The organism is Pseudomonas guariconensis, assembly GCF_015680235.1.
Classification (GTDB): domain Bacteria; phylum Pseudomonadota; class Gammaproteobacteria; order Pseudomonadales; family Pseudomonadaceae; genus Aquipseudomonas; species Aquipseudomonas guariconensis_A.
Window position 1 is genome coordinate 1 of sequence record NZ_JADLJL010000002.1, and the last position, 55,467, is coordinate 55,467.

Here is a 55,467-nt window from a genome sequence, read left to right on the forward strand (position 1 = left end):
TGATGTTGATGAAGGAGGCGATCACGTCGTGATCCTGGGTACGGCAAGCCTTGGCCAGGGGCTTGCCCGCCTCGCGTGGCGGCTGGAAGACCGGGAACTGGCGCAGGGCGCCTTCGGGGGTGACTTGGTAGGCCTGCCAGACTTCCTGGTCCAGCAGGACATAGACATAACCCTGACGCAGGATGCGTGGCTGGTCCCCGTGCAGCGGGACGGCAGCGACTTCGGTGTTACGGGCCAGCGGGAGTGCTGTAGTGGCGCGGGGCCTGGGGGCGTAGGCGGTACGCAGCAGGAGGATGGGCAGGCCGCTTCGCTCGCAGGCGTTGCAGGTCCCGTTGGGGTTGGGGATCGCCTGGCGCATGGCGGTGATGATGGATTTGCTGATGCTCATGAGTGGCTCCGGGCCATGGGCAAAGACATGGCAAGCTGTTTCCAAGTGGTGTCGTTGTAGGTGATGAAGCGAGATACCAAGCTCTGCTTGCCTTCAGCCGCTTGCGCTACGTCCTGCTGAATGGTCGGATGGGATAGCAGCAGCGGATGGATCATGACCAAGTGCAGGCATAGGCAATGGATGTCTTCGCTCTCGCGGAGCCCACGTTGCCAGGCCTCCCAGATCAACCTGAACGCATGAATGGGTGCTATCGGAGGAAGACCTGAGCGGCCTTGCCAGCGCAGGCATGCAGATCCTTGCCTATCTGCATTGAGATCACGCCAAGCCCCTAGGAGACGGCTCACTTGGGGCGCCATGCTTTGAACGTCGCGAGCCAAATCGGGTATTTGCACTTCACCGATAAAGGCTTTTCCAACAATTTGTTGGAGATCGCCGTGGAGGGTCGGATAAAACCAGGCCCGGATCGGCCAGAGCAGTCCACTGACGTTGTCCATGGCTGCAGCCAGCAACTCCAGACGTGCAGGCTCGAACCACGGAGCAATTGCCTGGCCGACTGTGGGCTTCAAGGCGCGGCCTTGTTCAGCAAGGTGTTTTGCGACAATCGCTGGAGGTTGTTCACTCACCAACCATCCGCAGATGTAACGCTTATCGAAAGTGATCTCTGCCATTGCCTGGGCAACACTCAGGGACAGATGTCCTGTGGTTACCTGGCCTGGAGCAGCCAGTTGCACCAGTGCTGGCCACTCCGTAGGAAGCTGGGTCAGATCGGGTCGCGAGATAAGCTCAATCGCCTCGCTTCCCAACGCTTGGCACAACATCGAAATACTGAGGGGATGCTCCGGATCGCAATCAGCGAGAGGGTCCAGCACGAGGTAGAGATATTCATTGGCATTACGTTGTGACGCGAATTCCACAACCTGATCCACGTTCATCGTTTCTGCTCGCCACATGTTTCCTGACCATGCAAGAGCTGGCTGGAAATCGGAAAAGCGTTTCCTGCTCCGGCATTTTCTTTGGTCATCGAACCCTTGAGTCGTAGATTTATTCCATCCAGCGTGATGCCCTCCGCATCAATACGAAGGGTTCCGCCTGGTGCTCTGATCGTCACACTCTCTGCGGCATGGATCTCATATGCTTGAGTGGAATGTCGAATGGCATGACCCGTCTTGACCTCGGCATGTCCGGCGATTTGCTGCTCTAGATTTCCACCCACTTCAATCGTGTGATTGGCGGTCGTCGTATCCGTCCTGTTATTGCCAACCTGTTCGACGCGATTTGCGTTGATGCTGATCGTCTGATTGCAACCAATCTCCAGATGTGAATTGCGTCCTATGGTCATGCGCTCGTCGTTACCGACAGTCTTGCTGCGGTCATGTCCGATAATGACGGTTTCATCGTGATCGACCTGTTCACGACGGTCATTACCTACCAATGTGGTCTCATCATGCTTGACCACATTGTTCTGGTCCCTTTGCGCATGGATGAACACCTCTTCCTGCCCCAGCTCATCTTCGAAACGGAGCTCGTTGAAGCCTTGTCCTTTGTGGGTCTGGCTTTTGATGGTCATGCGTGTCTTGTGCTTGGGCAGCTCGTAGGGGGGGAGCTGGTTTCCGCAGTAGGTGCGCCCGGTGATCAAGGGTTGGTCAGGGTCGGCGTTGACGTATTGGACGATCACTTCCTGGCCGATCCGCGGGATGGCCATCGAACCCCAGCTGCCGCCGGCCCAGCCTTGCGATACCCGTATCCAGCAGGAGCTGAACTCGTTTTCCTGGCTTTCGCGGTCCCAGGGGAAGCTGACCTTCACCCGGCCCCATTCATCGCAGTAGATCTGCTCGTCGGGCGGGCCCACGACGGTTGCCATGTGCGGGCCATCGATACGTGGCTTGGGCAATGGAGCGGGTCTCCATTCGAGTTGGCCGGGCACGAGCTTTGCCGTTTGTTCGTAACGGGTGCCACGCTGGGCTTGGGCGGCTTCCTCCTGGAGGCTGGTGAATTGCGAACCTTCGTGATGCACGCTGACCACTCGCCAATGAGCATTGAGGTCCTGGCGCGGGTGGTCGGCCAGAATGAAGCTCAGCCCTGGCTGCAGGCGCATGTCGTCACCCTCGGTCTCGGCCATGCGCGCATCGTGGCGCAAGGCGTTGAGGCGGGTCTGGGTGAAGGGCTTGCCAGCCGCTTCGCGTTTGTAGCGCCCTGGGTAATCGAAGAACTCGTAGTCTTGAGCCTGGTGTTGCGGGTCGTCGTTGATGGCGTACTGCTCCAGACGTGCGCCTGGGTACCGGAAGCAGTAGTCGCGTTGTGTCTGGCAGGCCGTTCGCACCTGTTCGTGGTAGCGGAAGCGGCGCAGCGCCGGCTCGGGTTGGTCACCGCCGCTGTTGGGGTGGTATTGCACGGTGATGGGAATGTCGTCGGCGGCGGTCCCATCATCCTGGCGCCTGTCGAGGTCGTGCTCGATCATCCCCAGGGCCAGCAGGCGGTCGGTGATGATCAGCTTGTGTGCCTCGGCGGTGTGCTCGAAGCGGTAGATGAAGCCTTCCTCGGCCGCCAGGCGGGTGATGAAGGCAAGGTCGGTCTCGCCCGCCTGGACACAGAATTCGCGGACCTGATGGTCGAAGCAGGTCACCCATTCGACTTGGGTCAGGCGCTGGGCCTTGAACATCAGCTCGAGAATCTGCGGGGCGGTCTTCTGTTGGAAGATGCGCCAATTGGCACGCAGGCGTGCCCGGGCCAGTTGCGGCTCGACCAAGGCCTGGTAGCGGGTGCGATGAAAACCGCTGTCGCCTTGGCTGAAGGCGCTGACCAGGCCATGGACGTGGCGCACCGCTTGGCGGCCGCGCCAGAGGGTGAACAGTACGGGTTGGTCGAGCAACTGGCCGAAGTCGACGTCGTCCTCGGTGCTGACCAGTTCGAGGTGGAGTTCGAACGGCGTGCTCAGGCCTTCGTCGAGGGTGAAAGACACCACCTCGAAGGTGGCCGAACCCACCAGTGGCTGGAAACTGAAATGCAGGTCGGATTGGCTGGGCATGAGAAGTCCTTGTCTGCCGTCTGAGGGACAAAGCCCAGGCAGATGAACCCGCCCGGGCATCGCAGCCACGTCAGACGATTGGCTTGCGCCAGTCGTCCGAACCCTCGGTGCCTGCCACCGTATGGGCCCAGGTGATCTTGCGATAGGACATGGACACTTCGATCAGTTGGGTGAAGTTCTCGTTCTCCTCGGCCTGGGCATGAGGCAGCACCGTATTGATGTCGACGATGATGGCGTCTTCGAGTTTGGTGGTGAAGAAATGCTCCTGGGTGCCTTCCACGGAGGTGCGATACCAGTTCACTTCGACCGAGGGCAGCATTTCTCCGCTGGCCAGTGCCTGGTACATCAGGGGCGTGGCTTTGTTCAGCGTGCTGGTGAAGACGAATGGTTTATGGACCCGCTGCCCTGATGGTTGGCCGCTTTGCGGGTCGGTGGGCACGGTCACGCGGTGTTTGATTTCCTGCACGAGGATTTCGTCTTCATGACCCTCGACATAGCTATTGCCCACGGATTCGTGGGTGGTAGCCCCAGCGGTGATGTTGCCTTGTTTTTTTCCTTCGATCTTGATGTAAGCGGGTGTTGGCATGGCAGGCTCCTGCGTCCATGTGGATTGACATGCGCACCAGTGGTGGCATGGCCATCGGGAGTCGATGGGCTTGTTCGGCAGGGCACCCGCCCCGCCAATTCGTTGTGTTCGGTTGTTCCGGTCGCGGGCATCGCTACTGCAGGATGCCGTTGAGCGATTCCAGTACCTCGCGGGTGACCAGGTGCAAGCGGTAGCTGTAGTAGCCGTACATCATCCCGATCACCACCGCGCTGATGAGCAATGGGCTCCACCATGGCCACTGTCGCTTCATCCGGAAGTTGCGCGGGGCGACGTTGCTCAATGGATCGCTGAGTGATTCCGGAGTGGGGCCGCGCAGCTCCCGAATGAGTCGGTGCAATTGGGTGATGAGCGCTTGCAGGGCCTGGTCGCCCTTGGGGGCGGCGCCGTATTTGCCCTTCAGGCCGATGCACAGGCACAGGTACATGAATTCCAGGACATCCTGGTACCGTTGGGCCTCCTGCATCATGCGTGACAGCACGGTGAAGAACTTCTCGCCGCCCCAGGTTTCCTGGTGGAAGTCGCTGAGCAATGTCCGCTGGCTCCAGACGGAGCTCTTGCCCCATGGCGTCCCCATCACGGACTCATCGAGATACAGGCACAGCGCATAGGAATAGGCCAATAGATGAGCAGGCTCGTAGGCGTGCTGGCTCATTTCCTCCAGCACGATTGCGACCTGGTTGTGCACATCGTTGCGCAAGCCTGCTATGTCGTCGTGCCTGTCCAGCGTTCGCAGGCGTATGGCCAGGCCAAGCAAGGGCATTGCGGCATCGACCATCGGGTTGCTGAAGCCGCCGCGGAGCTGGAAGTCCGGGTCGGCGATGTCTTCCACGCTGTGCCTGGGAGTGGATACGAGACCGGGGGCGATCCCTGATCCTGTATCGGGCCTATCAAGTTGGGTCTGCATGCCTGGGCCGGTCATATCAAGCGTGTGTCGAGTATTCATCTCATTCACTCCTGATCGCCCAGAACTGCAGCTCCAGGCCAGGGAACTCACCGGCGACATGGAAGCCGAACCCACTGCTTTCGTTCATCACCTGCCAGGCCGGGCTGCGACGGTCCAGCTCGAAGTAGCTGAACCCGGAATGGAAGGGCAACTCCCGAGGGGCGACGGGCAATGGCAATAGAGGGATGCCGGGCAACTGCAGGGGGACGAGGTCATTCAATGCCTCCCGTGAGGTGACCTTCGCTTTTTGCAGGAACTGCTGGCGCAGCGTGTCGGCTGGCAAGTCGGCGTGGACGGCCAGGACGAACGCGGCGTTGTCGAGCAGGCGGCGATCCTCGAGGTGGGCAACCAGAACGCCGAACTGCTCCGAGGTGAGGGGCAGCGAGACGGCACGTGGTTGCAAAACGGTGCTCAAGGCCCGGCGCAGCGCTTTCTCCAGCGGTTGGAACGAGGTGGACAGGGCATTGTGCTGGTAGGCCGGGTACTCCTGGGGCAATCGGCTTTCATCCGTGAAGGTCATCAATTCGCCGCAGGCCTGACTCATGGCCAGGTAAAGCTGCTCTGGATGGACCTGGACGTGTCGTGCCAGGTGCTGGAAGCATGGCCACCAGCGGTTCATGGTTTGCAGCAAGTTGAAGTCGGTAATCTCGGCCACACCCGATTGGCCTGCCGACCCAAGCCGCGCTGCCAGGTTGCGGGCACGTTCGCGCAGGGTGTTGGTCACCTCGTCAAGAAACCGCTTGAGGGCTGGTACCGCCTGCACGGATACGCAGGTGGGATAGAAACCCTCGTCCAGTAAAAGGCTGCCATCTGTGCGGCGCTCGAGAATGCGGGTCAAGGCGAGGCGGGTATACGCGCTGCAGTCTTCGCCTTCGCGTTTGAGTTGCAAATTCGGTACGGCAAGCTCGACCCGCACCTGGTCGCCGTCGGCGGTGTGGGTGTCCTTGATCTCCTGCGCCTGGGCGATGTAGCGATAATTGGCAGGGCTGTCCGGCCAGCTCACCTCGCGGCCACCCCCGGTGCGTAGGGGGAGGCACAGGTAGACATGGCGCCTCTGGGTGCCGTCGTCGTCTATTTCCAGCGGTGGCGGTGGAGGCAGGTCCCCGGGGATGTCGAACACGGTGCCGTCCGGCATGATGCCCCGTGCCCGGGTGATCGCAATCTTGCCCAGACTCAAGTACTCCTGGTTCAGCTGTAGCTCGCTGAAGCCGTAGAACGCAGTGTTGAGGCTGCTCAGGCGCTGGTGCAACGCGGCTTCGCTGGCCTTCGTCAGTTGCTGGAAATGCTGCGGCTTGATGAACAGGCCTTCGTGCCAAAGGACAGGGTTACGTGAGCTCATGGGGATTCCGAGACAGTTGGAAGGTACGACGCAAGACCGGTACGAGGGCCATCAGCTTTCCTCCGTGAGCAGGATCTGCGCGTCATTGACTTGCACGCCGAGGACGACCTTGCGGCCACGGGGTTCGATTCGCAGGACCTGTCGCCAGATGGCGTCCTCGTGGTTGCCGTAGTTGGCGACCACCGCGATGAAGCGGGTGTCGGCATCGAGGGGTTCGAATCGCACGAACTTGAATTGCCCGGGTGACAGCAGGTAGTCATCGTCCCGTATGTAGGTGCTGCGCAGGGCTTTGGCCGGATCCTGATCGAGCAGTTGGTAGAGGCTGTTGCGAAAGAGGGAGTCGTCCCGTAGCTGCAAGATCTTGATGGCGATGGGCGTGGCGATGGGGGCTGTGGGCACCGACGATGGCGCCGGCAGGGACAGGTCTGCTGTCGGGGTGCGGTACTGGCCAAGGCCGCCTTCCTCGATGTCAGCGCTCTCCGGGAATGCTTCAGGTACCCGCGTCAGCAGTGAGAGGGCCGGATACTGCTCGTGCAACTGTTCCAACAGGCCTTCTACTTTTTCAGCCAAGGCGTGTGGGTCATCTGCGCTGAGGCTCACGGTGTAGGTGCCAGATGCCTGTGCATCGGAAACCGCTGCGTCGAGGCTGTACGGGTTGCCATTGAGGGTAGGGCTGGCATAGAGGCTGAATGCGACCTCGGTAGGTTGATCGCCAGGCGCCCCGACAGGGATGGAAGGATCCATCAGCACTTGCCCTATCTTGCCCAGCGCAGTGCAGCCCGTCAGGACGAGAAGCAAGGGCACGACCATGAACGGACGACGGTTCATGAAGACGCTCCCCTGATGATGCGTTGGGTTCGATGGCCCGGTGTACTGGCAAACGGCGAGCGAGGCCTGGCGTCCAGCAGGGCCAAGGGGTCGACTGCTTCCTGCGGGCTGAACGTTTCGTAGATATCGGTTGCCGGGCCGTGGGCCGGCGCGATGGCGTGGTGCAGCGGCCTGGGTGGCATGTCGGCGACAAGGGCGTCGAGCACATGCTTCCCTGGATCGAACAGTTGTTCCAAGGCGCACCGTTGCATGTGGCGGCGTTCCTGGCCTTGGTGGTAGTGCACCAGCAGTCGATAGGCGCCGACCTGCAGGCAGTCACCATCCTGCAGGCGCACGGGAGCCAGGTGGCCGAGGCTTAACAGGCTGTCATTGAGGTAGGTGCGGCCACAGCGATCAAGAACGCAGAAACTGTTCTCGCTCCAACGGATTTCGCAATGAACAGGCGCGATACGCCGGTCGCGATCGGCAAGCCTCCAATCGGCATCCTGGCTGCCGATCGTGCCGCCGCGGCGGTTGAACGGATGATGCGTGGTAACGCCATGTTGCAGCTGTTCGAGATTGCTGATGGTCAAGATCAAGGTTTTCATGAGCGTCCCCGGATACGCACTACAGGGCTGTGCTTGCCTTGGCTGTCATCGAGAAAGCTGGTCCAGCCGAGGTGGGCACCGTTCGAGCGATGCAGGCACAAGGGCAGCAATGCGTTCTGTTCGAGGCGCAACTCCAGGTCATAGGCGAGGGCATCGCGGAGCAGGAAATCGATCAGTGCGCGCAATCGGCTGAAATTCATCCCGCTGGGCAGGAAGGCGCGCAGTTGCGTCTGGTTCAGGTCGTCAACCAGAAGCGTGAACTTGCTGCAGCGGGTACGGGTGCGATCACCGACCACGAAGGTGCTGCCCACCTGGCCGTTACGGCATCCAAGCCGTACGCGTTGCCTGGGGTCGGTGGGTACCGATCGGGTTTCGAATTCGCGCACCCGCACTGCCGAGAGATCGAAGCAATGCGCAATGATCCCGGCGACCGTGCCGGGCGCGCGACTACGGCTGGCGATGACACCGGCGAAACTGAGCAACCGGCTCCATGGGAGCGCCGTGTCTCCCCGCAGTTGCTCATCGTTCAGGCCGATCAGCGAGAAGATATAGCGAGAGAAGTGGTCGTTTGCCTGGGCTTGGAACCGGATGTAGTAGCGGTACTTGCGCCAGCTGCGGTGCAACAGGCTGAGCAGGTAGTGATTGAAAAAGTCGAAGAACGCCGGGCGCAGACCGATCTCCTGGGCATGCTCATAGGCGAGCTGTTCCAGGTAATAGCTGGGCAGGGGCGAGTCGGTACCGTGTAGCCCCAGGAACGTGGTGCATATGCGGTAGCGCGAACGCTCGTCATGACCCGCTCGTACCGGCAGCCGTCGAGCCTCCACGACGTCTGCAACCGGGAAAGCGAGACGCGGGTCACTGCCCAGGCGCAGTCGTGGTTGCGCAGCCTGCCTGGGCCAACGTGGCTCGAGATCGTCGCCGTGCAAGCCGTGCAGCCGCTCCAGCAACTGGAAAAAGTTGTGCTGGTGGGCTTCGGCGAGCAGCGTGTCGGCTAGATCAATGGTTGTCTGCCGGTCAGCAAAGGCCATGTGTAATGCTCATTGTTGGTGGTGTTGATCACTTCCAGCTGGTGGAAGGCATTGATGCTGGCGTAGAGGGCAAAGAAGTGAGAAAGCACACAACTGAACAGGTAGAGATCTCCTTCGCAGAGGAATGCGTGCTGGTCGAGCTTCAATTGCGTGCGCAAACCGCGAATGGGCAGGCCATTGATCAGCCAGTCCAGCGGTTCGGTTTGCGCGCTCCCTATGCCGTCGAGGCGCTTGCGTGTCGCCCGTGCCTGTTGGATGTCATGCAGGGCGGCGAAATCGTAGGCACCGATCACTGCCTTGAGGGGCTCGGCCGACAGCAGCGACAGGTAGTTCAGGGACAGGTTGGATATCAGCGTCCACTGCAGCTGGCCGTCCAGTACCGGCCTGAACGGCCGAGTGGGCTGGCAGATATTGCGGTAGCTGGCCAGGGGCGGGGAGAACTCGCTGTTGACGCAGATATCGCCGACACCCAGTGCCAGCGGCAGGTCCCGGTTCGTGCAGGTCAGGTCGATAGAGGCGGTTTCCAGCTGGCCCACATAGAGGCTTTCATCTGCCCGGACGAACGCTATCCGGTGCGCCAGGCCATCGCCACGCAACGAGTTCTCGACCTTGCAACGGTAATACAACGCCGTGCGCCCCTGGGCATGCTCGATCTCGTGGGCAAACGATTCGAAAGGGTGAAACACCCGTAGTTGTTCACCCAGGTGGCCATCGGTCGAGCGCCGCCAACTCGCCACGCGATCGACGCTGAAGATCTCGTAGGCATCGGGTCGTTTGCCGCAAGGCGTCAACCGCACCTGTTCGACCTGGCCGGAGAGATCGATGGGTTCGGCACTGTGTTCGAACAGGTTGACTGCAGGTGTACAGAACAGGCTGAAATCCCCCTTGCCGACACGCAGCGTGGCGGGTAAGGGGCGGTTGAAATGAAACGCGATGCGTACATTGCGGCTCGCCTGTTCTGGCCAAAGCCGACGTAGGCCGGTCAGGCCAAAGAAATGGAAGCGTTGGGGAAAGACGAAGTATTCCTGCAGAATTCGGTAGCCATCGAAGACGTTACGGGGGTAGGGCAACAATGCCTCATCGGGGCTGAAACCCGGAAAGTGGATGTTGCTGGCGGGCAGGTGTTGGACCTCGCCGTTGATGGTCACGCTGATGAATTCGAGGTACTGCGATAACCACAGGTAGAGCGTTTGCGCGCAGGCCTTTTCACCGCTCAGGTAGAACGTCAGGTCATCGCAGGCCAACGCGTTCAGCGGACGTTGGACCAGGGGAACCAGGTCGATGCGTACAATCGACCCATCGGAGGCCCGAGCCGCACTCGCTTCGCCAATGTCGAAAGGGTGGAGCTTCACCTCGGTACAGCTTCGATATTCGCAGGTGATGCCATTCACCGGGTGCGCGAACAAGCGTGAACCCTTGGGAATGACGTGTGGCTGGCTGAGGGATTGTTCCAGCGGTGTGAATTGGATGATCGTGGCGCTGGGCAACGGGCGTAGATAATTGGGCCAAAGCATCTGCAGCATGGTGTGCGTCAGTTCTGGCAAGTCGTCTTCGAGCTTCAGCCGCAGTTTCGCGGTGAGGAAGGCAAAGCCTTCCAGCAGTCGCTCCACGTCCGGGTCGCTGCTCGTTTCTCCCAAAAAGCGAGCGAGCTGAGGGTTGTCTTTCGCAAAATCCGCACCCAGTTCGCGCAAGTAGCGAAGCTCTTCGCCAAAGCATTCTTTCAACGACATGGGGTCATCTCACTCGGGTGTAGCGGCTGTGGCCATCAACGAGCAGATCGATCTGCAACAGCTTTGCGCAATCATCGACTTGGACATGGCAATCCAGCCGTAGATGCAGCTCCAGCGGTGCCTGTGCGTTGGGGATGCCGTGTAAGGACTGGATCTGGATACGCGGTTCGTAGCGGCTGATCGTGCGGTGAATGTCTGCGCTCACTTCACGAAGCACATCCGTGTCGCTGAAATCGTGGCTGTTGAAGTCGCGCAAACCCAGGTCCGGGCTGCTTTGCGAGCAACCCTGGCGAGTGTTGAGCAGCGTTTCGAGATGACGCTTGATCGCATCGAACGATGACGTCTGCCGGAATTCGTATTGCCGCCAGGGCTGTTGGCCCGCCGGGGCTTGTGCGACCAAGCGTTCGAAAAGCGTACTCATTGGGTATCGAGCCGACCGACCAGGGAGATCTCGAAATTGGCGCCCATGTACTTGAAATGGGGGCGTACGGCGAGCGAGACCTGGTACCAGCCTGGATCGCCCGCAACGTCCGAGACTTCGATTCGGGCAGACCGCAGCGGACGGCGACTACGTACATCGGCAGAAGGATTTTCCTGGTCGGCGATGTACTGCTTGATCCATTTGTTGAGCTCGCTCTGCAGGTCGTTGCGCTCCTTCCAACTGCCGATCTGTTCACGTTGCAGCACCTTGATGTAATGGGCCAGGCGATTGACGATGAACAGGTAGGGCAACTGTGTACCGAGTTTGTAATTGGTCTGTGCTTGCTGGCCTTCCGGCGTTTTCGGGAAGGTCTTCGGCTTTTGCACGGAATTCGCGGAGAAGAAAGCGGCGTTGTCGCTTTCCTTGCGCATGGTCAGGGCGATGAAGCCTTCCTCGGCCAGCTCGAATTCCTTGCGGTCGGAAATCAATACTTCGGTCGGTATCTTGGCCTGAAGCTGCCCCAGGGATTCGTAGAAGTGAACAGGCAAGTCGTCGACCGCGCCGCCGGATTGCGGACCGATGATATTTGGGCACCAGCGATAGCGGGCAAAGCTGTCATTGATACAACTCGCCATCAGCAGGGCTGCATTGCCCCACAGGTAGTTATCATGGCGGCCATCGATGTTTTCGTCATAGCTGAAGCTGGCGATGGGGTGTTCCTGGCGGTCATAGACCGAACGCAGCATGAAGCGCGGCAGCACCAGGCCGACATGGCGGGCATCCTCGCTGTCGCGAAACGCACGCCATTTGGCAAAGCGAGGGCCTTCGAAAATATCCCTGACTTCTTTGAGATTGGGCAAGCCTTCGAAACTGCCCAAGTTGAAGAAGTCGGGGGCAGGGGCGGTAATGAACGGTGCGTGGGACATGGCGCCGACCGAGGCCATGTAACTTAATAATTTGATATCGGGCGAGGAAGGGCCGAAGTTGTAATTGCCGATCAGGGCGGCGATCGGTTCCCCGCCAAACTGGCCATAGCCTGCCGTGTAGACATGCTTGTATAAACCACTGCAGGTAATGTCTGCGGCGTTGTCGAAGTCTTCGAGCAAGTCTTCTTTGCAGGTGTGAAGTATCTCCAGTTTTATGTTTTCCCTGAAGTCCGTCCGGTCCACCAGAAGTTTCAGGCCACGCCATGCCGACTCGAGTGCCTGGAAGTCGGGATGGTGGAGAATGGCATCCATTTGCTTGCCGAGGAGGCGATCCAGTTCAGCGATCATCTGGTCTACGCGGTGCTTGTTGATCAGTTGATCCGGTTCATCGCTTTCAAGTATTTGCGCAATGAATGTTGCGACGCCTTGTTTCGCAACCAAGTAGCCTTCCTGGTTTGGCGAAAGCATCGTCTCGGCCATGACTTGGTCGAGCAATGTCTGGTTGCCTGACGTTTCGGCGGCCAGGTCTGTAACAAGAGGGGTGCTGTTCTGAGTCGGCATGTATGACGCTCCGTTGTCCGTGCTCGGCTTCTCGGTGAAGCCCTGTGTCGTGGTTGCCTCAGGCTTGGCCCGGACCTTCGAGCATCAGGCCCAGCTCCTGGGCGAGCTGCTTGCGCGTCTGCTCGTCGGTGAGCAGGTGCTGAAGGTGCTTGCGGAACGTGGGAACGTTGCCCATCGGGCCTTTCAAGGCAGCCAGCGCTTCGCGCAGCTCAAGCAGCTTGTTCAGCTCCGGTACCTGCCGCGCGATTCGATCCGGGCCGAAATCGCTGATCGACCTGAATTGCAGGTCGACAGTCAGCTCAGCGTCGGGTGCTGCACCGAGCATGGAAGGGACAGCCATGTTCAGGCTCACCTCGGCATCGTTCAGCACATCGTTGAAGCTGTGCTTGTCGATACGCATGACCTGGCGATCTTCAAGGGGGCGGGGATCGTTCAAGCCAAAGTCCCCTAGCACCAGCATCTTGTGGGGAAGCTCGATCTCGGCCTGCTGGTCCCCAGTGGCGGGTACGTACTTGATGTTGATGCGCTCTTTAGGTGCGACGGAACTTGAGCTTCTACTCATGTCTTGTCTAACTTCCTGTTGTGTTTTGTAGGATATTTCATGCAGTTAGGAAAGTTTTTGTGGGAATATTCCTAAGATGCTGTATTTGCGGTTGCTGGTCGCTCTTTGTGCGAAAAAAACGATGCATCGAAAGCGGAGTTTTGGTCGAGTCAAAAAGTGTAAGTTAATATTTGTTTGTATAGCGTTTCTCGGATGATCTAAGCTCGCGCCTCATTGGGCTGGAGTACTTGGTGAGTAATCTTGGGAAATTTCAACAAGGCTGCTTCACTCTTTCCACTATTTAAAAGAGCGCGGGGTAAAGTTTCGGGTGTTCAGTCAGTTGGCTTGTGGCCTTGGTCTTTGTTTGTGTGTGGGATGTGTATTTGCGCAACCTGTGCCTGATTGCACACGGATTGTTTCCAACGTAAAGCGCCTGGCTTGTTTCGATGAGGCTGCCGGTACGCCACTGCAGGTACCTGTGACGAAGAATGCATGGTTGGCACCAGAGGCCAGTGCCCCCAGCGTATCTTGGGTCATGGCCAACGAGGCCCAGCGTACGCCGGGCGATCTTGCGTTTCGCCTGGGCTTGCAGGACGACGGGCCAGCGGGGCAGCGCCGGCTGGTGATTTCAGCGCCTGCCATCGCCACCCTGGAGCCACGCCCGTACCTGGCCATCAGCTGCGTGCAGAATATCTCCAGGCTGCAATTGCTCACGGCCCGGCCTATCGATGGCAACCGTGTGACCTTGCAGTTGCGCACCGAACGCCAGGCAACCGACACGCGACCCTGGCAGGTGCTGGAAAACGGTCAGTTGCTGGATGCGGGGCGTGGCCTGCCTGCCATCGAGCAGATCAAGGCGCTGATCGGAGGGCACCGAATCCATGTCGTCAGTGAGCATCCAGCCCTCGATGGGCTGAGCTTCGACGCCCAGGGGCTGGCCCCCTTGATCGATCAGGTGCGTAAAGCATGTCGCTGGTAAGCAAGGTCACTATGCAGGAAATCGCCCGGTTGCTGGCCCCTGTCGACTCGATGCAAGCGGCGGGTTTGTTCGATGTCGAGGACGAAACCTATCAGGCGATCGACCAGGAAATGGTCAAGTTGGGTGGCTTGCAAGAGGCCGCCATCGACTGGCCCTTCATCGAGGAGGCGTCCCGTCAGTACCTGGCGAGCCAGTGCAAGCATTTGCGGATCGTCGGGCACCTGGGAGTCGCCTGGCTGCGTAGCGGTTGTTGGGAGCACTGGTGTCATACGCTGGAGCTGCTGGCCGGTATGGTCGAGCGATACTGGGAAACCGCTCATCCCAAGCCCGGACCGACGGGGTTCCCTGGCAAGCGCAAACTGGTCGCCCTGTTGCTCAAGCGCCTGGCCGATGCCTTGCCGCATCTGGACCGCTTCAGCTACATGCCGGCCAGCGTGGAGGGGGCGAGAAAGGCGATCGCCTGCTTGCAGCAAGAAGCGATATCGGCACAGCTTGATGTAGCGGCCCTGGAGGCACTGGAACGCGCGCTGCTCAAGCAGGCCGAGCTGTCCAGCGGGGCCGCGGATGCCGCTCCTGCCAGTGTGGCCCCGTCGATCAGTAGGGCTGCGCCGGCAACGGAAGCGCTCCGTCCGGTAGCCGTCAGTGTTTCCCTTGGCAATGAGCGCGAGACACGCCGTGCCGTGATGAGCATGGCCGAATACATCAACCAGCAGGATCCGTATGACCCCACCGGCTACCAGCTGCGGCGTTTTGGGCTGTGGGCGCATATCCAGGCAGCCCCTCCTGCCAGGCGGGAACAGCGTACCGAGCTGATGGCGGTGCCGCTGGACATCGCCGCGAGGTACGAGGAAGCCATTTCCAGTTCGGTGATCGATACCGCCTTGTTGCTGCGTGTGGAAAAGAGCGTCGTGGCTGCGCCGTATTGGATCAGGGGCAGCTTTCTGGCAGCGAGCATCGCGGCGAGCCTGGCCATGGAGGAGGTCGCCGAAGCGATTCGTCGTGCCACTGCCAGGTTCGTGCGGCGCCTGCCGGCCTTGGAGCAATTGCGTTTCAGCGATGGCACTGCCTTTGTCGACGAGCAATGTCTTGCCTGGCTCCGGGGGGAGGAGGCGCAGCCGATGCAGGAGGGGGCTGGGCAAGAGTTTCGCAGCCTGCGCGAGGAGATGCTCAGCCAGTTGGAGAGCAAGGGGGTGGAGCCGGTGCTTTTGCGATTGCAAGGTCTGCAATCGGCGTATCGATCGCCGCGCGAACGCTGTCACTCGACGGTGATCGCCGCCGACCTGCTCGCTGCTCGAGGCGTGTCATGGCTGGCCCAGGACCTGTGCGCCAGCGTTGCCGGGGCCATGCGCGCCATGACGGCTGACGCGTGGGAACCAGAGGTGTACCAGAAGCTGCAGCGTTATGGCGCGGCATCCGCATTGATCGATCAGGACAAGGAGTAGACGTCCCCAATGAACAAGATCTGGAAATATTTCATGCGTTGGGGCTTGTCGAAGGTGACGCGAGCCGGTGCGGCCATGCCGCTGCTGCTAGGGGTTGCCATCTTCTTGGCGCTGGTTGCCATCTGGTGGATGGGGCCACATTGGCGCTGGCACGGGCAGTATCCGCTGGCAAGCATGGCGCACCGTAGTGTTGCCAGCCTCGTGTTGGTGTTGCTGCCATTGCTGTGCTGGCTGCTGGTGCTGCGCCTGCGCGTTCAACGGCTATATGCAGAGCGGCGGCAGGAGGCCGAAGTCCAGGCTGACCCCTGCCTGCCTTTCATACAGGCGCAGGAGTGTGCGCTCGATCGAGGGCTGGCGAACTACCTCGACAATGCGGGCGGGCAGCGTGCCCTGTACCAGTTGCCCTGGTACCTGGTGTTGGGAGCAGAGGGGGCCGGCAAGAGTAGTTTCATCGCCGGCTCGGACCAGGGTTTCTCCCTGACGCGCATCAGCAAGGCGCAAGCTCGCAGCTGCCAGGAAGAAAGCCTCGCCTATCCTGTGCAGTGGTGGATCGGCAACGACGCCGTGCTGATCGACCCGCCAGGCGAGCTCATCACCCAGAAGGCCCTTGCCGACTGCCCGCGCAGCGCACCGGGCGATACCGAGCCCGAACTGCCCGCGGGCACGCAGGCGAGGCTCTGGAGACACCTGTTGGGGTGGTTGGCACGCAACCGCAGCCGCCGGGCCCTAAATGGCCTGGTGCTTGTGGTCGACCTGGCTTCGTTGCTGCAAGCCCGGCCCGAGCAGCGTAAGGCACTGGCGGATGTGCTGCGTAGCCGGCTTCATGAGCTGAGTATCGAACTGGGCTCACGGTTGCCGCTCTATGTGGTGTTGAGCAAATTCGACCTGCTCGATGGCTTCGACCAGCTGTTCGCGCGCATGACGGCATCCCAACGGGAGCAGACACTCGGGTTCACCTTCAAACTGGACGCGATCAGCACCTTCGACGCCTGGCTGGATGAGCTGGCATGTCACTACGACCGATTGGTCCAGGTTCTCCAAGAGCATATGCATGATGGCTTGGGGGCCCTGGGCAATACAGAGCAGTGCCAGCGTCTGGTCTCATTGCAAGCACAATTGATTGGTTTGCGCCCTGCATTGATGAGCTTCTTGCGCGAGGCGCTTGCGAGTGACCGCTTCACGACGCCGGCATTGGTGCGCGGCTTGTACTTTTCATCGGTGCTTCAGCGCGGGGAGACGAACAACGCATTCCTCCGTGCGGCGGGGCTTCCTTACAAGGTGGGTGCGCCGCTGAGCGATGCCAAGCCCCAAGGCAGGTCGCTGGTCTATTTTGCACAGCACATCTTCCAACGGGTCGTCTACCAGGAGGCGGGGCTGGCTGGCGACAACGTGAAAATTGCTCGCGAAAAGCGCCGCCTGCGCTGGGTCAGTGCAGGGGTCGGGTTACTGGCCATCGTCATGATGGGAGCCACTTGGCATCGCTATTTCGACATCAACCGGAACAAGGCGACCAGTGTTCTGGCCAAGACTGCGGCATTCGGAAGCCGGGCAGTGGATGAGCAATTGGACCCTACGGGCCGGAACCTGCTGGCACCGTTGGCGCAGATTCGTGATGCCGTCTCGGTGTATGGGGATTATCGATCCGCATGGCCCGTGCTGGCTGACTTCGGCCTGTATCAAGGCCGTGCGATTGGGCCCAGGGTCGATGCTGCCTACCTCAACCTGCTTTCACGACGTTTCTTGCCGGCGATTGCCAGTGGCGTCGTGGACGCCATGCTTGCTGCGCCTGGCGGTAGCGAGCAGCAGATGGCCGCACTCAGGGTCTATCGGATGATCGAAGATCGCTCCAGTCGCAAGGGGCAATGGGTCGAGGAATGGATGGCGCACCGGTGGCAGTCGGCCTACCCCGGCCAGGGGCAGGTACAGCGCGACCTGATGCGGCACTTGCAGTACGCCTTGGCCTATGCCGATACCGACCTGCTTGCGCTTCGACAACGTATCGATGAGGTCCAGCAGTCGCTGCGCAAAGTGCCGTTGCCGCAGCGGGTCTATGCCGGTCTCAAACGGCGAGCTCAGGAGCAACTACCAGGTAGCCTGGATTTGCGTCATCAGGTCGGCCCGGTGTTCGATCTCGTTTACCAGCCCGTCACCGATAACGATGTAGAGGACGAAGGCCTGCTCCTCAGGCCGCTGCTGACGGCCAAAGGCTTCAAGACTTATTTCGTACCGCGTAGCCGAGAAGTCACCGACATGGCAATGGTTGACCAATGGGCGCTGGGGGAGCGCGACCGCCTCGACTACTCGGATGCTGATCGGGAAGTGCTCACCGAGCAGATCCGAGACCTCTATAGCATGGATTACATCGACAGTTGGCGGCGAGCCTTGAATGCGTTCGCGATTGTCGATTTTCAGGATCTGGGGCATGGCGTCTCGGTATTGGAACATCTGACCGGCCCAGCCGCCCCGTTGCGTCGACTGTTGGAAACGGTGCGGGACAATACCCTCATCGAGACCCTCGAACCGCCAGGGCAGGAGCGCACTGCAAGGGTTGGCCTGGAGGGGCTGGGGCGAGGTGACGAACAACAGGTGTCGAACATCCGACGGGCCTTCGCCAGCTTGAACGGGTTACTGGAGGCAAAGGAGGGCCGCCCGAGCTATTACGATGAGACATTGGCTGCCATGAGCGCCGTCCATGACTATGCCAGAGCGGTGCAGGAAAGCCCGAACCGTGGCAAGTCCGCCTTGCAGGCGGTGCTCCAGCGCTTTTCGATGAAGGGCCCCGATCCGATTGCGACATTGCAGCGCGTTGCTACAGGCCTGCCCGAGCCAATTCGCAAGCAGGTCAGCGCAGTGGCAGAACAGACGGCGTACGTGCTGGTCGTCGAAGCGTTGCGTGAACTGGATCGGCGCTGGGATGCCGAGGTGTACAGCTTCTTCCAGCAACGCCTGGCCGGGCGGTACCCCTTCGTGGCGCAGGGGGCCGACGCATCCCTGGATGACTTCGAGGCTTTCTTCGGGCCGAAAGGGCGACTGCAGGCGTTTCAGGATCAATACCTGAACGTGTTTCTCAAAGACAATTTCGATGCCCTATATGCCGACATCCGTGGCGACCATCTCATACGCAGCGACGTGATCGAGCAGTTGCAGGCGGCAGAGCGCATCCGCGAAACGTTCTTCGACCAGCGGGGCAACCTCGGGGTGCAATTCAGCATCGAACCCTTGGGGCTGAGCCCCAATCAACGAACCAGCCTGCTCGACCTGGATGGGCAACTGATCAGCTACACCCATGGCCCGAGCCAGGTCACGGGCGTGATATGGCCCAATACGCTGGGGCCGCAGGTGCGTAGCAACCTTACGCTGCTCAAGCTCAACGGCACCAGCAGTAGCCTGGAATACCGTGGCCCCTGGTCGATGTACCGCCTGCTCAGTCGCGGTGCACTCAATGGGCGCACCCCGACCAGCGTAGACCTGAGCTTCAGAATGGGGGGCGGCCTGATGCGTTACCAGTTGAGTTCGCAGAAGGCGTTCAACCCTATTACCCAGCAACCATTCAAGGGCTTCAGGCTTCCTCGTACGCTGCTCGAGGCGTCGGCCACGCAACTCGTACATGCCGGCTCCGCCATGAGGGAGGTCCTGTGACGGCCAGCTTTTTCCAGGTCGGGCCTCTACGCAATGAAGTCCGACTCGGCTGGAGGCGCTGCCTGTGCGTCTTGCTCGATGGAGTCGTAAACGGCCAGGCCACACACGCCGCAAAGGCCCACAGAGGCAAGCACGATGTCGCCCAGGATCATGCCGATGATCAGCAGCATCAGGCTCAGACGGAAAAGGGTGGTCATGGCTGCCTCCCTGGCAGTTGAGTTGACGTCTCAACGATAACGCTCGGGATCCAATTGCGCAGCCGAAATCGGGGTGGATGGCAGTCCATCCATCTGAAATGGCCGATTGGTCCCGCAGGATGCGGCGGTTTGGCCTTGAGGTGGCAGTCTGCGGCACTGCATCCATCCATGAAGCAGTGCCTGAGGGGGATCGCTTGTGGACGTCAGGCCCGCTGGCGTTCCTCGCCGATACATGCCGCGGCGGTGAACAGCACGTCGGTGGACGAGTTGAGCGCAGTCTCCGCCGAGTCCTGCAACACGCCGATGATGAAGCCGACCGCCACTACCTGCATGGCGACTTCGCTGGGAATGCCGAACAGGCTGCACGCCAGCGGGATCAGCAGCAGCGAGCCGCCGGCAACGCCCGAGGCGCCGCAGGCGCATACGGCTGCGACTACGCTGAGCAGCACTGCGGTAGGAAGGTCCACCGCAATGCCCAGGGTATGTACGGCGGCCAGGGTCAGAACGGTGATGGTGATCGCCGCGCCGGCCATGTTGATGGTCGCGCCCAGAGGGATCGATACCGAGTAGGTGTCCTCATGCAGGCCGAGCTTTTCCGACAGCGCCAGGTTGACCGGGATGTTGGCCGCCGAGCTGCGCGTGAAGAAGGCGGTGATGCCGCTTTCGCGCAGGCACATCAGTACCAGGGGGTAGGGGTTGCGGCGGATCTTCCAGAAGACGATGAGCGGGTTGACCACCAGGGCCACGAACAGCATGCAGCCGATCAGCACGGCCAACAGGTGTGCGTAGCCGAGCAGGGCGTCCAGGCCCGATTCGGCCAGGGTCGCGGCCACCAGGCCAAAGATCCCCAGCGGCGCGAAGCGGATGACCATGCGCACGATCAGGGTGACGCCGTTTGACAGGTCTTCCACCACGGTGCGGGTGGTCTGGCCGGCATGTCGCAGCGCCACGCCCAGGCCGACGGCCCAGGTCAGGATGCCGATGAAGTTGCCGTTCAACAGGGCATTGACCGGGTTATCCACGGCGCTGAGCACCAGGTTCTGCAGAACCTCGCTGATGCCGCCTGGTGCGGTGAGCGCGGCCTCGCTGGCACGCAGGGCCAGCTGGGACGGGAAGGCCATGCTGGCGACCACGGCCACCACGGCGGCGGCGAAGGTGCCGAGCAGGTACAGCACGAGGATGGGGCGGATGTGGGTTTCCTGGCCATGTTTATGGTTGGCGATCGAGGCCATTACCAGGATGAACACCAGGATTGGCGCCACGGCCTTGAGCGCTGAAACGAAGAGCTTGCCGAGGAAGCCCAGGGTGATCGCCGTGGCGGGTGACAGCAGGGCGATTGCGATACCTGCCACCAAGCCGATGCAGATCTGCGTCACCAGGCTGGTACGGTTGATGAAACGAAGGACGGGGGTCATGCAGCAGAATCTCGTTCTTGTAAAACCGGCCACTTTAGCACAGACCTGTGTAGGCCTGTTCCGACCCCATCGCCGGCAAGCTGGCCCCGCGGGACCTCTGTGGGGGCCTGCAATCACCAATGAAACAGCTCCCGCCGCGCCCCCTCGGTGATGGCCACTATTCCGGGGTGGGTCACCTTGCGTTCCACCGAAATGGCATAGAACGACTCGTTCAGCGCTTCGGTCTGGCCGATCAGGCGTACGCCGTATTGCCGGCAGACTTCCTCGGCGATCACGCTGGGGGCGACGAAGATGCCACTGCCGGACTGGCCGAAAGCCTGCATCAGGGCGCTGTCGTCGAATTCGCCGATGATGCGTGGCTGTACCTGCTGTTCAGCCAGCCAGCGCAGCAGGCGACTGCGCAGTACGGTTTCCTGGCCGGGAATCAGCAAGGGCGCGTCATCCAGACAGGCGGGGAAGGGTTGGTCGTGCCGGTCGGCCAATGCCGGCGTGGCGAAGAAGCTCAGGCCGCATTCGCCGAGCTTCTGGCTATAGCCTTTGATATCCAGGTGGCTGGGCATGGGGCTGTCGGAGATCACCAGGTCCAGGCGCTGGATCGCAAGGTCGGCGAGCAGGCGCTCGAGCTTGTCTTCGCGGCAGTTGATGCGCAGTACATTGTCCAGCTCCATGGTCGGGGCCAGTAAGCGGTAGACGATGGACTTGGGCACCACATCGGCCACCCCCACGCGAAACAGGATCTGCTCTTGGGGGCCGGCCCGCAGCAGGGCTTCGAGTTCGCCACCGATCTGGAACATCTGTTCGGCGTAGCCCAGGGCCTGGCGACCGGTCTCGGTCAACTCCAGTTGCCGGCCGACACGCTGGAACAGCTCCAGGCCGTAGGTCTGCTCGAACAGGCTGATCTGCCCGCTGATGGTCTGTGGCGTGAGGTTCAGTTGCTCGCTGGCGCGGGCGATGCTGCCGGTCTTGGCCACCACCCAGAAGTAGTGGAGTTGGCGGTAGTTGAGCATCCGCAGGGGCCTCGGTTCGTAAAAACCGAAGTATAACCGCTGAAAATACGAATTTTCCTGATGTATCGCGGTCTTTAGAATGCGACCCCATCAGGCGTTTCGTGCGCCGCCGGGATATCGACAAGCGAGGACCCCATGTTGCAATTCAAATCCATTGGCACGCCGCTGGTGCTGGCCTTGGCCCTGTTCAGCCTGGCAGGCTGCGACCAAGCCGAGAAATCTGCCCAGCAGATGCTCAACCAGGCCGCCGAGTCGGCCAAGCAGGCCATCGACAAGACCAACGAAGCTGCCCAGCAGGCCCTGAGCGATACCCTCCACCCCGAGGGTGCCCAGCCTAAGGCTGACGCAGACCAAGACAAGACCCAGGGCATCTGAGCCCAGCCCCGCTGAAAGGATTTGATAATGGAATATTTGCTGGAACTGGCTGCAAGCCCTGCCGCCTGGGTTGCCCTGGCCACCCTGGTGGCCATGGAGATCGTGTTGGGCATCGATAACCTGATCTTCATCTCCATCCTGACCAACAAGCTGCCGGAGGCCTACCGCTCCAAGGCGCGACGCATCGGTATCAGCATGGCGCTGGTCATGCGCCTGGCGCTGCTTTCGACCGTGGCCTGGATCGTCCAGCTGACGGAGCCTGTGATCGACGTGTTCGGCCACAGCTTCTCGTGGAAGGACATGATCCTCATTGCCGGTGGCCTGTTCCTGCTGTGGAAGGCGACCAAGGAGATCCATGAAAACGTCGACCCGCACGGCGCCAAGGAAGAAGCCAAGGCCGGCTCGACCGTGACCCTGGGCTTCGCGGCCGCGATCGGCCAGATCCTGATGCTCGACATCGTCTTCTCGATCGACAGCATCATCACCGCCGTGGGCATGACCGAGCACCTGCCGATCATGATCATCGCCGTGATCAGTGCCGTGGTGGTGATGCTGGTGGCGGCCGACCCGTTGGCCAAGTTCATCAACGACAACCCGACCGTGGTGATGCTGGCCCTGGGCTTCCTGATCATGATCGGTATGACCCTGATCGCCGAAGGCTTCGGTGCCCATGTACCGAAAGGTTATGTGTATGCGGCGATGGCATTCTCGACGGCGATCGAAGTGCTCAACATCATGGCGCGCCGGGCGCGGCTAAAGCGTGAGGCTGTCGAAGGCTGAGGTGTGAATCAGGGGCGCTTGGCGCCCCTATCGCGGGATAAGCCCGCTCCTAACAGGGGTAATCACTGCCTGTAGGAGCGGGCTTTTCGATTAGTGCACCCCTGCATGACGCCGCGCATGACGCGCCGGTCGTGGCTTGGGCGGGGTCTGTGGCGGCAGGTGGTGATGGGCGTGGCGGCGCACGATGCGCAACACACCCCACAGCATCGCGGCAGCGACGCTCAGCCACATCCCCACCAGCATCAGGATCGCCATGGTCAGGCTCATGTGTGCCTCCTTCTCTCGGGCGGGCGCGGGGCTCGCCTTCCAGACACAGCTTTAGTCTAGCTCGCAGACCGTGACGTTCCATTGACCGAAGGTCTATTCCCTTGGGCCGTTTCGTTCCAAGCAGGCCCCGGGCTATACCCGGGCGCGCGCCAGGCCTATGATCGGAACCCAGGGCCGGGCGCCGCCTGCCTGGCGAGGAACAAGCGAGTGTCCATGTTGCAACGAACCTTCACTTCCACACGCTGCCTGTTGGCTGCTTGCCTAGTCGCCACCAGCCTGGCCGGTTGCGCCGGCAGCCCGTCGCCGACCGCTAAGGGGCTGCCGCAACGGGTCGAGATCAGCAGCATGCCGTTCTACCGCGGCAAGGCCAACCACAGCGGCGCCATGGCCCTGGCGGCTCTGCTGTCGCAACAAGGCGTGGTGGTTACGCCCGGCCTGCTGGACAAGCCCTTGAACCTGCCGCAGGGCGCCGATGCGCTGGGGCAGGGCATTCCCAGGGTGGCCCGTGAATACGGCATGGTGGTCTATCCCCTGGAAAAACGTCTGGAAGCCTTGCTCACCCAGGTAGCTGCGGGCAACCCCGTGCTGGTGCGCTACGAAGAGGGCTCGGCCTGGTGGAGCGAACCGCGTTATGCGGTGCTGATCGGCTATGACAGCTACAAACAGCGGGTGCTGTTGCGCTCAGGGATGCAGCGTCGCCAGTTGATGGCGTTCGATGACTTCGAGGCTGCGTGGGCGAAGGAGGGAAGCTGGGCGGTGCTGGTACAGCCACCGCGGCAACTGCCGGCCCAGGTGGACCGGCAGCGCTGGCTGCAGGCTGCCGATGAACTGGCCAAGGCGGGCCAGGAGATCGCGGCGAAGCAGGCCGTTCGCAGCGTAGGGCAGTAGGCCATGCTGACCCCCATCGCGGGACAAGCCCGCTCCCACAAGGGCCTGCAAAAATCGAATCATTATGCATTGTCTGTGGGAGCGGGCTTGCCCCGCGATCGGGCCTAGGCAGGCGACATCAGATACCCAGGCGGTCACGCAAGCTGTAGTACCAGGCACCCAGCGCGCTGAACGGCACGCGCAGCAGCTGGCCACCCGGGAACGGGTAGTGCGGCAGGCCGGCGAAGGCATCGAAGCGCTCGGCCTGGCCACGCAAGGCCTCGGCCAGCACCTTGCCCGCCAGGTGGGTGTAGGTCACGCCATGGCCGGAGCAGCCCTGGGAGTAGTAGATGTTGTCGCCGATACGGCCGACCTGCGGCAGGCGCGATAGGGTCAGCAGGAAGTTGCCGGTCCAGGCGTAGTCGATCTTCACGTTCTTGAGCTGCGGGAAGGCCTTGAGCATCTTCGGACGGATGATCGCCTCGATGTTCGCCGGGTCACGCGCACCGTAGACTACGCCACCGCCGAAGATCAGGCGCTTGTCGCTGGTCAGGCGGTAATAGTCGAGTAGGTAGTTGCAGTCCTCGACGCAGTAGTCCTGGGGCAGCAAGGTGCGGGCCAGTTCCTCGCCCAGCGGCTCGGTGGTGATCACCTGGGTGCCGCATGGCATGGACTTGGCGGCCAGTTCCGGCACCAGGTTGCCCAGGTAGGCGTTGCCGGCGACGATGATGAACTTGGCGCGTACCTTGCCCTGCGGGGTGTGCACGACCGGGTTGGCGCCACGCTCGATGCGCACGGCCGGGGTCTGTTCATAGATGACGCCGCCCAGGGACTCGACCGCGGCGGCTTCGCCCAGGGCCAGGTTCAGGGGGTGGATGTGGCCGCCGCTCATGTCCAGCATGCCGCCGACATAGTTGTCGCAGGCCACCACTTCACGGATGCGCTTCTGGTCCATCAGCTCCAGCTGAGTGTGGCCGAAACGCTCCCACAGGCGCTTTTGCGACTCCAGGTGGCCCATCTGCTTGGCGCTGAGTGCGGCGAACACACCGCCGTCCTTCAGGTCGCACTGGATGTTGTACTTAGCCACGCGCTCACGAATGATACGGCCGCCTTCGAAGGCCATCTGGCCCAGCAGTTGTGCCTGCTTGGGGCCGACGGTGCGTTCGATGACATCGATGTCACGGCTGTAGCTGTTGACGATCTGGCCGCCGTTGCGACCCGACGCGCCGAAGCCGACCTTGGCCGCTTCGACGATGCTCACCTTGAAGCCGTTCTCCAGCAGGAACAGGGCGCTGGACAGACCAGTGTAGCCGGCACCGATGATGCAAATATCGGTCTCCACCTCACCCTGCAGCGCCGGACGTGGCGGCACCGGGTTGGCCGAGGCGGCGTAGTAGGACTGGGGGTAGGGGGTGTTGGCCATGCTAAGGAAACCTCGTGTTTTATATTTTTAACGAATGTACCGATGCTATCAATAATAATAAACACCCGCTAGTCGTCCGTTGAAAATCCTTTACTCCGCCTCCGTGTAGGTGTCTTTTGGTAAATAGTTTTAGGATTCAGTGGGTTAGCGCGAAAAAAACAGTTGACAGCCATTTTGGAACGCGTAGAATGCGCCCACATCGACAGGCACATAGCTCAGTTGGTTAGAGCACCACCTTGACATGGTGGGGGTCGTTGGTTCGAGTCCAATTGTGCCTACCAAACGAAAGTCCCGGGTTTCCGGGCACGAGAAGGGCGATCCGAAAGGGTCGCCCTTTTTTGTCGTTGGTCCGTGCCCTGGCGTTCACCGATGGTGCCTCGCGCCTGTTGCTGCATGCCCATACATGGGGCTGCGCGCGCTCGGATCGCAGCGCAGTGCCAGGCTGTCACGCATCTGGCGCCCTGTGGGGATGGGCAGGTACTCTGTGCACCTCGTTGACGCGTACAGACTGCCGAAGGATCACTGCGCATGACCCGCCAAGCAACTGGAGCCGGAAATCGGCAAGCAGTACGAGGTGGGCGTGAAGTACGAACCACCAGGCTCCAACAGCCTCTATACCCTGGCGGTGTTCGACCTGACCAAGAAGAACGCTACCGAGAGCGTCAACGGCTTCTCCCGCCAGGAAGGCGAGGTACGCTCCCAAGGCGTGGAGCTCGAGGGCAAGACCGAAATCGCCAAGGGTTTCAATGTGATCGGCAGTTACACCTGGAACGATGTCGAGGTGACCAAGTCGGAAGCCGGCAACAAAGGCAACACGCCATTCCGCATCCCCGAGCACATGGCCTCGATCTGGGGTGACTACACCTTCCAGGGTGGCCTGCTCGAAGGCCTGCGCCTGGGCGCCGGCGCCCGCTATGTAGGCAGCACCTATGGCGATCGGGAAAACACCTTCAAGGTCGACAGCTACACCGTGGTCGACGCATTGGTGGCCTACAGCCTGGGCAAGGTAGACAAGTCGCTGGATGGACTGGAGGTGTCGTTGAACGCCACCAACTTGTTCGACGAAGACTACGTGGCCGGATGCTTCAGCAGCGTGGGTTGCCAATATGGGCAGCAGCGCACCGTGTACGGGACCGTCACCTACAACTGGTAATCCCGTTGCCGCCAGCATGCGCTTCTGCATCGGCGGCCTTTCGGGCTTCCCCGGTGAAAGCCTATGCTTTCGCCGGGGAAACTAACCGAAATCTCGGATGACAGCGAGCCGGGCCTGATCTGTCCACCTCAGGACGCATCTTCATACCGCTTGGGTGTGCCGGGGCAAGCGCAGGGAAGTGACCGCCCCAGCCAGCACGAAAACACTGGAAACCAGCAAGCACGCCTGCAGGCCATGGGTTTGGAATATCCAGCCAGACAGCAGCGTACCCACCAGTCGCCCCAGCGCGTTGGACATGTAGTAGAAGCCGACGTCCAGCGATACGCCGTCTTCCTTGGCGTAGCTGACGATCAGATAGCTGTGCAGCGACGAGTTCACCGCGAACAGCACGCCGAAAAGCATCAGCCCGCCGAGTAACACCATCTGAGCCGACCAGCCGGCAGCCAGTCCCAGCGCAATCAGTGCGGGCAATCCGGCCAGGGCAATGGCCCAGATGAAGGCTGCTCGGCCGTCGGGCACATGGCCACGCTGCTTGCCGGTGACGTAGGGGGCAAGTGACTGGACGATACCGTAACCGATGATCCAGGCTGCCAGAAAGCCGCCGACCAGCCAGAAGTCCCAGCCGAACACGGTGCTCAGGTACACCGGCAGCGCGACGACGAACCACACATCGCGGGCGCCGAAGAGAAACAGGCGTGCCGCCGAAAGGATATTGATCGCCCGGCTTTTGGACAGCATGTCGCGGAACTTCGGCTTGGCCTTGGCTTTGCCCAGTTCCTTTTTCAGCAGGACTACACTGCCGATCCAGATCAATGCCAACACCATTGCCATCAGTAGCACCGCGACGGTGAAGCCGAGCAATGCCAGCAGGGCGCCGCCGAGGAAAAAGCCCACGCCCTTGAGCGCGTTTTTCGAGCCCGTCAGGATGGCAACCCATTTGTAGAGGGTGCCTTGCTGGCTGTCCGGCACCAGGAGTTTGATGGTGCTCTTGGCGCTCATCTTGTTCAGGTCCTTGGCGATGCCGGACAACGCCTGGGCTGCCATGACCCAGGGAACCGTCAGCCAGGCAGCCGGCACCGTGAGCATCAGCAAAGCCAGCACCTGCATGGCCAAACCGATGTTCATGGTGCGGTTGAGCCCCAGCCGGGCGCCGAGGTAGCCGCCCACCAAGTTGGTGATCACCCCGAACACTTCATAGAACAGGAACAGCGCTGCGATTTGCAGCGGCGTGTAGCCCAGCGTATGGAAGTGCAATACCACCAACATGCGCAAGGCACCGTCGGTGAGGGTGAAGGCCCAGTAGTTGCCGGTCACCAGCAGGTACTGGCGTACAGGGGCAGGCAGGTCTGACAATGCCTTCATGATCACCGGTTACTCCGCTGCACCGACCAACCGGGCCAATTCCGCCGCGCGGTTGGCGTAACCCCACTCGTTGTCGTACCAGGCGTAGATCTTCACCTGGGTGCCGCTGACCACCAGGGTCGATAGCGCATCGATGATCGAGGACCGCGGATCGGTGCGGTAGTCGATGGACACCAGTGGGCGTTCTTCGTAGCCCAGGATGTCCTTCAGCGGCCCTTCGGCAGCCGCTTTGAGCAGCGCGTTGACCTCCTCAGCCGTGGTCTTGCGTTCCACTTCGAACACGCAGTCGGTCAGCGAGGCGTTGGCCAGCGGTACGCGCACGGCGTGACCGTTCAGCTTGCCGCGCAGCTCGGGGAAGATCTCGGCGATCGCAGTCGCCGAGCCCGTGGTGGTCGGGATCAGACTCATGCCCGAAGCACGAGCGCGGCGCAGGTCCTTGTGCGGTGTGTCCAGGATGCTTTGAGTATTGGTCAGGTCATGGATGGTCGTGATCGAGCCATGGCGGATGCCCAGGCCTTCGTGGATCACCTTGACCACCGGGGCCAGGCAGTTGGTGGTGCAGGACGCAGCGGTGACGATACGGTGCTGCGCTGGGTCGAACAGGTGCTGGTTAACCCCCATCACGACGTTCAGTGCACCTTTCTCCTTTACCGGGGCGCAGACCACCACACGTTTGACGCCCTGATCCAGATAGGCCTGGAGCACAGCGACCGACTTCATCTTGCCGCTGGCCTCGATGACCAGGTCGCAGCCCGACCAGTCGGTGTCGGCGATCGCCTTGTTCGCGGTGACCTTGATGCGCTTGCCATCGATGACCATCGAATCGCCTTCGGCGCTCGCCTGACGGTGCCAACGCCCATGGACCGAGTCGAAGTTGATCAGGTGGGCGTGAGTCTGGGCATCGCCGACCGGGTCGTTGATCTGCACGAATTCAAATTCCGGCCATTCCCAGGACGCGCGCAGCGCCAGGCGACCGATACGGCCAAATCCGTTGATGCCTACTTTGATTGTCATGTGCTTGCTCTCAGGTGGCGGTTGGCGAGCATGCCGGGCGGTGTCGAGCGATGGCCTGGCAAGGGGAAATGATCGGTTGCCGGCGCTGTCAGCAGCAGCTGGCAAGGCGTTGGGGGCGGTCACCCATCCGCTCCAATCGTCTGGCGCTTATTCCTAGCCATTGGCTGTTGGCTTCAAGCGTCGTCGACAGGAGCTCGCGTATCCAGGCGGGCAGTTCGGGATGCAGCCGGTAGTAGACCCATTGGCCTTGCCGGCGGTCTTCCAGCAGGCCGCAGGTACGGAGTTGCGCTAGGTGTCGGGAAACCTTGGGTTGGCTTTCATCCAGGGCACAGACCAGTTCGCAGACGCACAGCTCCTGTTCGCGAGCGATCAGCAGCATCATGCGCGCGCGGTTTTCATCGGCCAGGCATTTGAAGACTTTGGTCGGCGTCAGTGGCTCAGCCATGGTGGTTCTCGAAGTTCGGTCTTCATGCGACGCGAGAGCGGGATGGGGTACATGCATGTGGTTTTCCGAATATACGGTTTTTCGAATGTACTGGAAAGTCATGATGCGCTGGCCTCAAGCCTTGTCCAGCCGGGGCGAGGCGTGGGTGCAAAGTTTTTGATTTTTTTGAAAAAAACGCTTTACAGGTACCTGTATCCCCCTTAATATGCGCGCCACACGACAGGCACATAGCTCAGTTGGTTAGAGCACCACCTTGACATGGTGGGGGTCGTTGGTTCGAGTCCAATTGTGCCTACCAAATAAAAGTCCCGTTTTTCGGGCAAAAAGAGGGCGATCCGGAAGGGTCGCCCTTTTTTTTGTTTTCCAGGCGGTGATGCTGACCGCGAACATGGCCGTTGGCCCAGCGCGCTGCGTGCAGCGCGGCCCATTCGAAGTAACCGGCTTCATCCAGCAGTAGGCTGATGATGACGGCAATGAAAGCGCGGTGGCGTTCCAGACAATGGCCCACACGGTTGGAGTGTCGTGCATGGAAACTGCACCGAGCCAGGGCAATGACTGCATCTAACGCAGCGCTCCAGCCGATCCAAGCCCTTCGGCTGCCAGATGACCAAAATGAGGGTGGACACGAAGACAGCGATGGCGACCAGTATGAAATCTCGCTCGGGGAGGATATTTTGTGCAAGCAGCCTGGGTTGTACGCCTGCTATGAATGGAATGGCTCACAATGTCGTCGTTTGTCCATTGCGATCGAGCTCGAACACTTTGTTGGCTTGCAGCCGCGCCCGCAACCATTGCTCGGCCTTTGCCAGCGGGCGTTGACGGGACCACAGCAGATCCACTCCGATCTGCCAGTCTGTATGGGGATATGCCGAAAGTTGAAGCTCCACCAATTCACCCCGCGCCAGCTCACGTTGAATCAACTGACGAGGCAAGGTCGTCCACCCAAAGCCGGCTCGAACCATTTCCACTAAAGCCAGATAACTCTCCGCCTGCCACAGCTGAGTCGAGCGCAAATACTCGCTGCTGGGTAGCTTGCTGGCATGTGCGGTGAACGCCAGCCGACGATGCACATGCAGATCGTCGAATGTCACCGATTCCATCTGTGCCAACGGGTGTTGGGGGTGACAAACGTGCAGCATGATCAATTTGCCTAACTGCTGAAACATCAATTCCTGACGATATCCAGGTTGGGAGAACGCCACGCCTAGCGCAGCCTCACCTTGAGCTACCAGCTCGCTGACATCACCGTGGACGGGGTGGCGAATAATCAGGTCAACGTAAGGGAAGGTTGATTCGAACGCTTTGAGTACCGGGATGAGCGGCCCGTAGGGTGTTTCTATCGCCAAGGTCAAACTGGGTCCCAGGGTTTCCGACAGGCAATCGGCATGAGCCTCGAGCGTCAAACAACGCTCCAGCACGGATTCGGCTTGAACCAGTAGCTTTTGCCCACTGACGGTAAGGATTGGGTTGCGACTGGTTCGGTCGAAAAGCTCTACGCCGAGATCTGCTTCCAGGTTAGCGATTGCGGCGCTGATGGTGGATTGAGTTTTCCCCAACTTACGTCCCGCGCCCGAGAATGAACCTGTCTTGACCGACTCTACGAACATCTGCAGCTGATCCAGAGAAAATCGCAATGTCCTGCTCCTTTTATCATCCGGGCGGTGGATAGCGTTTGCCGGCCGGCTGATCCTGCGGCGACACATGGATTTGTGCAAGTGGAGCACCCATCGGCGAAATCGATACCTACTCATTTGTCTTATCGTCTGAAGCGCCGAATCATAGCCCTAGACCCCCGTAGGTCCCTGCCGGCTCCTGCACCCCGCTCACGGCCGCCGGGATGCTCCCACAACAATAACGCTGCACCTCCAGGAGACATGCGACATGAGCATAAAAAGGGTACACCCGGTGGACGAGGTCCTGCCTCTGCGCCAGTTGTTTACCTACGGTCTGCAACATGTGCTGGTGATGTATGCGGGCGCAGTGGCCGTTCCGTTGATTCTGGGCAGTGCGCTCGGGCTGACGTCGGCTCAGATCGTGCTGCTTATCAACGCCAACCTGCTGACGTCCGGGATCGCCACGCTGATCCAAACGCTCGGGTTCTGGAAGTTTGGTGCCCGATTGCCAATGATCCAAGGCTGCTCATTCATCGCCTTGGCGCCGATGATCATGATCGGCAAAGAGTTTGGGCTCAGCGAAGTATTTGGCGCGGTGATCGCGGCTGGCGCGATAACTATCGTCCTGGCGCCCATTTTCAGCCGCCTGCTGCGGTTCTTTCCGCCAGTGGTCATCGGTAGCTTGATCACCATTATCGGCATTTCGCTGATGCCTGCTGCGGCGATTTGGCTCGGTGGTGGTAACCCAGGTTCCGAAGATTTTGGTGCTCCTGCCAACTTGCTGCTGGGGGTGGCGACAGTGGCGGTGACACTGGTGATCTACGCCAGATTTTCCGGTTTTATCGGCAACCTCAGCGTATTGCTTGGCCTGATCGTCGGAAGCGTGATTGCGGCAGCCTGCGGCATGACGAACTTCAGCCAGGTCGCTACCGCTGCATGGTTCGAGCTCAGCCCTCCGATGGCGTTGGGTGCACCTGAATTCTCCCTGATGCCCGTTTTGGTGATGACGCTGGCGATGCTGGTCATCATGGCTGAGACCACTGGCAACTGCTTGGCCATTGGCAAGCTTGTCGACAAACCGACCACCCAACTGACGCTGGGCAATGCCTTCCGGGCTGACGGCCTATCGACCATGCTCGGTGGCGTGTTCAACAGCTTTCCCTATAACGCCTTCACCCAAAACACTGGGTTGATTGCGCTCTCTAGCGTCAAGAGCCGCTATGTAGTGGCTTCTGCAGGCGCAATCATGGTGGTGATGGGACTGTTTCCAAAACTGGGCGCGCTCATCGCTGCTGTGCCGACTCCGGTACTCGGCGGCTGCGCCATCGTGATGTTCGGTATGACCACCGTTGCTGGGATTCAAGAGTTGTCGCGCGTGAAATTCGAAGGCACCCGCAATGGCATCATCGTCGCGGTATCCGTCAGCGTAGGTGTGTTGCCGATGTCCTTCCCGGCGTTGTTCGAACACGCCAGCGGCACCCTCAAGCTGATACTGGAAAGCGGCATCTTCCTCGGAGCGATCACCGCAATCGTCCTGAACATTCTGCTTAACCGACAAACCCAGTCGTCGCCAGTATCAGCTAACGCTGAACTGGTTGAGGAACGCTGACTTTCATCCCCTCTCCCAGGCGGGAGGGGGCATCTATAAATAATAAAAGGATGTCATCATGACTGTTTTTTCCACGCTTATTCCTGCCGGCGTCACCGAACGTGATTTTGATTTGTTGCGCCACTCGATCACGCTTGCCGAAGAATCCAAGGCGCGTGGCCGCCATCCATTCGCGGCATTGGTCGCTGACCAGGATGGGAAAATAATTGCCAGTGCCGGCAATAATTCTATGCCGCCTGAGGGGGATCCAACCCAGCATGCCGAGTTGGTTGCGGCAGCCAAGGCTGCAAAATTATTGCCCCCGGAAGCACTCGCCAAATGTACGCTTTATACCAGCGCTGAGCCTTGCTGCATGTGCGCTGGAGCGATCTATTGGACCGGTATCGGTCGAGTCGTCTATGCCTTGTCCGAGCATGCGTTGTTGGGGTTGACTGGCGACCACCCAGAAAATCCTACGTTCTCGCTACCTTGCCGCGAGGTTTTTGCTCGTGGCCAGCGTCAAATCCCGGTATTTGGCCCAATGCTGGAAACAGAAGCCTCCCAAGCCCACATCGGTTTCTGGAAATGAAGGGCGGTGTTTCCATCCACGTAGTGGATGTGTCCAGCGGTAAAGTCGCAGAGGGTTTGCGAGTCGTTGTCCGGCGAGCCGATGGCGAGCAGGTGTGCTCCGGTCGTATTGCCGCCAATGGCCTGCTGGTCGAATTGAGTAATCTGGCCGAACGGTTCACCCAAGGCGGTTATGAAGTGAGATTAGAAGTCGCAGACTTCTATCGCGCGCAAGGCATGACGTTGCCTGAAGTGCCGTTCCTTGATGTGCTGATTTACCAATTCGGCTTGGACGATACCCGCCAGCATTACCATCTGCCATTCAAGCTGACTGCTTGGGGTGTTTCGTGTTTCCGGGGTGGTGCTTGAAAGGCTGACGCTCACCATCGCCGACGGCGGTAAGGTGCGCAGCGTCGGAAGTGTGTATGCAGGCGCTGACGTTGGTGGTGCCGGTACAGCGATCGTTTCGGGGGCCGGATCGCTTTGGGATGCAAGTGCTGATACCGGCCTGCCGCCTACCTTCCAGATCGGCTACTTGGGCAGCGGCACCCTCACCGTCAGCGATGGCGGTGTGGTGCTAAGTGAACAAGCCTTGCTCGGTGGTGGCGTAGGAGGGCGAGGGTTAGTCACGATCACTGGGGCCGGGTCGAGCTGGACTCCCCACCGCATTTTAGGGTAGCTCATCCCTCAACAAGCTGGGGGACGGCATCCTGACTCTGAGCGGCCACAGCTCGACCTTCATGGGCGATGCCCTGGTGCAGGCCGGGACGTTGGCGGGGCAGGTGCCCAAACGGTGGAGGGCATCAAGATCATCGAGGTTTAGGGCCCTTCCAACGGTCTTTTCACCCTGGCCGGCAACTACACCTACCAGGGCCAACCGGCCATCGTGGCGGGCGCTTACGCCTATCGCCTGTACCAGAACGGTGTGACCGCCTCCAACGACGGCAATTGGTATTTGCGCTCTTCGCTGGAAAACCCGACTCCGCCGGTGACGCCTCCGGTTGATCCCCCGGTCACTCCGCCCGTGACTCCGCCAATCACACCTCCGCGGCGGCGCGGCCACCTGGTGCGGCAACGACGGTACCTAGGTCGATGGCCAGGCGACGCTGAGTTGGTACGATAGCGAGCTGCGCTCGTCGCAGTTGAGCAAGAAACTGGAGAGCGGAAACCGGGGCAACGGTATCGCCGCCAGCATCGAGATTGGCCATCGCCTGGCGCTGAACGACATCTGGTCGGTCACGCCGCAAGCTCAACTGAGCTGGTCGCAGGTGCGCTTCGACTCGTTCACCGACCAGTACGGGGCGAAGGAGTCTCCCACGATAATGGCGACAGCGTGGTCTCGCGCATGGGTATTTCCCTAGACCGTGAAACGCAGTGGAAGGCTGATAACGGCAAGACCAACCGCATGCATCTCTACGGCATCACCAACCTGTATTACGACTTTGCAAATGGTACCTCCGCGGATGTAGAGGATCTGCACGTGAAAAGCGAAGAGCAGGCGCTGTAGGGCGGTTTGGGCGCCGGTGCATCGCTGAACTGGGATGACGACCGCTCTATGCTGTTCGGCGAGCTGCTGGGCCGTGCCAGTCTGCAGGACTTCGGCAACAGCCACTCGTTGGGCGCTAAGGTTGGCATACGTGTGATGTGGTAAACGGCAGAAACCTAGATGGGCGTGCTTCTGGCTGTCGGCTGCCCGTCGCGATGACAGATCTGGGTCGGTAGCAACCCTACTTGGAGGGCTGTTATCGATCCAGAGCGGCCATTGGTGGAAGGCAGCTACCGGCCTAATGCGGCGCCCCAATCCTATGTGCCTAGGATCGAAAAAAGCATGAGGGGCACACTGCGACGCCTCATGCAAGGGATATATGGCTACTGAGCGAGGCGCTCGATGGCCTCGGCAACCCCGGCGCCATAGGCCGGATCAGCTTTGCTGCAATTGTTAATATGCCGTTCGATAACCTCATGAGCAGCCCCTCTGATTGCCCGCGCCGTGTTATCGAATAACGCCTGCTGCTGCGCCGGCGACATCAGGCGGAACAGCGCGGCGGGCTGCGAGTAGTAGTCCTCGTCGGCACGGTGGTTCCAGTGATCGGCGGCACCTTCCAAGCTTAGCGGCGGTTCGGCGTACTCCGACTGATCGGCCCACTCGCCGTAGCTGTTTGGCTCATAGGCCAGGCGCGCGCCCTGGTTACCGTCGACGCGCATCTGGCCGTCGCGGTGGTAGCTGTGGAACGGGCAGCGCGGCGCATTGACCGGAATATGCGTGTGGTTAATGCCAAGCCGGTAGCGCTGCGCATCGCCATAGGAGAACAGCCGGCCCTGCAGCATCTTGTCCGGCGAGAAGCCGATGCCGGGCACCACATGGGCCGGGTTGAAGGCGGCTTGCTCGACCTCGGCGAAGACGTTCTCCGGATTGCGATTGATTTCCAGAACGCCGACCTCGATCAGCGGATAGTCCTTGTGTGGCCAGACCTTGGTCAGGTCGAAGGGGTTGATCGTGTAGCTGCTGGCGTCTTTCTCCGGCATCACCTGCACGTAGAAGGTCCAGCGCGGGAAGTTGCCCTGCTCGATGTTGTCGTACAGGTCGCGCTGGCTGCTTTCGCGGTCGCCGGCAATTACTTGCCCGGCCTCGGCGTCGGACAGGTTGCGGATGCCCTGTTGGCTCTTCCAGGTGAACTTGACCCAGTGCCGTTCGTTGGCGGCGTTGATGAAACTATAGGTGTGGCTGCCGAACCCGTGCATGTGGCGGTAACCGTCGGGAATGCCGCGATCGCTCATGACGATGGTGATCTGGTGCAGCGCCTCCGGTAGGCTGGTCCAGAAATCCCAGTTGTTCTGTGCGCTGCGCATGCCGGTGCGCGGGTCGCGCTTCACCGCGTGGTTGAGGTCGGGGAACTTGAGCGGGTCGCGCAGGAAGAATACCGGGGTGTTATTGCCCACCAAGTCCCAGTTGCCCTGCTCGGTATAGAACTTGATGGCGAAGCCGCGGATGTCGCGCTCGGCATCCGCCGCACCGCGCTCGCCGGCGACGGTGGAGAAACGCACAAAGATCTCGGTCTGCTTGCCGATCTGCGAGAACAATGCCGCGCGGGTGTAGCGGCTGATGTCATGGGTGACAGTGAAGGTGCCGTAGGCGCCTGAGCCTTTGGCGTGCATGCGTCGCTCGGGTATCACCTCGCGGTCGAAGTGGGCGAGTTTCTCCAAGAGCCACACATCCTGCAGCAGAGCAGGGCCGCGCGGCCCGGCGGTCTGGGTATTGTTATTGTCGACGACAGGCGCGCCGACGGCGTTGGTCAGTTTGTTCTTCGACATCAGGGTTACTCCTCAAATCAGTTCACCAAGCAGCTCGCTGGTCGCGACAATGGCGCGGGCAAAGGTTGCCCGTTGATTTCATGGGCGGCGTGCAAAGTCTCCGCGGTGAAGGCCGTGGTGACATCGCGCGCCAGGATTCCGTGGTAACAGAGCTCGACGGCGAAGCGCGACGTGGCTTCGATGCAAAGGTTGCCATTAGCTGCCTGCCTCCCAGACGCGACCGAAAGCCGCAGACTGGAAGCAGTCTTTGGCTTTTGGCAGGCCTGCGCACCAAGTCTCCGTAGGAGGCGATGCAGGACGCAGGCCTGACTTCGATCAATCAATAGTCCCAGTAAGCCGCAATCCAGCGGAAAGCATCGCCATCCAACGCCACGCGTCCAACCGAAGGGAATGGCAGGTGAGTTGCAACGAAAATTTCGCCGCTCGATGCGGCTTCCTGTAGCAAGCGCACTCTGACGTGAACTGACTCCTCCGGATCATGCTCGAAGCCGTTGTGCCACTCCGGATGGTCGAAGGCCACCGGGAACAGCGCGTCGCCAGCGAAGGTCAGGCGCTCGCCCGCGGAATCGACGTAGACGATGCAATGTCCGGGGGTGTGGCCGCCCGTAAGCTTCGCCACCACGCCCGGCGCAACCTGGTACTCGTCTTCGAAGATATGTAGCCGGTTGTGGTAATGCGCCATGAATTCATTGGCCGTGCGCCGCAAAACATCCGGCACAGGCTGCGGCATTTCGGTCAGGCTGAAGTCGGGGATCTTCCAGAAGTCGACCTCGGCCGACGTGACGTGGATGCGCACGTCCGGGCTCAGGCCGTTCTTCACTGTGTCGGTGAGCAACCCGCCGATATGGTCCATGTGCATGTGGGTGATCACGATATCGGTGATCGATGACAGCTCGATGCCGGCGTCCTTCAGGCGCCTGGGGAACTGCCCGGCGCGGGGGAAACCGGGGAACTGGTTGCCCAGGCCGGCATCGACCAGGATTGTATGCTTGCCGCTGCGCACCACCAGCACGTTCAGCGCCCAGTCGAACATGTCAGGGCCTAGGTACATGCCCTTGAACCACGCCGCGCGTTCTTCCGGGGTGGCATTGGTCGACATGGTTTCGGTCGGCAGCGGCAGCACACCATCGCTGACCACCAGCACGTCGATTTCGCCGACGCGCAGGGCATAGCGCGAAGGCACCAGTTCCTGGGCCGGGGTGGAGGTGTCTGGCTGAGCGAAGGTATTGAGGTGCATGGTCATGGTCGTTCTCCTGTTGCTTTTGGGTAGCGCCATCAGGCGAATCGCACTCCTGTCCGGAGGAGAGATTGCAGGTGCGGCGATCAGGCCACGGGGATCAGCGGGTCGGCAGCGGCAAGGGCGGCGCGGCGGTCGGCGGCCGGCGGGTAAATCCACACGGTGTTGATCTGCGTCTTGAGTTCCTTGGCCTCGGCCTTGACCAGTTTCAGCTGGCGGTCCCAACCCTCGGTGTAAACGGCGCCCCAGGCGCCCAGGTCCAGGCAGGTCACGTACTTGGGCTGGCGGTACTGGGTTGGCTCGATGCCCAGCAGGTCGGCGGCGGCGTTGTTGCCGGCATGGCGACCTAGGCTGATGGCGTGCTGGCAGGACATCACTGCGAAGTTGCCGATCTCGTCAGTGGCCGCGTAGGCCACGTCGCCCGCGGCGAAGACGTTGTTCAGCCCGCGTACCTTGAGGTTGCCGTCCACGTGCAGGCGGCCCTGGCCGTCGCGCTCGGCATTCAGTTGTTCGGTCAGTGGACTGGCGCGGAAGCCGACAGTCCAGATAACCGTGTGGCTCTCGATGTGGCGGCCATCGGCGAGGGTGACGCCGTTGGCGTCTACGGCGGAGACCGTGGCACCGGTAATCCATTCGATCCCCAGGCTGTCGGAGGCTTCGATGATGGACGGACGGATGCCATCGCCCATCACCGCACCGATGCGTTCGCCGCGATCAACGATGATCACCCGTACATCCTGGTCTTCGCCCAGCACCGCGCGCAGGCGGGCCGGCATTTCGGTGGCGGTCTCGATACCGGTGAAGCCGCCTCCGGCGATGACCACGGTATTGCGTGCGCGGCTGGCTGGCTTGTTACGCAGCGACATCAGATGGCTTTCCAGTCGCGCCGCCGATTCGATCTGGTCGACATCAAAGGCATATTCCTTCAGGCCCGGTACAGGCGGGCGGGACAGCTGGCTGCCGCTGGCCAGCACCAGGCGGTCGTAGCTCAGCCTGCCAGTGCGGCCCGTTTCGTCGCGGTAGCCAACCTTGCGGGTCTGCTCGTCGATGCTCTCGGCGGTACCCTTGACGAAGCACACGCCCACGGCCTCGAACAACTCGGCCAGCGGAGCGAACATGCTGTGCACATCGGGTTCGTAGAAACGCGGGCGGATGCGCAGTTCGGCCTGCGGCGCCAGCAGGGTGATCTCCACATCATTGCGGCCGTGCATGTCCAGCAGGCGGGCGGCGCTCAGAGCGCTCCACAGTCCACCGAAGCCCGCGCCAATAACCAGAAGTTGCTGTTTCATGATGTACTCCTGACTCGAATGGATGAATTGTCTTGAAATAACTGCTTCAAGTTCGTGTTTCAAGTTCGGCGTGACGCTGACGCGGGCGCAGATTGCGGCTCGCGTTGTTTTCTGCAGTCGTCCGCTGTAAATCCATGCTACGGAGAATAAAGTGCTGGCGCACTTCTACATCGGTGTTTGGGAATTACGCATGTGTGGAAGGGGATTATACGAAGGTATCGATATGGAACTTGAACAGTTCATTGTCTGGCTGTCGTTCGGCGGGCAGTACCCGGTCGGAAATTCATGAGTACTGCTGGAGCGCGGTTTCGATGCTGTCGAGCAACTGTTCTGCTTCGAAAGGTTTGGGCAAACAGGCAATCACGCCGGGCATGTCCGCACTGATCCGTGGCCTTTCGCCAGGGTAGGCCGTCATGAAAATCACCGGAATGTTCACGCCCCGGGTACGCAGAGCCTCGTAGAGCGCCACACCACACATTCCAGGCATCTGGATATCGGAGATCAGGCAGTTGGCCAGTTGCGGGCCATCGGAATCAAGGAATTCGCGGGCGCCGCTATAAGTGCGCGCCAGGTAACCGGTAGCGCGCAGTAGGCCTTCCAGCGCGATGCGAAGGGATTCATCGTCGTCGACAATTGCAATGATAGCCTTATTGCGCATTTGCGTTTGTTGCATCCTGTGGGGCACTCGCGGCGGTGCCGGCCTTACTTTCACGATACGCCTTCGAACAAGTCGGAGAAGTATACCTAGGTATAGTCTGGCAACACCGGCGTATGGAAATTACCACTGCCGGTCTGAGGGTAATGATATTTGCGGCGATCCTTTTTTACGAACTGTACCCAAGTATTGGTGCGGATAACCAACGCGTGGCGATATTGCATCCATGTACAACTGACTCGAAGATTCACCTGAATAACCTGCCATCACCTCGAAAGCCTGGATAATTGAGCGGGCGCAGCGATGCGAGAGCGCAACGTGACCCAGGCGGGTCTGCGCACGATGTTCGAGGTCCCGCTGTTCATCCGCAGCGGCAGATCCATGGAGCCCACCGCGCGGGCCAAAGAAATCCATGAGCGCGTGGGGCCAGCCCTAGAAGGCATCGCCATGGCCCTGAGCTGGGTGACCGATGATGTCGATCGTGCGCTGGCCAGCCATGACCGGCAGCGCAGGCTGGTGCTTGCGGTGCCGCAGTTCAGCGCCTTGCCGGCGCTGATGGCCGGCAGCGACGTGCTCGCCACCGTGCCCGACTATGTGGGGCAGGCGATGGCGCCGGTCACAGGCTTGCGCGCCGAATACGCACCGCTGCCGCTGTCGAGCCCGGACCTTTCCATGGCCTGGCGTAGCACCAGTCATGCCGACCCGCGCGAGTGCTGGCTGCGCAGCCGCTCCTCGTCGGCGAAACCTCAGGCGCGGGCAACGCTAGTGCCAGGTCGATGCCGGCAGTGACGCCTGCCAACGTCCAGACCGCGCCCTGCTGGATGAAGATCGCGTCGGCATCCACCTCCTGAGCCGGGAAGTGCTGTTGCAGGGTGTCGTGTCGCGGCGCGGCAGCCGTCAAGCAGCCCGGCCTTGGCCAGCAGGAAGGGGCCGCTGCACACCGAGGCAACCCGTCGCACTCTGGGCGCCGCTTGGCTCAGCTAGGCCGCCAGTTCGCCGTGGTCGTCGAGGGTTTCACAGATGTCCAGGGCCCCTGGAACGACCAGAGTATCGACATCGGCGAGGTCGAGTTCAGCCAGAGAATTGTATTCACCCACAGTCCTTCGACGGTGCTCACCAGGGGGCGTTGTGCCAAAGTGATCGCTGTTGTCGCCGGAAACGGGTAAGGAAGAACAAAGGGTGCTTGCCATCGGGGTTCTGCCTGGTCAGGTGGATTAAAGACCGTGGCCGGGCGCGTCAAGCGCCACACGTGGCCGATATTCAGGGGTTTTTGGCCTGGCGGCGCTTCGCTTCGCCAGGCTAGCCTTGCTCCCAGTAGCGGCGAGGTGCGCGCCATGGCAGAGTCGGCGGGCACCGCATCGGGCCCCATGACCACTGGGCTGGCGTTTTGTCGTGAGCCCCATCATGGACTAGAATTTTAGACCTGCACACTGCGCGTGTCGTGGTCCCTCAAGGAGGCAAGATGAGCGCATCGGCGCATTCCAATCCGCCGCAAGACGCGAAGGAACCTGTGGTATATGTGGTCGATGACGACGAGTCCATGCGCCTCGCCCTCGATGGCCTGCTGCGTTCCATTGGTCTGCAGGTGCACTCCTTTGATTCCACCCAGAGCTTTCTCTCCTTTGTCCGGTGTGACGTGCCCAGTTGCCTGGTTCTCGACGTGCGCCTGCGAGGCGAAAGCGGCTTGGCCTTTCAGGAGCAGATGGAGAAAAGCGGGGTGCGGATGCCCATCGTGTTCATGACCGGCTACGGAGATATTGCCATGACGGTGAAGGCCATGAAGGCCGGCGCTGTGGACTTCCTGGCCAAGCCCTTCCGCGATCAGGACATGCTCGACGCGGTGGCAAGTGCCCTGGTCCGGGACGGTGAGCGTTTGCGGGCCGAACAGTCCGGCGCGGCGCTGCGCCAGGCGTTCGAGGCGCTGACCCTGCGTGAGCGCGAAGTGCTGCGCTTCGTCGTGGCGGGGTTGATGAACAAGCAGATCGCCGCCGAGCTCAACCTCAGCGAGGTGACCGTGAAGGTGCACCGCGGCCAGGTGATGAAGAAGCTGGCCGCACGCTCGGTCGCCGATCTGGTGCGTAAGGCCGAGGCCCTGGGCGTCGAGCCGTTGCAGCGGACGACCTGAACCGATTGCAAGACAGTCGCTGACCGCCGCTCGGGGGCAGCAGACCCCCCTTAGAGGTTGTCGAGCCGATGGCCAGCAAACAGAAGATCCTGTGGAACGACGGTGAGCGGGTGTTCTGCCGCGCTCGCTCCGCCGGCGATGATAGCGCCAGCGTGCTGCTGGTGCGTCCCGCCGCCGAGCATCCTTCGCCCTCCACGCTGGAACGGCTGGCCCATGAGTACAACCTGCGTGACGAACTGCACAGTGCCTGGGCACTGCGTCCGCAGGCTTTGCACCGCGATGGTGGCAAGACCCGCCTGCTGCTCGATGACCCCGGCGGCGAACCGCTGTCACGCCTGCTGCGACAACCGCTGGAAACCGGCACCTGCTTGCGCCTGGCCGTGGACATCGCCGTGGCGCTGCGCCAATTGCACCAGCGCGGCCTGGTGCACAAGGACCTCAAGCCCAATCACATCCAGGTAAACTGCACCGATGGCCAGGCGCGCCTGACCGGCTTCGGCCTGGCCTCGCGGTTGCCGCGCGAGCGCCAGGCGCCCGAGCCGCCAGAGACCATCGCCGGCACCCTGGCCTACATGGCGCCGGAGCAGACCGGGCGGATGAACCGCTCCGTCGACTCGCGCAGCGACCTCTATGCCTTCGGCGTGGTCCTCTACCAGATGCTCACCGGTACGCTACCGTTCACCGCCAGCGACCCGATGGAATGGGTCCATTGTCACATCGCGCGCAAGCCGCTGCCGCCCGGCGAACGGGTTGCCGGCATGCCACCGATGCTCTCGCAGATCGTCCTCAAGTTGCTGGCCAAGACCGCCGAGGAGCGCTATCAGAGCGCCGCCGGCCTCGAGCACGACCTGCGTCGATGCCTGGCTGACTGGCAGCGAGAAGGGCAAATCATGTCCTTCACTCCTGATGAGCAGGGCACGCCGGACCGCCTGTTGGTACCCGAGAAACTCTATGGCCGCGAGCATGAAGTCAAGGTGCTGGTCGAGGCCTTTGCGCGCATCGTCACCAGCAGCACGCCCGAGCTGGTGCTGGTGTCAGGCTACTCCGGGATCGGCAAGTCCTCGGTGGTCAACGAATTGCACAAGGTGCTGGTGCCGCCGCGCGGGTTGTTTGCTTCCGGCAAGTTCGACCAGTACAAGCGCGACATTCCCTACTCGACGCTGGTGCAGGCTTTTCAGGGGCTGGTGCGCACGTTGCTGGGCAAGAGCGGCGACGTGCTAGAAGGCTGGCGCAGCGCGCTGCTGGAGGCGCTGGAGCCCAATGCGCGGTTGATCACCGACCTGATTCCCGAGCTGCGGCTGATAATCGGCGACCAGCCGGCGGTACCCGAGCTGGAGCCGCAGCAGGCCCGGCGCCGCTTCCTGTTGGTGTTCCACCGTTTTATCGGCGTGTTCGCCCGTGCCGATCACCCGCTGGCGCTGTTCCTCGACGACCTGCAATGGCTGGATGCAGCGACCCTCGACCTACTGGAAGACCTGCTGACCCATTCGGAGCTGCGCCACCTGATGCTGGTGGGCGCCTACCGCGACAACGAGGTGGACGCCAGCCATCCGTTGACGCGTAAGCTGCAGGCCATCCGCCAGGCCGGTGTGCGCATCGATGAGATACGCCTGGCGCCGCTGGCTCGCGCGCATATCGAGCAGTTGATCGCCGAGGCCCTGCGCTGCCCGCCGCCGAGTATCGTCGCGCTGGCCCGGCTGGTGCAGGACAAGACCGCGGGCAACCCGTTCTTCGTCATCCAGTTTCTCCAGGCGCTGGCCGAGGAAGAGTTGCTGACCTACGACCACGAGGCCCGGCGCTGGCGCTGGGAACCGGAGCGCATCCACGAAAAGGGCTTCACCGACAATGTCGTCGACCTCATGGTCGGCAAACTCGCGCGCCTGCCGCTGCAAACCCTCAAGGCCCTGCAGCAGCTCGCCTGTCTCGGCAACATGGCACAAATCGATACCCTGGCGACCGTGCTCAACCTGCCGTCTGCGAAGGTCCACTCGATACTCTGGCCGGCGGTTCGCCAGGAATTGGTGGAACGTCAGGAGGGCGCGTGCGCGTTCGCCCATGACCGCATCCATGAGGCGGCATACTCGCTGATTGCCGAGGGAGCCCGTGCCGGAGCGCACCTGCGCATCGGCCGCCTACTGGCCGAGCAGACCCCGGCGCAGCGGCGCGAAGAGGCGATCTTCGAGATCGTCGGCCAGCTCAATCGCGGCGCCAGGCTGATCGAGGCCCGCGCTGAGCGGGAGCAACTGGCCGAATACAACCTGCTGGCTGGGCAACGTGCCAAGGCTTCCAGTGCCTATAGCTCGGCGCTCGCCTACCTGGGTGCTGGGGCGGAACTGCTCAGCGGCGACTGCTGGGAGCGCCGTCACGACCTGTGCTTCGCCTTGGAACTCAATCGTGCCGAGTGCGAATTCCTTACGGGCCAGCTGGCGCAGGCCGACCAGCGTCTCATCGCGCTGACGCCACGCGCCATTACCACGGTGGAGCAGGCGGCAGTCGCCTGCCTGCAGATGGACGTATGCCTGCTGCAGGACCGCAGCGACAGGGCGGTCGCCGTGTGCCTGGCCTACCTGGAGGCGGTCGGCATCCACTGGTCGGCGCACCCGGATGACGAGCAGGTGCGCGTGGAATACCAGCAGATCTGGACGCAGCTGGGCAAGCGCAGGATCGAACAGCTGATCGACCTGCCGCTGATGGAGGATGCTGCGTCCCTGGCCACTCTCGATGCCCTCGGCAAGCTGTTCGCCCCGGCGTTGCAGAGTAACGCCAACCTGGCCAGCCTGACCGTCTGCAAGGCTGTCAGCTTGAGCCTCGAGCGGGGCAATTGCGACGCCTCCTGCATGCTGTATGCAAATGTCGGGCGCGTCGCTGGCCGCCGCTTCGGTGATTACGAAGCCGGCTACCGCTTTGGCCGCCTGGGCTGCGATCTGGTCGATCGGCGCGGCCTGAATCGCCATGAGGCGCGCACCTACCTGTGCTTCTCGATGTTCGTGGCGCGCTGGATGCGTCCGGTGCGCGAGTGCCGGGAACTGCTGCGCCGGGCTTTCGTCGCGGCCAACCGCGTCGGCGACCTGGCTTACGCCGCCTATGCCGGCAATGGCCATATCGCCGATGTACTGTTCCTCGGCGAGCCGCTGGCGCAGGTGCATGAGGAGGCTGGGCAGGGCCTGGCCTATGCGCAGAAGGTGCGCTTCGGCCTGGTGGTGGATTTCATCAGCACGCAGCTGGCGCTGATCCGCACGCTGCGAGGGCAGACCCCGACCTTTGGTTGTTTCGACGATGAGCTGTTCGACGAGGCGCGTTTCGAAGCGCACCTGGACAGCACGCCGGGCCTGGCGCTGGCAGCGGCCAAGTACTGGATACGCAAGCTGCAGGCGCGCTGCATGGCGGGCGATCACGCGTCGGCCATGCACTGTGTGGCGCGGGCGAAGGCGCTGCTGTGGGTAGTGGAGTCTTTCACCGAGGAGGCCGAATACCACTTCCATGCGGCACTGACCCTGGCAGCCGGCTTCGATGCGATCGAGGTCGGTGAGCAGCCCGGCATTCTGCGGGAGCTGGCCGGACATCACGCGAAGTTGCAGGAGTGGGCGCAGCAGTGCGCCGAATCCTTTGCCTGCCGGGGGACGTTGGTTGGCGCAGAAATCGCCCGCGTCGAAGGGCGGTTGGTCGAGGCCGAGCTGCTCTACGAAGAAGCCATCCAGCAGGCTCAGGGCAACGGCTTCGTGCAGGTCGAGGCGCTGGCCAACGAGCTGGCGGGGCGCTTTTACGGTGCACGCGGCCTGGCCAAGATCGCCCGCGTCTACCTGCAGGACGCGCGTTACGGCTACCTGCGCTGGGGCGCCTACGGCAAGGTGCGACAACTTGAGGGGCGCCATCGCTACTTGTGCAACGAGGAGCCCGCGCCAGGCCCGACCGCGACCATCGCCACCCCGGTGGAACACCTAGACCTGGCCACGGTACTAAAGGTGTCCCAGGCCGCCTCGGGGGAAATAGTCCTGGAGAAACTGATCGACATGGTGATGCGCACGGCCATCGAGCAGGCTGGCGCCGAGCGCGGCGTGCTGGTTCTCGCCGAAGCGGGCGAGCCCCGCATAGCGGCTCTGGCGACCGTCGGCGATGGCGCGATGTTGCTGTGCAACGAACCGATCAGTGCGGCGGCGCTGGCCGAAACGGTGCTCTACCAGGTGCTGCGCACCGGCGAGAGCTTGTGTCTGGAAGACGCTATGGCCGAGCCGGCCCTCACCACCGACCCCTATGTCCGCCAGCACAGCGCGCGTTCGATTCTCTGCATGCCGCTGATGAACCAGGCCAAGCTCACCGGCGCGCTGTACCTGGAGAACAACCTCTCGGCCGGCGTGTTCAGCCCGACGCGGATTGCCGTGCTGCGACTGCTGGCCTCACAGGCGGCGACATCGCTGGAGAACGCGCGCCTGTATCGCGACGCCGCCGAGCGCGAGGCGAAGATTCGCCGGTTGGTGGACGCCAATATCATCGGCATCATCGTCTGGGGCGCCGGAGGCGAGATAGCCGAAGCCAACGACGCCTTTCTGCGCATGGTCGGCTACGAGCGTGACGACCTGCTTTCCGGCCGCGTGCGCTGGCATGACATAACGCCACCGGAATCTCTGGCGTTGAGTCAGGCGCATCTCGCCACGGCCATTCGAACCGGGCATGCGCAGCCCTTCGAGAAGGAATATATCCGCAAGGATGGCAGCCGCGTGCCGGTGATCGTCGGCCTGGCGGCCTTCGAAGCCAGCCTGCAGGAGGGCGTGGCCTTCGTGCTCGATCTTACCGAGCGCAAGCAGGCCGAGGAGCGCGTGCGCGAGGGCGAACGGCGCTATCGCGAGGTGCAGACGGAACTGGCACACGCCAACCGCGTGGCGACCATGGGCCAACTGGCGGCGTCCATCGCCCACGAGGTGAACCAGCCGATTGCCGCCACGGTGACCAATGCCAATGCTGCCTTGCGCTGGCTGAGTGCGCAGCCGCCGGAGCTGGGCGAGGTCAGCCAAGTGCTTGGGCGCATCATCAAGGACGCCAACCGAGCCGCCGAGGTGCTGGGACGCATCCGCCAGCTGATCCGCAAGACCCCGCCGCAGAAGCAACCCGTGGACGTCAGTGCGGCGCTGCGCGAGATGATCGAGTTTACCCGTGGCGAGGCGGCCAAGTGCGGCGCCGTGGTGTGCGTCAGACTCGCCGACGGCCTGCCGGAAGTGGAGGGCGACCGGGTCGAGCTGCAGCAGGTGATGCTCAACCTGATCGTCAATGCCCTGGAAGCCATGGGCAGTGTGCCCGCCGGCGAGCGCCACCTGCTGGTCAGCTCCGAGTACGACAAAAATGGTGTGCGAGTGAGGGTGTGCGACAGCGGGCCGGGATTCGCCGAGAGCAATGCGGACCTGCTCTTCGCCCCGTTCTACACCACCAAGGCCACCGGTATGGGCATGGGCCTGTCGATCTGCCGCTCGATCATAGACAGCCATGGTGGCCGACTCTGGGCCAGCGCCAATCAGCCGCGTGGTGCGGTGGTGCAGTTCACCTTGCCTGTGCATCCCGTAAAAGACGCCTGAAAAAGCCAAAGGGGGCTTGACCTTGACACTAGCGTCAAGCCCCCAGAGTTCTTCCATCGGAGGTTAACATGCAAATCGGAGAGCTGGCCTTGCGCGCCGGCGTCAGTACACGGGCGCTGCGCCATTACGAGTCGCGGCAACTGATCGAGTCGTCGCGGCTGGACAATGGTTATCGCGACTATGCCTCGTCCATGGTACAGCGCGTGCTGTGGGTTCGCGAGTTGCTCGAATGCGGCTTCAGTACCCGGCAGATCCGCGGCTTGCTGCAGTATCTGGAGGAGGAGGAAGATAGCGAAGGCTTCCTTGCCTGCCTGCAGCAGCACCTGGAAAAACTGGCAGCGCTGAATGCACTTCAGGTGCAACTTGCCGAGCGCCGCGAGCGCCTGGCGGAAAAGATCGAGCGTTATCTGCCCCTTCACGATAGCCTGATGCGTGCTCCCGATCTGCGACCTCCCGAACGAGCTCATTCACAAGCCACGTTGGAGAGATGATGGGAAAGCTAAGCAACAAAGTCGCCCTGGTTACGGGCGGCAATAGTGGTATCGGTCTGGCCACCGCACAACGATTTGCCCTGGAAGGCGCCGAAGTGGTCATCACCGGACGCCGCCGGGATGCGCTGGAGGAAGCGGTAGGCCTCATCGGTGAAAGCGCCGTTGGTATCTGCGCGGACGCCAGCCGGCTGGCGGATCTGGACGCGCTGTACCAAGAGGTGGGCGAGCGCTTCGGCCGCCTCGACGTGCTGGTCGCTAATGCCGGCATCATTCGCACGGCGCCGGGTGATCAGGTTGACGAACAGCAGTTCGACGAGCAGTTCGACATCAACGTCAAGGGTGTCTTTTACACCATCCAGAAAGCGCTGCCGCTGCTGAGCGACGGCGGCTCCATCGTGCTGGTGTCGTCCATCGCCCACCTGAAGGCACTGGAAGCCCACGTGGTCTATGCAGCGACCAAGGCGGCGGTGCGCTCCTTCGCCCGCAGCTGGGCGGCGGAACTCAAAGGCCGCAACATCCGCGTCAACTGTCTGAGCCCCGGCCCGGTGCTGACCCCGATCATCGGCAAGATGGGCATCGGCGAGGCGCAGTTCGATACTTTCGAAAAGCAGCTGTCGGGGCTTATTCCGCTGGGGCGTCTTGGCCGCCCCGAAGAATTGGCGAGCGCGGCGCTGTTCCTCGCATCCGACGATAGCAGTTTCATCACCGGCGTCGATCTGTGTGTCGATGGTGGTTTGTCGCAGCTCTGAACCGAAAAAGGCCCGGTGCGAACGCACCGGGCCTTTTGCGTTATGCCGCTGTCAGCTTTTGATGAAGGCCAGCAGGTCCGCGTTGATGGTGTCGGCGTCGGTGGTGCACATGCCGTGGGGCAAGCCGGGGTAGGTTTTCAGGGTGCCGTGGCGCAGCAGCTTGATCGAAAGGCGCGCGGAGTCGTCGATGGGGACGATCTGGTCGTCTTCACCATGTAGCACCAGCGTCGGTACGGGAATCTGCTTGAGGTCCTCGGTGAAGTCGGTTTCCGAAAAGGCTGCGATGCAGTCGTAATGGGCCTTGGCACCGCCATTCATACCCTGCCGCCACCAGTTGTCGATTACCGCTTGCGTGACCTGGGCTCCCGGCCTGTTGAAACCATAGAAGGGGCCCGCCGCTACGTCGCGGTAGAAATTCGACCGGTTGGCGGCAAGTGCTTCGCGGAAACCATCGAATACCTTCAGTGGCAAGCCGCCGGGGTTCTTCTCGGTTTTTAGCATGATCGGTGGCACGGCGCCGATCAGCACCGCCTTGACGACGCGGCCAGCGCCATGGCGTGCGACATAGCGGGCGACCTCGCCACCCCCGGTGGAGTGGCCGATGTGCACGGTATTCTTCAGGTTCAAATGCTCCGCCAGTTCCGCCACGTCGGCGGCGTAGGTGTCCATGTCGTTGCCTTGCACCGTTTGCGAGGAGCGACCGTGACCACGTCGGTCATGAGCAATCACACGGTAGCCCTTGCTGAGGAAGAACAACATCTGGTTGTCCCAGTCGTCCCCGGACAGCGGCCATCCGTGATGAAAGACTATGGGCTGACCGCTGCCCCAGTCCTTATAGAACAGCTCAGTGCCATCGCGAAGTGTGAGATAGCTCGACCCTCGCTCATTACGCCCACTAACCTTGGCCTGACTGCTACCCACTTGGCTTGCTAAGACTGGGGCTGCTACCGCAACTGCTGCAGCTGCCACGCCGGCGCCCATTATGGCGCGGCGGGAGGTTCCTTTTGTCTCGTCGGTCATGGTGAAAACTCTCGTCTGGTTACCGCTCCTGCGGCGAATGAGGACCGGGGGACCAGGTCTCGCAAAGCTCACAGGATTATCACGAGGTAGCCGGAGCACCGGTTCGCAAATCCTATTGTCACGCGAATTTTCGCACCATCGTCTATGGGTATCGGCTAACTGCACTAAGGTTCTGCGAGAGTTTCGAAAGGTACAATAGCCGCTACTGTCTAGGCCATATCTTCTATACCGGCAGGCACATGGGCTTGAACTAACTGCTTGTTGCCCGCAACTGGCCGGTAGCGCCGTCGGGCAGAGGCCATATGGAACGGCGAGTCAGTGATCGGCTATTTCCGGGTGTCGGCAAAGCCAATTGTCGGCCAACCACCTCGCGCGGTTGTTCAAAGTCAGTAAGCCGAACAAAGTCTGGGTAACAGATATTACTTACATCCGCATCTATGAAGGATGGCTCTACCTAGCGGTAGTGCTGGACTCTTCTAACGCTAAGTAATTGGTTAGTCAATGAAGCCAAGAATGCGACCTGGATATCTATGCCTCGATCTTCAAGGAGTTGCAATCCCCATGGCCTGTGCCGACCGTTACGATCTGCCCCTTTCGACCACCTGCGAGGCAGCGGCTGAGCGTTATAGGACGGGTGTGGACCTGTTGCTTTCACTGTGGACCGACGTGGGGCAGACCCTGGACCAGGCCATCGCGGCCGATCCTGACTTTGCGTTGGCCTATGCGGCTCGTGCCCGCTTTCACGCCATCCGTAACGAAGCGGCGCAGGCCAAGGCCAAGATTGCAAAGGCCGCCGAGCTGGCCCAGGTCAATGGCAGCGAACGTGAGCGCAGCCATGTACAGACGCTTTCGTACGTGATCCATGGCGAGCCGGCAAAGGCATTGGCCAGTGCCTTGCAGCACCTGGACCGCTGGCCTCTCGACGTTCTGATCATGGCGTTACCCCTGGGGGCATTCGGACTGTTCGCATTTTCCGGGATGGCTGGCCATGATCAGGCGCGGGTCGATCTCTGCGAGCGCCATGCGCACCACTTTCCCGAAAACGATTGGTGGTTCCTTACCTGCCGTGGCTGGGCGCATGGTGAAAATGGCAATGTCGCATTGGGCCGTACTCTCACCCAACGTTCGCTGGAACTGCGCCGAAACAACGTCAATGGTGTACATGCGCTCGCGCACGTCCTGTACGAGGCGGGTGCCAACGACGAGGCAGACGAACTGATCGAGGACTGGCTGCCAGGCTATGACCGCAGCGGCACGCTGCACAACCACATTGCCTGGCATGGGGCGCTGGTTGCCTTGGAGCGGGATGACCTGGAGACCGCCCTTGGCATCTATGCCGAACATGTTGCGCCTGGCGTCGCGACCGGCCTGCCGATCAACGTGATCAGTGACACCTCTTCCTTCCTCTGGCGTCTGCAGGCGTATGGACACGAAGTGCCGGCTCACCTGTGGGCGGACGCCGCGCGGCATGCATCGAATCACTTCAGGCAACCAGGCGTCCCATTCGTCGACTTCCACATGGCGATGCTCGCTGCAGCCACGGGTGACCAGCAATCGCTGCAGCAGCGCGCGGCGGCGCTGACGGCTTTGGTACGCGACGGGAAACTGCGGGCAGGGCCGGTGGTGCCCGCGCTTTGTCACGCCGTCCAGGCGTTCGCTGAAGGCCGATATGCCCAGTGTGCACGCATCCTGGAACCGGTAACCCATGACGTGGTGCGAATTGGTGGCAGCGGCGCGCAGCGGGAGATCGTCCAGGACACGCTGCTGGTCTCGTTGATGCGTGCCGGTCAAACGCAAAAGGCCAGGGCATTGCTGGATCAGCGTCTGCATCGTCGTCCTTCTCCCCGGGATAGCCGTTGGCTCTCGGCGCTGGCTGCGAGCTGATCCTCCGTTCCATCGCCGGCAAGCCGGCTCCCACAGGGACAGCGCTGCCCTCAAGGCTGACGCGTTATTTGTGGGAGCCGGCTTGCCGGCGATGGGCTGCGTAGCAGCCCCAGTGCAGCCGATATGCACGCAAAGGCCCGATTGTCTGTTGCCAGCCTCAAGACCAAACCGTGAAAGAAATCTCATTGAATATTGTTATAACATAACATATTGTTATCGGCGGCCATGCCGTCGTGGCTATTCCTTGTTCTTTCTCGGGACTTCATCTGTGATCCTGTGCCAAGACCTGCAATGGGGCGCCGCCAACCGGCCGCTGACCCCGCGACTCAATCTGAAGCTGCCCGCCGGCAGCCTCACGGCCGTAGTGGGCGCGAACGGTAGTGGCAAAAGCAGCCTGTTGAAAGTGATCGCGGGGCTGCAGGTGCCATTGTCCGGCCGCATACACGTCTCCCTTGCAGGCGATGGGGGGATCGGCTACCTCGTCCAGCAATCGGCTATCGATCGGCAGTTTCCCATCGACCTGGCCGGGCTGGTCAGCGGCGGTTTCTGGGGGCAACGCATCACCCGGTCGCAGCGCAGGCGCCAGCTCGAGCAAGTGCTGGAGGCGTGGGACCTCGGCCAGCTTCAGTCCCGGCCTTTGCAGGCGCTTTCCGGTGGCGAGCTGCAACGTGCCTTGCTGGCCAGGCTGAGCCTGACCAATCCTTCCCTGGTGCTGCTCGACGAGCCCGATGCGGCGCTCGACGACAACGGCCAGGCCTTGCTCTGGCGGCACATCGAGGCCTGGCACAAGGCCGGTTGCACGCTTGTCGTCGTCAGCCACGACCTGGCCCGGGTGCGGGCGTCGGTGGAGCACTGCCTGGTGATCGACCGGCAAGGCTGCCGGCATGGGCCGAGCCGTGCGCTGATTGCCCAGCCCGGCCTGGCCCAGGTGGGTTGAATGATCGATCTACTGTGGCAGCCCTTCGCCGAACTCGCCTTCATGCGCCGCGCATTGCTCGGTGGCCTGACATTGGCGGTGAGCGTCGCGCCGCTCGGGGTGTTCTTGGTGGTGCGACGCATGAGCCTGATTGGCGATGCGATTTCCCACGGCATCCTGCCGGGCGCGGCGCTGGGCTTCTGGCTGGCCGGTTTGTCGGTGCTGACGATGACCCTCGGCGGGCTCCTGGCCGGTCTGGCGGTGGCGGGCTTTTCGGCTTTGGTCAGCCGGCACACAGGCCTGCGCGAGGACGCCAGCCTGGCAGCGGTCTACCCGATCTCTCTGGCTTCGGGCGTGCTTCTGCTGGGCTTGGCCGGCAAGCGTCTGGACTTGCTCGGGTTGCTGTTCGGCTCGGCACTGGCCGTCAACGAAGCGACCTTGCAGGTCATGTACAGCGTGGCGGCCGGCAGCCTCGTGCTGTTCGCCGTGATCTACCGCCCGTTGCTGCTCGATAGCCTCGACCCGGTGTTCCTGCGCACTGTCAGCCGTCATGGCGCCCTGGCCCATGGGCTGTTTCTGGGGTTGGTGGTGCTCAACCTGGTGGTCGGTTTCCAGGCCATCGGGGCATTGATGGTGGTGGGCCTGATGATGCTGCCGGCCATCGCCGCACGCTTCTGGAGCCAGAGCCTGCCTCGGTTGATCGCCATCGCGGCGGTGATCGGCATGGCCTCGGTGTGGCTGGGGCTGTTGCTTTCCTTCTACGTTTCGCTGCCCAGTGGCCCGGCAATCGTGGTTATGGCTGGGGGCGCGTACCTGTTGTCGGTGATGTGCGGGCCGGTGCATGGCCTGTTGCGTCGCCATTATTCACCGGTCGTTCATTGAGGAACCTGTATGCGCCTATCGCTCTTTCTGATCATCCTGCTGCTTTCGCCGGTGTTGTCTGCCGGCGAGCGGGTCAAGGTCGTCACCAGTTTCAGCATCCTTGCCGACATCACACAGCATGTGGGAGCAGGGCATGTCCTGATCACCAACCTCGTGGGCCCCGACAGTGATGCGCATGTGTACGAAACGACTCCCGACGATGCCAGACATGTCGCAACTGCCGACCTGGTCATCGAGAACGGCCTGCATTTCGAGCCGTGGTTGGAGCGCCTGGTCAGCAGCAGCGACACCCGGGCCAAGGTGATCCGCGCCAGCCAAGGGGTCATCCCACGTACCCTGGAGGAAGACGGCCATGCGGTGACCGACCCCCATGCCTGGAACAGCCTGGCCAATGCCAAGCTCTACGCCAGCAACATCGCCAAGGCGTTGGAGCAGGTGGACCCTGGCCATGCGCAGGACTACCGCGCGAACCTGGCGGCCTATACGAAGCAGATCGATGCGCTGCTGCTCGGAGTGGGCCAGCGCTTCGCGGCACTGCCGCCCGGCAACCGCAAGATCGTCACCTCTCACGATGCGTTCGGCTACCTCGGGCAAGCCTATGGCATCACCTTCGTCGCGCCGCAGGGGCTGTCCACCGAGCGTGAGGCTTCGGCACGGGAAGTCGCCGACTTGATCACGCTGATTCGCAAAGAGGGCATCAAGGCGGTTTTCGTAGAGAACATCAAAGACCCACGTCTGTTGCAGCAGATCGCCGACGAGACGGGCGCGGGGATCGGCGGCACGCTGCACTCCGATGCGCTTGCAGCCGAAGGGCCTGCCAGCAGCTATCTGGGGATGTATCGCCTGAACGTGGAGACCATCACCCGGGCGTTGGCGGGTAACTGACTCACTCAGCCTTCTGGCAGCGCTGCCGCTGCGCCGCTTGCCAGGCTCCATGCCTGGCACCCACATACGCAAGGCTTCTGCCTTAATAATTGGGGCCGCTACGCGCCCCATCGCGGCACAAGGCCGCTCCTACAGGATCACGCAAGGCTTGCCAAATGGTGGGTTGCCTGTGTGCGGGCTTGTCCCGCGATCAAGGGCAAAGCGCTTGCCAGGTGATGTGATATCGGGCTCGCCCCAATCGCGGGACAAGTCGGACCGCCGCTTCCACAGGGGATCAGCGCTAGCCGCTTACTCTCTTTGCGACAGCACTGGGTGATCCCTCACAAGAACCTGCAAGCTTCCATAGGTTCGCCATGCAGGCCAGGGCGGCGAATGCCACACCGGTCCAGAGGGCCATGGAGGCGCCTCGGGCTGAATACACCTGGAAGAAACCCGCCACCAACGCGGCTCCCAATACTTGCCCGAGCATGCGTATCGTACTCGACAGGCCGCCCGCGCCGCCGCTGCGCGCGGCCGGGATCGAGGCGATCATGTCGCGCATGTTGGGCGATTGGAAAAAGCCGAACCCCGCACCGCACACGGCCATGCGCAGGGCGATGTCCCAGCGCTCGGCCTCAGGTGGCAAGGTGCACAGTAGCACCAGGCCGAGACCCAGGATCGCCATGCCCAACGCAGTCAGGCTGCCGGTCGCGTAGCGGTCTGACAGGCGTCCGGCGATGGGCGCCATGAGCGCGGCCATGGCGGGCCACGGGGTGATCAGAAAGCCGGTCTCGACCTGAGAAAACCCGAGCCGGTGCTGCAGCAAAAAGGGCAGGGCGACGAACGCCAGGCTTTGGGCCGTGAGCGACGCGCCGGCACTGGCTGCCGACAGTGCATAGCGCGGCTGGCGCAGCAGGTCCAGCGCTAGCAAAGGCGCAGGGTTGCCGGATTGGCGCCTGAACAGCAGATACAGGCCGATCCCGGCCACTACCGCACAGCCCAGCGTCATGTTCCACGACACGCCCTGGGCCAAGCCATTGATGGCATATACCAGGGCAGCGAGAGACAGCCCGCACAGCCCGGCAGCTATCCAGTCGAACGATCGCCCGCAGGTGGGCGTGGGCGGCAGGGAGCGCAGGCCGAGAAACACCCCGACCAGCCCCAGGGGCACATTGATCAAGAACAACCAGTGCCAGCTGGCCACGCTGAGAATCAGTGACGCCACGCTTGGCCCGGCCGCCAGGGATGCCCCCACCACCAGAGCGTTGACGCCCATGCCGCGGCCGAGCATGTGGTTGGGGAACACGAAACGTGTCATCGCCACGCCGACGCCGAGGATCCCGGCGGCGCTCAGGCCTTGCACCAGGCGGCCGACCAGCAGCCACTCGAACGAAGGCGCCAGGCCACAGAGCAGCGAGGCCA

At 61.7% G+C, this 55,467-nt stretch carries 51 protein-coding genes, 2 tRNA genes and 4 pseudogenes (1 of these 57 only partly in view); 27 read left to right on the forward strand and 30 right to left on the reverse strand.

Going from position 1 to position 55,467, the window contains the following annotated elements; translation table 11 throughout:
- The 13 genes from IRZ56_RS01945 to tssB all read right to left on the reverse strand — a co-directional run.
- Positions 1-388 (reverse strand): toxin VasX (locus tag IRZ56_RS01945; protein WP_328304981.1); only part of this gene is annotated, 388 nt, incomplete at its 3' end.
- Positions 385-1,320 (reverse strand): hypothetical protein, encoded by a 936-nt coding sequence (locus tag IRZ56_RS01950; RefSeq protein WP_196143376.1) that lies wholly within the window; start codon positions 1,318-1,320, stop codon positions 385-387. The genes IRZ56_RS01945 and IRZ56_RS01950, both read right to left, overlap by 4 nt.
- The gene (locus tag IRZ56_RS01955; RefSeq protein ID WP_196143377.1) at positions 1,317-3,413 is read right to left on the reverse strand and encodes a type VI secretion system Vgr family protein; all 2,097 of its coding nucleotides are present in this window, start codon (positions 3,411-3,413) and stop codon (positions 1,317-1,319) included. Before IRZ56_RS01955 ends, IRZ56_RS01950 begins: the two co-directional genes overlap by 4 nt.
- Positions 3,414-3,483: 70 nt before the next feature.
- Positions 3,484-3,999, reverse strand: a complete 516-nt coding sequence (locus tag IRZ56_RS01960; RefSeq protein ID WP_196143378.1) for an Hcp family type VI secretion system effector — start codon at positions 3,997-3,999, stop codon at positions 3,484-3,486.
- 133 nt (positions 4,000-4,132) lie between these two features.
- Positions 4,133-4,924 (reverse strand): type IVB secretion system protein IcmH/DotU, encoded by a 792-nt coding sequence (icmH, locus tag IRZ56_RS01965; RefSeq protein ID WP_416765377.1) that lies wholly within the window; start codon positions 4,922-4,924, stop codon positions 4,133-4,135.
- A 40-nt stretch (positions 4,925-4,964) separates the two neighbouring features.
- Complete coding sequence (gene tssK, locus IRZ56_RS01970) at positions 4,965-6,302, reverse strand: type VI secretion system baseplate subunit TssK (protein ID WP_196143380.1); 1,338 nt, start codon at positions 6,300-6,302, stop codon at positions 4,965-4,967.
- A 51-nt stretch (positions 6,303-6,353) separates the two neighbouring features.
- On the reverse strand, positions 6,354-7,130 hold the full coding sequence (tssJ, locus tag IRZ56_RS01975; RefSeq protein ID WP_196143381.1) for a type VI secretion system lipoprotein TssJ: 777 nt from the start codon (positions 7,128-7,130) through the stop codon (positions 6,354-6,356).
- Positions 7,127-7,717 carry an FHA domain-containing protein gene (locus tag IRZ56_RS01980; protein ID WP_196143382.1) on the reverse strand — a complete coding sequence of 197 codons (591 nt, stop codon included), beginning with the start codon at positions 7,715-7,717 and terminating at the stop codon, positions 7,127-7,129. Before IRZ56_RS01980 ends, tssJ begins: the two co-directional genes overlap by 4 nt.
- Positions 7,714-8,745 (reverse strand): type VI secretion system baseplate subunit TssG, encoded by a 1,032-nt coding sequence (gene tssG, locus IRZ56_RS01985; protein WP_196143383.1) that lies wholly within the window; start codon positions 8,743-8,745, stop codon positions 7,714-7,716. Before tssG ends, IRZ56_RS01980 begins: the two co-directional genes overlap by 4 nt.
- Complete coding sequence (tssF, locus tag IRZ56_RS01990; RefSeq protein WP_196143384.1) at positions 8,709-10,475, reverse strand: type VI secretion system baseplate subunit TssF; 1,767 nt, start codon at positions 10,473-10,475, stop codon at positions 8,709-8,711. The genes tssG and tssF overlap by 37 nt, the downstream gene beginning before the upstream one ends.
- A 4-nt stretch (positions 10,476-10,479) precedes the next feature.
- Positions 10,480-10,896 carry a type VI secretion system baseplate subunit TssE gene (gene tssE, locus IRZ56_RS01995; RefSeq protein WP_196143385.1) on the reverse strand — a complete coding sequence of 139 codons (417 nt, stop codon included), beginning with the start codon at positions 10,894-10,896 and terminating at the stop codon, positions 10,480-10,482.
- The gene (gene tssC / locus IRZ56_RS02000) at positions 10,893-12,383 is read right to left on the reverse strand and encodes a type VI secretion system contractile sheath large subunit (protein WP_196143386.1); all 1,491 of its coding nucleotides are present in this window, start codon (positions 12,381-12,383) and stop codon (positions 10,893-10,895) included. The genes tssE and tssC overlap by 4 nt, the downstream gene beginning before the upstream one ends.
- 58 nt (positions 12,384-12,441) lie before the next feature.
- Positions 12,442-12,945 (reverse strand): type VI secretion system contractile sheath small subunit, encoded by a 504-nt coding sequence (gene tssB, locus IRZ56_RS02005; RefSeq protein ID WP_196143387.1) that lies wholly within the window; start codon positions 12,943-12,945, stop codon positions 12,442-12,444.
- A 373-nt stretch (positions 12,946-13,318) separates the two neighbouring features.
- On the opposite strand from tssB, the gene vasI reads away from it, so the two are divergent.
- Genes vasI through tssM form a run of 3 tightly spaced genes read left to right on the forward strand, consistent with a single transcriptional unit; the run spans position 13,319 to position 18,984 of the window.
- The gene (vasI, locus tag IRZ56_RS02010; RefSeq protein ID WP_328310568.1) at positions 13,319-13,903 is read left to right on the forward strand and encodes a type VI secretion system-associated protein VasI; all 585 of its coding nucleotides are present in this window, start codon (positions 13,319-13,321) and stop codon (positions 13,901-13,903) included.
- Positions 13,891-15,345 (forward strand): type VI secretion system protein TssA, encoded by a 1,455-nt coding sequence (gene tssA, locus IRZ56_RS02015; RefSeq protein WP_196143389.1) that lies wholly within the window; start codon positions 13,891-13,893, stop codon positions 15,343-15,345. Before vasI ends, tssA begins: the two co-directional genes overlap by 13 nt.
- Before the next feature lie 9 nt (positions 15,346-15,354).
- Positions 15,355-18,984 carry a type VI secretion system membrane subunit TssM gene (gene tssM, locus IRZ56_RS02020; RefSeq protein ID WP_196143390.1) on the forward strand — a complete coding sequence of 1,210 codons (3,630 nt, stop codon included), beginning with the start codon at positions 15,355-15,357 and terminating at the stop codon, positions 18,982-18,984.
- A 26-nt stretch (positions 18,985-19,010) separates the two neighbouring features.
- Here the strand turns inward: tssM and IRZ56_RS02025 are convergent, their stop codons facing one another.
- From IRZ56_RS02025 to nhaR, 3 genes are all read right to left on the reverse strand, one after another.
- The gene (locus tag IRZ56_RS02025) at positions 19,011-19,181 is read right to left on the reverse strand and encodes a hypothetical protein (protein ID WP_196143391.1); all 171 of its coding nucleotides are present in this window, start codon (positions 19,179-19,181) and stop codon (positions 19,011-19,013) included.
- 203 nt (positions 19,182-19,384) lie between these two features.
- Positions 19,385-20,596 carry a serine/threonine transporter SstT gene (gene sstT, locus IRZ56_RS02030; protein WP_196143392.1) on the reverse strand — a complete coding sequence of 404 codons (1,212 nt, stop codon included), beginning with the start codon at positions 20,594-20,596 and terminating at the stop codon, positions 19,385-19,387.
- A 113-nt stretch (positions 20,597-20,709) separates the two neighbouring features.
- Complete coding sequence (gene nhaR / locus IRZ56_RS02035) at positions 20,710-21,603, reverse strand: transcriptional activator NhaR (protein ID WP_196143393.1); 894 nt, start codon at positions 21,601-21,603, stop codon at positions 20,710-20,712.
- 135 nt (positions 21,604-21,738) lie between these two features.
- Here nhaR and IRZ56_RS02040 point away from each other — a divergent pair, with 135 nt between their 5' ends.
- Both IRZ56_RS02040 and IRZ56_RS02045 read left to right on the forward strand, forming a co-directional pair.
- Positions 21,739-21,978: a hypothetical protein gene (locus tag IRZ56_RS02040; protein WP_196143394.1), complete on the forward strand. Its 240-nt coding sequence runs from the start codon at positions 21,739-21,741 to the stop codon at positions 21,976-21,978.
- Positions 21,979-22,005: 27 nt separating this feature from the next.
- Positions 22,006-22,758, forward strand: a complete 753-nt coding sequence (locus IRZ56_RS02045; RefSeq protein ID WP_196143395.1) for a TerC family protein — start codon at positions 22,006-22,008, stop codon at positions 22,756-22,758.
- Positions 22,759-22,848: 90 nt separating this feature from the next.
- On the opposite strand, the gene IRZ56_RS02050 is transcribed toward IRZ56_RS02045, so the two are convergent.
- Positions 22,849-23,025, reverse strand: a complete 177-nt coding sequence (locus tag IRZ56_RS02050; RefSeq protein WP_196143396.1) for a hypothetical protein — start codon at positions 23,023-23,025, stop codon at positions 22,849-22,851.
- 213 nt (positions 23,026-23,238) lie between these two features.
- Between IRZ56_RS02050 and IRZ56_RS02055 the strand changes: the two genes are divergently transcribed.
- Positions 23,239-23,913 (forward strand): peptidase C39 family protein, encoded by a 675-nt coding sequence (locus IRZ56_RS02055; protein ID WP_196143397.1) that lies wholly within the window; start codon positions 23,239-23,241, stop codon positions 23,911-23,913.
- Positions 23,914-24,031: 118 nt separating this feature from the next.
- On the opposite strand, the gene IRZ56_RS02060 is transcribed toward IRZ56_RS02055, so the two are convergent.
- Positions 24,032-25,315 carry an NAD(P)/FAD-dependent oxidoreductase gene (locus tag IRZ56_RS02060; protein WP_196143398.1) on the reverse strand — a complete coding sequence of 428 codons (1,284 nt, stop codon included), beginning with the start codon at positions 25,313-25,315 and terminating at the stop codon, positions 24,032-24,034.
- Between the two features lie 204 nt (positions 25,316-25,519).
- Here IRZ56_RS02060 and IRZ56_RS02065 point away from each other — a divergent pair.
- A tRNA-Val gene (locus IRZ56_RS02065) sits at positions 25,520-25,596 on the forward strand.
- Between the two features lie 263 nt (positions 25,597-25,859).
- Positions 25,860-26,468, forward strand: a complete 609-nt coding sequence (locus tag IRZ56_RS02070; RefSeq protein ID WP_230386029.1) for a TonB-dependent siderophore receptor — start codon at positions 25,860-25,862, stop codon at positions 26,466-26,468.
- Positions 26,469-26,609: 141 nt separating this feature from the next.
- On the opposite strand, the gene arsJ is transcribed toward IRZ56_RS02070, so the two are convergent.
- From arsJ to IRZ56_RS02085, 3 genes are all read right to left on the reverse strand, one after another.
- Positions 26,610-27,830 (reverse strand): organoarsenical effux MFS transporter ArsJ, encoded by a 1,221-nt coding sequence (arsJ, locus tag IRZ56_RS02075; protein WP_196143399.1) that lies wholly within the window; start codon positions 27,828-27,830, stop codon positions 26,610-26,612.
- A gap of 9 nt (positions 27,831-27,839) precedes the next feature.
- Positions 27,840-28,844 carry an ArsJ-associated glyceraldehyde-3-phosphate dehydrogenase gene (locus tag IRZ56_RS02080; protein ID WP_196143400.1) on the reverse strand — a complete coding sequence of 335 codons (1,005 nt, stop codon included), beginning with the start codon at positions 28,842-28,844 and terminating at the stop codon, positions 27,840-27,842.
- 88 nt (positions 28,845-28,932) lie between these two features.
- The gene (locus IRZ56_RS02085; protein WP_196143401.1) at positions 28,933-29,289 is read right to left on the reverse strand and encodes a metalloregulator ArsR/SmtB family transcription factor; all 357 of its coding nucleotides are present in this window, start codon (positions 29,287-29,289) and stop codon (positions 28,933-28,935) included.
- A 221-nt stretch (positions 29,290-29,510) separates the two neighbouring features.
- Here IRZ56_RS02085 and IRZ56_RS02090 point away from each other — a divergent pair.
- Positions 29,511-29,587 (forward strand) — tRNA-Val (locus tag IRZ56_RS02090).
- Here the strand turns inward: IRZ56_RS02090 and IRZ56_RS02095 are convergent.
- A complete protein-coding gene (locus tag IRZ56_RS02095) occupies positions 29,582-29,971 on the reverse strand; it encodes an ArsB/NhaD family transporter (RefSeq protein ID WP_196143402.1) in 390 nt (129 codons plus the stop codon). The genes IRZ56_RS02090 and IRZ56_RS02095 overlap by 6 nt on opposite strands.
- A 37-nt stretch (positions 29,972-30,008) precedes the next feature.
- Positions 30,009-30,923 (reverse strand): LysR family transcriptional regulator, encoded by a 915-nt coding sequence (locus tag IRZ56_RS02100; protein ID WP_196143403.1) that lies wholly within the window; start codon positions 30,921-30,923, stop codon positions 30,009-30,011.
- A 247-nt stretch (positions 30,924-31,170) separates the two neighbouring features.
- Here IRZ56_RS02100 and IRZ56_RS02105 point away from each other — a divergent pair, with 247 nt between their 5' ends.
- From IRZ56_RS02105 to IRZ56_RS02140, 8 genes and pseudogenes are all read left to right on the forward strand, one after another.
- Positions 31,171-32,511 (forward strand): nucleobase:cation symporter-2 family protein, encoded by a 1,341-nt coding sequence (locus IRZ56_RS02105; protein ID WP_196143404.1) that lies wholly within the window; start codon positions 31,171-31,173, stop codon positions 32,509-32,511.
- A 58-nt stretch (positions 32,512-32,569) separates the two neighbouring features.
- Positions 32,570-33,079, forward strand: coding sequence for a nucleoside deaminase (locus IRZ56_RS02110; RefSeq protein ID WP_196143405.1), 510 nt, complete (start codon positions 32,570-32,572; stop codon positions 33,077-33,079).
- Complete coding sequence (locus tag IRZ56_RS02115; protein WP_196143406.1) at positions 33,076-33,426, forward strand: hydroxyisourate hydrolase; 351 nt, start codon at positions 33,076-33,078, stop codon at positions 33,424-33,426. The genes IRZ56_RS02110 and IRZ56_RS02115 overlap by 4 nt, the downstream gene beginning before the upstream one ends.
- A 52-nt stretch (positions 33,427-33,478) precedes the next feature.
- Positions 33,479-33,736: a hypothetical protein gene (locus IRZ56_RS23360; RefSeq protein ID WP_419183245.1), complete on the forward strand. Its 258-nt coding sequence runs from the start codon at positions 33,479-33,481 to the stop codon at positions 33,734-33,736.
- A 16-nt stretch (positions 33,737-33,752) separates the two neighbouring features.
- Positions 33,753-33,986: a hypothetical protein gene (locus IRZ56_RS23365; RefSeq protein ID WP_196143602.1), complete on the forward strand. Its 234-nt coding sequence runs from the start codon at positions 33,753-33,755 to the stop codon at positions 33,984-33,986.
- Positions 33,899-34,180: pseudogene (locus IRZ56_RS23370) on the forward strand (autotransporter outer membrane beta-barrel domain-containing protein); the annotation flags it as partial. The gene IRZ56_RS23365 and the pseudogene IRZ56_RS23370, both read left to right, overlap by 88 nt.
- Positions 34,158-34,418: pseudogene (locus IRZ56_RS23375) on the forward strand (autotransporter domain-containing protein); the annotation flags it as partial. The pseudogenes IRZ56_RS23370 and IRZ56_RS23375, both read left to right, overlap by 23 nt.
- A complete protein-coding gene (locus IRZ56_RS02140) occupies positions 34,403-34,564 on the forward strand; it encodes a hypothetical protein (RefSeq protein ID WP_196143408.1) in 162 nt (53 codons plus the stop codon). The pseudogene IRZ56_RS23375 and the gene IRZ56_RS02140, both read left to right, overlap by 16 nt.
- 362 nt (positions 34,565-34,926) lie before the next feature.
- Here the strand turns inward: IRZ56_RS02140 and IRZ56_RS02145 are convergent, their stop codons facing one another.
- The 4 genes from IRZ56_RS02145 to IRZ56_RS02160 form a co-directional block, all read right to left on the reverse strand.
- On the reverse strand, positions 34,927-36,369 hold the full coding sequence (locus tag IRZ56_RS02145; RefSeq protein ID WP_196143409.1) for a catalase: 1,443 nt from the start codon (positions 36,367-36,369) through the stop codon (positions 34,927-34,929).
- Between the two features lie 319 nt (positions 36,370-36,688).
- Complete coding sequence (locus tag IRZ56_RS02150; RefSeq protein ID WP_196143410.1) at positions 36,689-37,612, reverse strand: MBL fold metallo-hydrolase; 924 nt, start codon at positions 37,610-37,612, stop codon at positions 36,689-36,691.
- An 80-nt stretch (positions 37,613-37,692) separates the two neighbouring features.
- Positions 37,693-38,895, reverse strand: coding sequence for an NAD(P)/FAD-dependent oxidoreductase (locus IRZ56_RS02155; RefSeq protein ID WP_196143411.1), 1,203 nt, complete (start codon positions 38,893-38,895; stop codon positions 37,693-37,695).
- A 283-nt stretch (positions 38,896-39,178) separates the two neighbouring features.
- Positions 39,179-39,568: a response regulator transcription factor gene (locus IRZ56_RS02160; protein WP_230386020.1), complete on the reverse strand. Its 390-nt coding sequence runs from the start codon at positions 39,566-39,568 to the stop codon at positions 39,179-39,181.
- Between the two features lie 285 nt (positions 39,569-39,853).
- On the opposite strand from IRZ56_RS02160, the gene IRZ56_RS02165 reads away from it, so the two are divergent.
- On the forward strand, positions 39,854-40,339 hold the full coding sequence (locus tag IRZ56_RS02165; protein WP_230386021.1) for a hypothetical protein: 486 nt from the start codon (positions 39,854-39,856) through the stop codon (positions 40,337-40,339).
- Here IRZ56_RS02165 and IRZ56_RS23380 read toward each other — a convergent pair.
- Positions 40,308-40,667, reverse strand: a pseudogene (locus IRZ56_RS23380) (DJ-1/PfpI family protein); the annotation flags it as partial. The gene IRZ56_RS02165 and the pseudogene IRZ56_RS23380 sit on opposite strands and share 32 nt — an antisense overlap.
- A 345-nt stretch (positions 40,668-41,012) precedes the next feature.
- Between IRZ56_RS23380 and IRZ56_RS02170 the strand changes: the two are divergent.
- The 4 genes from IRZ56_RS02170 (at position 41,013) to IRZ56_RS02185 (ending at position 48,479) form a co-directional block, all read left to right on the forward strand.
- On the forward strand, positions 41,013-41,675 hold the full coding sequence (locus tag IRZ56_RS02170) for a response regulator transcription factor (RefSeq protein ID WP_196143412.1): 663 nt from the start codon (positions 41,013-41,015) through the stop codon (positions 41,673-41,675).
- A 68-nt stretch (positions 41,676-41,743) separates the two neighbouring features.
- Complete coding sequence (locus IRZ56_RS02175; RefSeq protein WP_196143413.1) at positions 41,744-47,239, forward strand: trifunctional serine/threonine-protein kinase/ATP-binding protein/sensor histidine kinase; 5,496 nt, start codon at positions 41,744-41,746, stop codon at positions 47,237-47,239.
- 68 nt (positions 47,240-47,307) lie between these two features.
- Positions 47,308-47,730: a MerR family transcriptional regulator gene (locus IRZ56_RS02180; RefSeq protein WP_196143414.1), complete on the forward strand. Its 423-nt coding sequence runs from the start codon at positions 47,308-47,310 to the stop codon at positions 47,728-47,730.
- Positions 47,730-48,479, forward strand: coding sequence for an SDR family NAD(P)-dependent oxidoreductase (locus tag IRZ56_RS02185; protein WP_196143415.1), 750 nt, complete (start codon positions 47,730-47,732; stop codon positions 48,477-48,479). Before IRZ56_RS02180 ends, IRZ56_RS02185 begins: the two co-directional genes overlap by 1 nt.
- Positions 48,480-48,530: 51 nt before the next feature.
- On the opposite strand, the gene IRZ56_RS02190 is transcribed toward IRZ56_RS02185, so the two are convergent.
- Positions 48,531-49,499 carry an alpha/beta fold hydrolase gene (locus tag IRZ56_RS02190; protein WP_196143416.1) on the reverse strand — a complete coding sequence of 323 codons (969 nt, stop codon included), beginning with the start codon at positions 49,497-49,499 and terminating at the stop codon, positions 48,531-48,533.
- A 355-nt stretch (positions 49,500-49,854) separates the two neighbouring features.
- Between IRZ56_RS02190 and IRZ56_RS02195 the strand changes: the two are divergent.
- From IRZ56_RS02195 to IRZ56_RS02215, 5 genes and pseudogenes are all read left to right on the forward strand, one after another.
- A pseudogene (locus tag IRZ56_RS02195) lies at positions 49,855-49,971 on the forward strand (IS3 family transposase); the annotation flags it as partial.
- Between the two features lie 89 nt (positions 49,972-50,060).
- The gene (locus tag IRZ56_RS02200) at positions 50,061-51,383 is read left to right on the forward strand and encodes a tetratricopeptide repeat protein (protein ID WP_196143417.1); all 1,323 of its coding nucleotides are present in this window, start codon (positions 50,061-50,063) and stop codon (positions 51,381-51,383) included.
- 268 nt (positions 51,384-51,651) lie between these two features.
- Positions 51,652-52,320: a metal ABC transporter ATP-binding protein gene (locus IRZ56_RS02205; RefSeq protein ID WP_196143418.1), complete on the forward strand. Its 669-nt coding sequence runs from the start codon at positions 51,652-51,654 to the stop codon at positions 52,318-52,320.
- Positions 52,321-53,181, forward strand: coding sequence for a metal ABC transporter permease (locus IRZ56_RS02210; protein WP_196143419.1), 861 nt, complete (start codon positions 52,321-52,323; stop codon positions 53,179-53,181). It begins immediately after the preceding gene.
- 9 nt (positions 53,182-53,190) lie between these two features.
- Positions 53,191-54,066 (forward strand): metal ABC transporter substrate-binding protein, encoded by an 876-nt coding sequence (locus tag IRZ56_RS02215; protein ID WP_196143420.1) that lies wholly within the window; start codon positions 53,191-53,193, stop codon positions 54,064-54,066.
- A gap of 280 nt (positions 54,067-54,346) precedes the next feature.
- On the opposite strand, the gene IRZ56_RS02220 is transcribed toward IRZ56_RS02215, so the two are convergent.
- Positions 54,347-55,467, reverse strand: the 3' portion of a protein-coding gene (locus tag IRZ56_RS02220; protein WP_196143421.1) for an MFS transporter. 310 nt of this gene lie beyond the right edge of the window; only the last 1,121 of its 1,431 coding nucleotides appear in the window; the start codon falls outside the window, past its right edge; it ends in the stop codon at positions 54,347-54,349.

What these genes read in the sequence shown, in the direction of transcription:
- IRZ56_RS02190 (WP_196143416.1), bottom strand. Translation starts at nt 49,499, where the DNA reads ATGACCGACGAGACAAAAGGAACCTCCCGCCGCGCCATAATGGGCGCC.
- IRZ56_RS02045 (WP_196143395.1), top strand. Translation starts at nt 22,006, where the DNA reads ATGGAATATTTGCTGGAACTGGCTGCAAGCCCTGCCGCCTGGGTTGCC.
- IRZ56_RS02110 (WP_196143405.1), top strand. Translation starts at nt 32,570, where the DNA reads ATGACTGTTTTTTCCACGCTTATTCCTGCCGGCGTCACCGAACGTGAT.
- IRZ56_RS01950 (WP_196143376.1), bottom strand. Translation starts at nt 1,320, where the DNA reads ATGAACGTGGATCAGGTTGTGGAATTCGCGTCACAACGTAATGCCAAT.
- tssM (WP_196143390.1), top strand. Translation starts at nt 15,355, where the DNA reads ATGAACAAGATCTGGAAATATTTCATGCGTTGGGGCTTGTCGAAGGTG.
- tssF (WP_196143384.1), bottom strand. Translation starts at nt 10,475, where the DNA reads ATGTCGTTGAAAGAATGCTTTGGCGAAGAGCTTCGCTACTTGCGCGAA.
- tssJ (WP_196143381.1), bottom strand. Translation starts at nt 7,130, where the DNA reads ATGAACCGTCGTCCGTTCATGGTCGTGCCCTTGCTTCTCGTCCTGACG.
- IRZ56_RS02145 (WP_196143409.1), bottom strand. Translation starts at nt 36,369, where the DNA reads ATGTCGAAGAACAAACTGACCAACGCCGTCGGCGCGCCTGTCGTCGAC.
- tssK (WP_196143380.1), bottom strand. Translation starts at nt 6,302, where the DNA reads ATGAGCTCACGTAACCCTGTCCTTTGGCACGAAGGCCTGTTCATCAAG.
- IRZ56_RS02080 (WP_196143400.1), bottom strand. Translation starts at nt 28,844, where the DNA reads ATGACAATCAAAGTAGGCATCAACGGATTTGGCCGTATCGGTCGCCTG.
- IRZ56_RS02085 (WP_196143401.1), bottom strand. Translation starts at nt 29,289, where the DNA reads ATGGCTGAGCCACTGACGCCGACCAAAGTCTTCAAATGCCTGGCCGAT.
- IRZ56_RS02200 (WP_196143417.1), top strand. Translation starts at nt 50,061, where the DNA reads ATGGCCTGTGCCGACCGTTACGATCTGCCCCTTTCGACCACCTGCGAG.
- IRZ56_RS01955 (WP_196143377.1), bottom strand. Translation starts at nt 3,413, where the DNA reads ATGCCCAGCCAATCCGACCTGCATTTCAGTTTCCAGCCACTGGTGGGT.
- tssG (WP_196143383.1), bottom strand. Translation starts at nt 8,745, where the DNA reads ATGGCCTTTGCTGACCGGCAGACAACCATTGATCTAGCCGACACGCTG.
- IRZ56_RS02140 (WP_196143408.1), top strand. Translation starts at nt 34,403, where the DNA reads ATGGGTATTTCCCTAGACCGTGAAACGCAGTGGAAGGCTGATAACGGC.
- IRZ56_RS02150 (WP_196143410.1), bottom strand. Translation starts at nt 37,612, where the DNA reads ATGACCATGCACCTCAATACCTTCGCTCAGCCAGACACCTCCACCCCG.
- IRZ56_RS02160 (WP_230386020.1), bottom strand. Translation starts at nt 39,568, where the DNA reads ATGCAACAAACGCAAATGCGCAATAAGGCTATCATTGCAATTGTCGAC.
- tssE (WP_196143385.1), bottom strand. Translation starts at nt 10,896, where the DNA reads ATGAGTACGCTTTTCGAACGCTTGGTCGCACAAGCCCCGGCGGGCCAA.
- IRZ56_RS02155 (WP_196143411.1), bottom strand. Translation starts at nt 38,895, where the DNA reads ATGAAACAGCAACTTCTGGTTATTGGCGCGGGCTTCGGTGGACTGTGG.
- IRZ56_RS02115 (WP_196143406.1), top strand. Translation starts at nt 33,076, where the DNA reads ATGAAGGGCGGTGTTTCCATCCACGTAGTGGATGTGTCCAGCGGTAAA.
- IRZ56_RS02060 (WP_196143398.1), bottom strand. Translation starts at nt 25,315, where the DNA reads ATGGCCAACACCCCCTACCCCCAGTCCTACTACGCCGCCTCGGCCAAC.
- IRZ56_RS02040 (WP_196143394.1), top strand. Translation starts at nt 21,739, where the DNA reads ATGTTGCAATTCAAATCCATTGGCACGCCGCTGGTGCTGGCCTTGGCC.
- icmH (WP_416765377.1), bottom strand. Translation starts at nt 4,924, where the DNA reads ATGCAGACCCAACTTGATAGGCCCGATACAGGATCAGGGATCGCCCCC.
- tssC (WP_196143386.1), bottom strand. Translation starts at nt 12,383, where the DNA reads ATGCCGACTCAGAACAGCACCCCTCTTGTTACAGACCTGGCCGCCGAA.
- IRZ56_RS01980 (WP_196143382.1), bottom strand. Translation starts at nt 7,717, where the DNA reads ATGAAAACCTTGATCTTGACCATCAGCAATCTCGAACAGCTGCAACAT.
- IRZ56_RS02105 (WP_196143404.1), top strand. Translation starts at nt 31,171, where the DNA reads ATGAGCATAAAAAGGGTACACCCGGTGGACGAGGTCCTGCCTCTGCGC.
- sstT (WP_196143392.1), bottom strand. Translation starts at nt 20,596, where the DNA reads ATGACCCCCGTCCTTCGTTTCATCAACCGTACCAGCCTGGTGACGCAG.
- IRZ56_RS02025 (WP_196143391.1), bottom strand. Translation starts at nt 19,181, where the DNA reads ATGACCACCCTTTTCCGTCTGAGCCTGATGCTGCTGATCATCGGCATG.
- IRZ56_RS02055 (WP_196143397.1), top strand. Translation starts at nt 23,239, where the DNA reads ATGTTGCAACGAACCTTCACTTCCACACGCTGCCTGTTGGCTGCTTGC.
- IRZ56_RS02210 (WP_196143419.1), top strand. Translation starts at nt 52,321, where the DNA reads ATGATCGATCTACTGTGGCAGCCCTTCGCCGAACTCGCCTTCATGCGC.
- IRZ56_RS02170 (WP_196143412.1), top strand. Translation starts at nt 41,013, where the DNA reads ATGAGCGCATCGGCGCATTCCAATCCGCCGCAAGACGCGAAGGAACCT.
- IRZ56_RS02165 (WP_230386021.1), top strand. Translation starts at nt 39,854, where the DNA reads ATGCGAGAGCGCAACGTGACCCAGGCGGGTCTGCGCACGATGTTCGAG.
- tssB (WP_196143387.1), bottom strand. Translation starts at nt 12,945, where the DNA reads ATGAGTAGAAGCTCAAGTTCCGTCGCACCTAAAGAGCGCATCAACATC.
- IRZ56_RS02050 (WP_196143396.1), bottom strand. Translation starts at nt 23,025, where the DNA reads ATGAGCCTGACCATGGCGATCCTGATGCTGGTGGGGATGTGGCTGAGC.
- IRZ56_RS02180 (WP_196143414.1), top strand. Translation starts at nt 47,308, where the DNA reads ATGCAAATCGGAGAGCTGGCCTTGCGCGCCGGCGTCAGTACACGGGCG.
- IRZ56_RS02215 (WP_196143420.1), top strand. Translation starts at nt 53,191, where the DNA reads ATGCGCCTATCGCTCTTTCTGATCATCCTGCTGCTTTCGCCGGTGTTG.
- IRZ56_RS01960 (WP_196143378.1), bottom strand. Translation starts at nt 3,999, where the DNA reads ATGCCAACACCCGCTTACATCAAGATCGAAGGAAAAAAACAAGGCAAC.
- tssA (WP_196143389.1), top strand. Translation starts at nt 13,891, where the DNA reads ATGTCGCTGGTAAGCAAGGTCACTATGCAGGAAATCGCCCGGTTGCTG.
- IRZ56_RS02175 (WP_196143413.1), top strand. Translation starts at nt 41,744, where the DNA reads ATGGCCAGCAAACAGAAGATCCTGTGGAACGACGGTGAGCGGGTGTTC.
- arsJ (WP_196143399.1), bottom strand. Translation starts at nt 27,830, where the DNA reads ATGAAGGCATTGTCAGACCTGCCTGCCCCTGTACGCCAGTACCTGCTG.
- IRZ56_RS02185 (WP_196143415.1), top strand. Translation starts at nt 47,730, where the DNA reads ATGGGAAAGCTAAGCAACAAAGTCGCCCTGGTTACGGGCGGCAATAGT.
- nhaR (WP_196143393.1), bottom strand. Translation starts at nt 21,603, where the DNA reads ATGCTCAACTACCGCCAACTCCACTACTTCTGGGTGGTGGCCAAGACC.